49 protein-coding genes, 1 pseudogene and 1 riboswitch (1 of these 51 cut by a window edge) are annotated in these 55,924 nt (G+C 66.4%); of the genes and pseudogenes, 15 read left to right on the top strand and 35 right to left on the bottom strand.

Annotation, left to right across the window (positions count from 1 at the left end; genetic code table 11):
- From ACTHJ1_RS17205 to ACTHJ1_RS17195, 3 genes and pseudogenes are all read right to left on the bottom strand, one after another.
- Positions 1–27 carry the start of an ABC transporter permease gene (locus tag ACTHJ1_RS17205; RefSeq protein WP_440194929.1) on the bottom strand. It extends 729 nt beyond the left edge of the window, so only the first 27 of its 756 coding nucleotides appear in the window; it begins with the start codon at positions 25–27; the stop codon falls past the left edge of the window.
- Positions 24–1,064: an ABC transporter substrate-binding protein gene (locus ACTHJ1_RS17200; protein ID WP_440194926.1), complete on the bottom strand. Its 1,041-nt coding sequence runs from the start codon at positions 1,062–1,064 to the stop codon at positions 24–26. The genes ACTHJ1_RS17205 and ACTHJ1_RS17200 overlap by 4 nt, the downstream gene beginning before the upstream one ends.
- A gap of 206 nt (positions 1,065–1,270) precedes the next feature.
- A pseudogene (locus tag ACTHJ1_RS17195) lies at positions 1,271–1,396 on the bottom strand (alpha/beta fold hydrolase); the annotation flags it as partial.
- A 57-nt stretch (positions 1,397–1,453) separates the two neighbouring features.
- Positions 1,454–1,573, top strand: a riboswitch (S-adenosyl-L-homocysteine riboswitch).
- Positions 1,574–1,669: 96 nt separating this feature from the next.
- Between ACTHJ1_RS17195 and ahcY the strand changes: the two are divergent.
- The 3 genes from ahcY (at position 1,670) to metF (ending at position 4,587) form a co-directional block, all read left to right on the top strand.
- Positions 1,670–3,070 carry an adenosylhomocysteinase gene (gene ahcY, locus ACTHJ1_RS17190; protein ID WP_440194923.1) on the top strand — a complete coding sequence of 467 codons (1,401 nt, stop codon included), beginning with the start codon at positions 1,670–1,672 and terminating at the stop codon, positions 3,068–3,070.
- Positions 3,071–3,396: 326 nt separating this feature from the next.
- Complete coding sequence (locus ACTHJ1_RS17185; RefSeq protein ID WP_440194920.1) at positions 3,397–3,732, top strand: phage holin family protein; 336 nt, start codon at positions 3,397–3,399, stop codon at positions 3,730–3,732.
- A gap of 9 nt (positions 3,733–3,741) precedes the next feature.
- On the top strand, positions 3,742–4,587 hold the full coding sequence (gene metF, locus ACTHJ1_RS17180; protein WP_440194917.1) for a methylenetetrahydrofolate reductase [NAD(P)H]: 846 nt from the start codon (positions 3,742–3,744) through the stop codon (positions 4,585–4,587).
- A 34-nt stretch (positions 4,588–4,621) separates the two neighbouring features.
- Here metF and ACTHJ1_RS17175 read toward each other — a convergent pair whose 3' ends face one another.
- The 11 genes from ACTHJ1_RS17175 to ACTHJ1_RS17125 all read right to left on the bottom strand — a co-directional run bounded on the left by ACTHJ1_RS17175 (position 4,622) and on the right by ACTHJ1_RS17125 (position 19,075).
- The gene (locus tag ACTHJ1_RS17175; protein ID WP_440194915.1) at positions 4,622–5,386 is read right to left on the bottom strand and encodes a GGDEF domain-containing protein; all 765 of its coding nucleotides are present in this window, start codon (positions 5,384–5,386) and stop codon (positions 4,622–4,624) included.
- Positions 5,387–5,392: 6 nt separating this feature from the next.
- On the bottom strand, positions 5,393–5,782 hold the full coding sequence (locus tag ACTHJ1_RS17170; protein ID WP_440194912.1) for a DUF1987 domain-containing protein: 390 nt from the start codon (positions 5,780–5,782) through the stop codon (positions 5,393–5,395).
- A gap of 14 nt (positions 5,783–5,796) precedes the next feature.
- Positions 5,797–6,369, bottom strand: a complete 573-nt coding sequence (locus ACTHJ1_RS17165; RefSeq protein ID WP_440194909.1) for a SiaB family protein kinase — start codon at positions 6,367–6,369, stop codon at positions 5,797–5,799.
- A gap of 50 nt (positions 6,370–6,419) precedes the next feature.
- Positions 6,420–7,547, bottom strand: a complete 1,128-nt coding sequence (locus tag ACTHJ1_RS17160; RefSeq protein WP_440194970.1) for a SpoIIE family protein phosphatase — start codon at positions 7,545–7,547, stop codon at positions 6,420–6,422.
- Between the two features lie 231 nt (positions 7,548–7,778).
- Positions 7,779–8,717: a transglutaminase family protein gene (locus tag ACTHJ1_RS17155; RefSeq protein WP_440194906.1), complete on the bottom strand. Its 939-nt coding sequence runs from the start codon at positions 8,715–8,717 to the stop codon at positions 7,779–7,781.
- Between the two features lie 24 nt (positions 8,718–8,741).
- Positions 8,742–11,336: a circularly permuted type 2 ATP-grasp protein gene (locus ACTHJ1_RS17150; RefSeq protein ID WP_440194904.1), complete on the bottom strand. Its 2,595-nt coding sequence runs from the start codon at positions 11,334–11,336 to the stop codon at positions 8,742–8,744.
- An 80-nt stretch (positions 11,337–11,416) separates the two neighbouring features.
- A complete protein-coding gene (locus ACTHJ1_RS17145; RefSeq protein WP_440194901.1) occupies positions 11,417–14,764 on the bottom strand; it encodes a DUF2126 domain-containing protein in 3,348 nt (1,115 codons plus the stop codon).
- Between the two features lie 10 nt (positions 14,765–14,774).
- Positions 14,775–15,584: a transglutaminase family protein gene (locus ACTHJ1_RS17140; RefSeq protein ID WP_440194898.1), complete on the bottom strand. Its 810-nt coding sequence runs from the start codon at positions 15,582–15,584 to the stop codon at positions 14,775–14,777.
- A 19-nt stretch (positions 15,585–15,603) separates the two neighbouring features.
- Positions 15,604–16,566, bottom strand: a complete 963-nt coding sequence (locus ACTHJ1_RS17135; RefSeq protein WP_440194895.1) for an alpha-E domain-containing protein — start codon at positions 16,564–16,566, stop codon at positions 15,604–15,606.
- A gap of 78 nt (positions 16,567–16,644) precedes the next feature.
- Positions 16,645–18,075 carry a circularly permuted type 2 ATP-grasp protein gene (locus ACTHJ1_RS17130; protein WP_440194892.1) on the bottom strand — a complete coding sequence of 477 codons (1,431 nt, stop codon included), beginning with the start codon at positions 18,073–18,075 and terminating at the stop codon, positions 16,645–16,647.
- A gap of 292 nt (positions 18,076–18,367) precedes the next feature.
- On the bottom strand, positions 18,368–19,075 hold the full coding sequence (locus tag ACTHJ1_RS17125) for a 5-formyltetrahydrofolate cyclo-ligase (RefSeq protein WP_440194889.1): 708 nt from the start codon (positions 19,073–19,075) through the stop codon (positions 18,368–18,370).
- On the opposite strand from ACTHJ1_RS17125, the gene ACTHJ1_RS17120 reads away from it, so the two are divergent.
- Entirely contained in the window at positions 19,049–21,208 is a 2,160-nt protein-coding gene (locus ACTHJ1_RS17120) for a transglycosylase SLT domain-containing protein (RefSeq protein ID WP_440194887.1), read from the top strand. The genes ACTHJ1_RS17125 and ACTHJ1_RS17120 overlap by 27 nt on opposite strands.
- On the top strand, positions 21,205–22,320 hold the full coding sequence (locus tag ACTHJ1_RS17115) for a CCA tRNA nucleotidyltransferase (RefSeq protein ID WP_440194884.1): 1,116 nt from the start codon (positions 21,205–21,207) through the stop codon (positions 22,318–22,320). Before ACTHJ1_RS17120 ends, ACTHJ1_RS17115 begins: the two co-directional genes overlap by 4 nt.
- A 29-nt stretch (positions 22,321–22,349) precedes the next feature.
- Here ACTHJ1_RS17115 and ACTHJ1_RS17110 read toward each other — a convergent pair whose 3' ends face one another.
- Complete coding sequence (locus ACTHJ1_RS17110) at positions 22,350–23,546, bottom strand: class I SAM-dependent methyltransferase (RefSeq protein WP_440194881.1); 1,197 nt, start codon at positions 23,544–23,546, stop codon at positions 22,350–22,352.
- A gap of 21 nt (positions 23,547–23,567) precedes the next feature.
- Entirely contained in the window at positions 23,568–24,470 is a 903-nt protein-coding gene (locus tag ACTHJ1_RS17105) for a LysR family transcriptional regulator (protein ID WP_440194878.1), read from the bottom strand.
- 184 nt (positions 24,471–24,654) lie between these two features.
- Here ACTHJ1_RS17105 and ACTHJ1_RS17100 point away from each other — a divergent pair, with 184 nt between their 5' ends.
- From ACTHJ1_RS17100 to ACTHJ1_RS17090, 3 genes are read left to right on the top strand one after another with little or no spacing between them, the layout of a single operon-like run.
- Positions 24,655–25,701: an alpha/beta hydrolase gene (locus ACTHJ1_RS17100; protein ID WP_440194875.1), complete on the top strand. Its 1,047-nt coding sequence runs from the start codon at positions 24,655–24,657 to the stop codon at positions 25,699–25,701.
- Entirely contained in the window at positions 25,686–27,026 is a 1,341-nt protein-coding gene (locus ACTHJ1_RS17095) for an MFS transporter (protein WP_440194872.1), read from the top strand. Before ACTHJ1_RS17100 ends, ACTHJ1_RS17095 begins: the two co-directional genes overlap by 16 nt.
- 28 nt (positions 27,027–27,054) lie before the next feature.
- Positions 27,055–28,062, top strand: coding sequence for an alpha/beta hydrolase (locus tag ACTHJ1_RS17090; protein ID WP_440194869.1), 1,008 nt, complete (start codon positions 27,055–27,057; stop codon positions 28,060–28,062).
- A 58-nt stretch (positions 28,063–28,120) separates the two neighbouring features.
- Here ACTHJ1_RS17090 and ACTHJ1_RS17085 read toward each other — a convergent pair whose 3' ends face one another.
- From ACTHJ1_RS17085 to ACTHJ1_RS17040, 10 genes are all read right to left on the bottom strand, one after another.
- Positions 28,121–30,013 carry a DEAD/DEAH box helicase gene (locus ACTHJ1_RS17085; protein WP_440194866.1) on the bottom strand — a complete coding sequence of 631 codons (1,893 nt, stop codon included), beginning with the start codon at positions 30,011–30,013 and terminating at the stop codon, positions 28,121–28,123.
- A gap of 454 nt (positions 30,014–30,467) precedes the next feature.
- Positions 30,468–31,472 (bottom strand): peptide ABC transporter ATP-binding protein, encoded by a 1,005-nt coding sequence (locus tag ACTHJ1_RS17080; RefSeq protein WP_440194864.1) that lies wholly within the window; start codon positions 31,470–31,472, stop codon positions 30,468–30,470.
- On the bottom strand, positions 31,469–32,461 hold the full coding sequence (locus tag ACTHJ1_RS17075) for an ABC transporter ATP-binding protein (protein WP_440194861.1): 993 nt from the start codon (positions 32,459–32,461) through the stop codon (positions 31,469–31,471). The genes ACTHJ1_RS17080 and ACTHJ1_RS17075 overlap by 4 nt, the downstream gene beginning before the upstream one ends.
- A gap of 1 nt (position 32,462) precedes the next feature.
- Complete coding sequence (locus tag ACTHJ1_RS17070; protein WP_440194859.1) at positions 32,463–33,314, bottom strand: ABC transporter permease subunit; 852 nt, start codon at positions 33,312–33,314, stop codon at positions 32,463–32,465.
- A gap of 7 nt (positions 33,315–33,321) precedes the next feature.
- Positions 33,322–34,335 (bottom strand): ABC transporter permease subunit, encoded by a 1,014-nt coding sequence (locus ACTHJ1_RS17065; protein WP_440194856.1) that lies wholly within the window; start codon positions 34,333–34,335, stop codon positions 33,322–33,324.
- A 135-nt stretch (positions 34,336–34,470) separates the two neighbouring features.
- Entirely contained in the window at positions 34,471–36,102 is a 1,632-nt protein-coding gene (locus tag ACTHJ1_RS17060) for an ABC transporter substrate-binding protein (RefSeq protein ID WP_440194853.1), read from the bottom strand.
- Positions 36,103–36,240: 138 nt separating this feature from the next.
- On the bottom strand, positions 36,241–36,984 hold the full coding sequence (locus ACTHJ1_RS17055; RefSeq protein ID WP_440194850.1) for a uracil-DNA glycosylase: 744 nt from the start codon (positions 36,982–36,984) through the stop codon (positions 36,241–36,243).
- 16 nt (positions 36,985–37,000) lie between these two features.
- Entirely contained in the window at positions 37,001–37,762 is a 762-nt protein-coding gene (locus ACTHJ1_RS17050) for a 5'-methylthioadenosine/adenosylhomocysteine nucleosidase (RefSeq protein WP_440194967.1), read from the bottom strand.
- A gap of 44 nt (positions 37,763–37,806) precedes the next feature.
- Positions 37,807–39,279: a polyphosphate:AMP phosphotransferase gene (gene pap, locus ACTHJ1_RS17045; protein ID WP_440194964.1), complete on the bottom strand. Its 1,473-nt coding sequence runs from the start codon at positions 39,277–39,279 to the stop codon at positions 37,807–37,809.
- 101 nt (positions 39,280–39,380) lie between these two features.
- Positions 39,381–40,115, bottom strand: coding sequence for a YggS family pyridoxal phosphate-dependent enzyme (locus ACTHJ1_RS17040; protein ID WP_440194961.1), 735 nt, complete (start codon positions 40,113–40,115; stop codon positions 39,381–39,383).
- Positions 40,116–40,224: 109 nt separating this feature from the next.
- Between ACTHJ1_RS17040 and ACTHJ1_RS17035 the strand changes: the two genes are divergently transcribed.
- Positions 40,225–41,463 carry a PLP-dependent aminotransferase family protein gene (locus ACTHJ1_RS17035; protein WP_440194958.1) on the top strand — a complete coding sequence of 413 codons (1,239 nt, stop codon included), beginning with the start codon at positions 40,225–40,227 and terminating at the stop codon, positions 41,461–41,463.
- An 83-nt stretch (positions 41,464–41,546) separates the two neighbouring features.
- Here ACTHJ1_RS17035 and ACTHJ1_RS17030 read toward each other — a convergent pair whose 3' ends face one another.
- Together ACTHJ1_RS17030 and dprA are read right to left on the bottom strand one after the other, a co-directional pair.
- On the bottom strand, positions 41,547–42,455 hold the full coding sequence (locus ACTHJ1_RS17030) for a hydroxymethylglutaryl-CoA lyase (RefSeq protein WP_440194847.1): 909 nt from the start codon (positions 42,453–42,455) through the stop codon (positions 41,547–41,549).
- A gap of 108 nt (positions 42,456–42,563) precedes the next feature.
- Entirely contained in the window at positions 42,564–43,685 is a 1,122-nt protein-coding gene (gene dprA, locus ACTHJ1_RS17025) for a DNA-processing protein DprA (RefSeq protein WP_440194844.1), read from the bottom strand.
- Between the two features lie 211 nt (positions 43,686–43,896).
- On the opposite strand from dprA, the gene def reads away from it, so the two are divergent.
- The gene (gene def, locus ACTHJ1_RS17020; protein ID WP_440194841.1) at positions 43,897–44,409 is read left to right on the top strand and encodes a peptide deformylase; all 513 of its coding nucleotides are present in this window, start codon (positions 43,897–43,899) and stop codon (positions 44,407–44,409) included.
- A 76-nt stretch (positions 44,410–44,485) separates the two neighbouring features.
- Here def and ACTHJ1_RS17015 read toward each other — a convergent pair whose 3' ends face one another.
- The 3 genes from ACTHJ1_RS17015 to ACTHJ1_RS17005 form a co-directional block, all read right to left on the bottom strand.
- On the bottom strand, positions 44,486–44,854 hold the full coding sequence (locus ACTHJ1_RS17015; protein WP_440194840.1) for a VOC family protein: 369 nt from the start codon (positions 44,852–44,854) through the stop codon (positions 44,486–44,488).
- A 69-nt stretch (positions 44,855–44,923) separates the two neighbouring features.
- A complete protein-coding gene (locus ACTHJ1_RS17010) occupies positions 44,924–45,634 on the bottom strand; it encodes a helix-turn-helix transcriptional regulator (RefSeq protein ID WP_440194837.1) in 711 nt (236 codons plus the stop codon).
- Between the two features lie 60 nt (positions 45,635–45,694).
- Positions 45,695–46,546, bottom strand: a complete 852-nt coding sequence (locus tag ACTHJ1_RS17005) for an AraC family transcriptional regulator (protein WP_440194834.1) — start codon at positions 46,544–46,546, stop codon at positions 45,695–45,697.
- Between the two features lie 111 nt (positions 46,547–46,657).
- On the opposite strand from ACTHJ1_RS17005, the gene fmt reads away from it, so the two are divergent.
- Complete coding sequence (gene fmt / locus ACTHJ1_RS17000) at positions 46,658–47,590, top strand: methionyl-tRNA formyltransferase (protein WP_440194831.1); 933 nt, start codon at positions 46,658–46,660, stop codon at positions 47,588–47,590.
- Between the two features lie 27 nt (positions 47,591–47,617).
- On the opposite strand, the gene ACTHJ1_RS16995 is transcribed toward fmt, so the two are convergent.
- Genes ACTHJ1_RS16995 through rimO form a run of 4 tightly spaced genes read right to left on the bottom strand, consistent with a single transcriptional unit; the run spans position 47,618 to position 50,764 of the window.
- Positions 47,618–48,244, bottom strand: coding sequence for a pyridoxamine 5'-phosphate oxidase family protein (locus ACTHJ1_RS16995; RefSeq protein ID WP_440194828.1), 627 nt, complete (start codon positions 48,242–48,244; stop codon positions 47,618–47,620).
- Between the two features lie 22 nt (positions 48,245–48,266).
- Positions 48,267–48,842, bottom strand: coding sequence for a hypothetical protein (locus ACTHJ1_RS16990; RefSeq protein ID WP_440194825.1), 576 nt, complete (start codon positions 48,840–48,842; stop codon positions 48,267–48,269).
- 2 nt (positions 48,843–48,844) lie between these two features.
- A complete protein-coding gene (locus ACTHJ1_RS16985) occupies positions 48,845–49,429 on the bottom strand; it encodes a TIGR00730 family Rossman fold protein (RefSeq protein ID WP_440194822.1) in 585 nt (194 codons plus the stop codon).
- A gap of 6 nt (positions 49,430–49,435) precedes the next feature.
- Positions 49,436–50,764 carry a 30S ribosomal protein S12 methylthiotransferase RimO gene (gene rimO / locus ACTHJ1_RS16980; RefSeq protein ID WP_440194819.1) on the bottom strand — a complete coding sequence of 443 codons (1,329 nt, stop codon included), beginning with the start codon at positions 50,762–50,764 and terminating at the stop codon, positions 49,436–49,438.
- A 243-nt stretch (positions 50,765–51,007) separates the two neighbouring features.
- On the opposite strand from rimO, the gene rsmB reads away from it, so the two are divergent.
- From rsmB to ACTHJ1_RS16960, 4 genes are all read left to right on the top strand, one after another.
- On the top strand, positions 51,008–52,342 hold the full coding sequence (gene rsmB / locus ACTHJ1_RS16975) for a 16S rRNA (cytosine(967)-C(5))-methyltransferase RsmB (protein WP_440194817.1): 1,335 nt from the start codon (positions 51,008–51,010) through the stop codon (positions 52,340–52,342).
- Positions 52,343–52,361: 19 nt separating this feature from the next.
- Positions 52,362–52,979 carry a DUF4390 domain-containing protein gene (locus ACTHJ1_RS16970; RefSeq protein WP_440194814.1) on the top strand — a complete coding sequence of 206 codons (618 nt, stop codon included), beginning with the start codon at positions 52,362–52,364 and terminating at the stop codon, positions 52,977–52,979.
- Entirely contained in the window at positions 52,976–55,213 is a 2,238-nt protein-coding gene (locus ACTHJ1_RS16965) for an ATP-binding protein (RefSeq protein WP_440194811.1), read from the top strand. Before ACTHJ1_RS16970 ends, ACTHJ1_RS16965 begins: the two co-directional genes overlap by 4 nt.
- A 93-nt stretch (positions 55,214–55,306) precedes the next feature.
- A partial coding sequence (locus ACTHJ1_RS16960; RefSeq protein ID WP_440194808.1) for a response regulator occupies positions 55,307–55,924 on the top strand: 618 nt, incomplete at its 3' end.

Here is a 55,924-nt window from a genome sequence, read left to right as displayed (position 1 = left end):
CAACGCACTGCGCAGACGGGTTTTCATTGCTTGGCGCGGGACTTGGCCACGGCGTCGTAGAAGCGCGTGTCGAACAGGCGGTTCACGTCAACCGGCGGGCCTTCCTGCGCGCCCGTGTCTTGCTGGAATTTCTGCAGCACGCGCGTGGCGGGGATGATGACGTTGGGATCGGCCTCGAACTGGGCCTTGGAATTGCGGATGGCCTGTTCGACCAGCTTCACCGGCAAGCGGCCGCCGGCCACGTATTTCTGCACCAGCGGCGCGGCCTTGGCCGGATCGTCGCGCAGCAGCGCCGTGGCCGAGATCTGCTCGGCCCCCAGCGCCGTCACCAGGTCGGGGTGTTCGTGGATGAGCGTCCCGCGCACCAGCAGCACCGCGCCGGGTTGATGCGGAAAGAGGTCGGAGCCGCGCGCCACCACGCGCGCCGTGGGCGCTTTGTTCAGCACCGTGGTGACGGTGGGCTCGAGAATCACGGCCGCGTCGACTGCGCCGGTCAGCAGCGATTGCTGAATCTGCGCTTCGCCCTGCGTGATCAGCTTGTAGGAGGCGGGATCGGCCTTGATGCGCCTGCGCAGCCAATACTGCAGCGCCGCTTCGGGCACCGAGCCGCGCGGATAGCTGGCGATTACCGGCACACGGCCCTTGTCTTTGGCGAAGCGAACAAACGCGGTGGCCGCATCGCCGCCGTTGGCGAAGTACGGCGCCAGGCCGCCCAGCGCCACCAGGCTGACCTGCTCGACGATATTGGACGCCACGACTTTGAAGTCGCCGCCTTTGGCCGCGACCACCAGCGCCGGGCCGATGCCGACATAGGCCGCGTCGAGCTGGCCGGCGAGGATGGCCTGGACCATGGCCGGGCCGCTCTGGAACTGCACGAGCTTGGGCTGTGCGCCGTCGACGGCGGGCAGGGCGTTCTGGCCGGCCGCGACGAACAGTTGCGCGGCGGGGAGGATGGGCAGATAGCCGATTTCGAGCGGGGCGGCCGTTGCCGTGGCGTTCATTGCCACCGACGTCGCGGCGGCCAGACCCAAAGCCAGCGCGGCTTGGGCAAGAATGCGTTTCATATTCTTGAATCCAAATACTGTGACGCCTACCAACGAGGCGTTTTATATATTTTATTTACATAACAAAATGTCCTTAATATCCGTTTGGAATAAGGAAATTCGGAATTTGATGGCCCGCTTTGTTTGGCAGGTCAGTGATAGTCTTCTTCACGCTGGTGGCGGACGGCCAGCACAATGACATTTCCCGACCCGGCGATCTCATAGAACCAGAACGCGTCGGCCAGGGTGAAATTGCCTTCGACGTTCACGATTCGGCGGACGTGATCGGGATAGGTGTGAGCGCACAGCATGGCGATCGCGCCGCCGACGGAATGGCCAACCCCGTCGACGGGGAAAGGCCGCCTGCAACTTCCGTTTTGTGCCGCCCGAATCACCCAGTACAATTCCGCAATCCTGAGGAGCGCTGCGACGTTTCCCGCTGGCGGTTCGATCCGTCCCGGGGCCGCCAGGCTCAGGAACTTCTTTGGGGCGTGGCGCTTGCCGCGTTCCCGCAACGGCGCTCACCTTCGTCGCACTGGCGTAAAGGTGAGGCTGTACATGTATGTGTCTCCTTTGCCGCCGGCGCGACGCCGAGTGTCGATTCATCATTACTGGAGCACGAAACCATGACCAAACCCACCGATTACATCGTTGCCGACATGGCGCTGGCCGATTGGGGCCGCAAAGAGCTGGCCATCGCCGAAACCGAGATGCCCGGCCTGATGGCCATCCGCGAAGAGTTCGGCCCCAAGCAGCCGCTGAAGGGCGCGCGCATCGCCGGCAGCCTGCACATGACCATCCAGACCGGCGTGCTGATCGAGACGCTGGTGGCCCTGGGTGCCGAAGTGCGCTGGGCGTCGTGCAACATCTTCTCGACGCAGGATCACGCCGCCGCGGCCATCGCCGCCACCGGCACGCCGGTGTTCGCCATCAAGGGCGAGACGCTGGAACAATATTGGGAATACACCCACAAGATCTTCGAATGGCCCGGTGAGCAGGCCAACATGATTCTGGACGACGGCGGCGACGCGACGCTGCTGCTGCACCTGGGCACCAAGGCCGAGAAGGACCTCTCGGTGTTGGCCAATCCCGTCAGCGAAGAAGAGCGCGTGCTGTTCGCCGCCATCAAGAAGACGCTGGAGCGCGATGCGAAGTGGTATTCCACCCGCCTCTCGCAGATCAAGGGCGTGACCGAAGAGACCACCACCGGCGTGCATCGCCTGTACCAGATGTCGCAGAAGGGCGAGCTGGCCTTCGCCGCCATCAACGTCAACGATTCGGTGACCAAGTCCAAGTTCGACAACCTGTACGGCTGCCGCGAATCGCTGGTCGACGGCATCAAGCGCGCCACCGACGTGATGATCGCCGGCAAGATCGCCGTGGTGGCGGGCTTCGGCGACGTGGGCAAGGGCTGCGCCCAGGCCCTGGCCGCGCTGCGCGCGCAGGTGTGGGTGACCGAGATCGATCCGATCTGCGCCCTGCAGGCCTCGATGGAAGGCTACAAGGTCGTGACCATGGACGAGGCGGCCGCACACGCCGACATCTTCGTTACCGCCACCGGCAACTACAACGTCATCACCCGCAAGCACATGGACGCCATGAAGGATCAGGCCATCGTGTGCAATATCGGCCACTTCGATAACGAAATCGACGTCGCGTCGATCGAAGACCTCAAGTGGGAAGAGATCAAGCCGCAGGTCGATCACGTGATCTTCCCCGACGGCAAGCGCATCATCATGCTGGCCAAGGGCCGCCTGGTGAACCTGGGCTGCGCCACCGGCCACCCGTCGTTCGTGATGTCTTCGTCTTTCGCCAACCAGACCATTGCGCAGATCGAGCTCTTCACGCGCAACGATTCCTACACCAAGGGCGAGGTCTACGTGCTGCCCAAGCACCTGGACGAAAAGGTCGCGATGCTGCATCTGAAGAAGCTGGGCGTGAAGCTGACGACGCTGACCCCGCAGCAGGCCGACTACATCGGCGTGCCGGTGCAAGGTCCGTTCAAGGCGGATCACTATCGGTACTAAGCTGGGCCGCTTGTGTTCTTGAGGCGCCGCCGACAGGGCTGCGCAAGTTCCGATGCTCGCCGCTTCCGCGGCTGCGGACGGCGCCCCGCGCTTCGGACTCCCTCCGTCCTGTCGACGGCTTGCAGCATTCAGTCGGCGTGAGGTTTTAAGCCGTCACCTATGAATGCAGCAAGCCGAGGACCCCGGAGCAATCCGAAGCGCGGGGCGGCCTACGCAGACGCCACCGGCGGCGAACGTCGGAATTGCGCAGGGCAGCCTCGGCAACTTAAGAACTCGGATCGACCTCAGCTTTATAAACAGCACGATTTTCAACAAGGAGCATCACCATGAACCTGATCCTGGTCTGGATACTGAACGCCGTGGCTCTGCTGGTCGTGGCTTACATACTCCCTGGCATTACCGTCGCCAGCTTCGGCTCGGCCCTGGTCGCGGCGCTCGTGCTGGGCCTGCTCAATATGCTGGTCAAGCCGGTGCTGATCCTGCTTACCCTGCCCATCACCATCGTCACGCTCGGCCTGTTCCTGGTCGTGCTCAACGCCTTGCTGTTCTGGCTTGCCGGCTCCATTTTGCGCGGCTTTCAGGTCAGCGGCTTCTGGTGGGCCGTGGGCGGCGCCATTCTTTACAGCATCATCTCGGGCCTTTTGTCCCGCATCATTCCCTGACGGCCTGCCATGACCGATACGACTCCCGCCTACAGTCTCGAATTTTTTCCGCCGCGCGACCCGGCCGGGCAAGAACGCCTGGTCGAGACCGCCAAGCGGCTGCTGGTGGTTCAACCCAAGTACATCAGCGTTACGTTCGGCGCCGGCGGTTCCACCCAGTCGGGCACGGTCGAGGCCGTGCGCGCGCTGCGGGCCATGGGCTGCGATGCGGCGCCGCACTTGTCGTGCATAGGTTCCACGCGCGCTCGCCTGAGCGAAATCCTGCAGTCCTACAAGGCCGAGGGCATCAAGCGCCTGGTGGCGCTGCGCGGCGACCTGCCCTCGGGCATGGGCGGCGACGGCGGCGACCTGCGCCATGCCAGCGATCTGGTGGCCTTCATTCGCGAACAGACCGGCGACTGGTTTCACATCGAAGTGGCGGCCTATCCCGAAATGCATCCGCAGGCGCGCGACGCCGCGAGCGATCTCAGGCATTTCGCCGCCAAGGTCAAGGCGGGCGCCGATTCTGCCATCACGCAGTATTTCTTCAATGCCGATGCGTACTTCGACTTCGTCGGGCGGGCGCAGGCGGCGGGCGTGAGCGTGCCCATCGTGCCGGGCATCATGCCCATCACCAACTCCAGCCAATTGCTGCGCTTCTCCGATGCCTGCGGCGCCGAAGTGCCGCGCTGGATACGCCTGCGGCTGGCCGAGTTCGGCGACGACAAGGCGTCGATCCGCGCCTTCGGTCACGATGTGGTGACGCGCCTGTGCGGGCGCCTGCTCGAAGGCGGCGCGCCGGGCGTGCATTTCTACACCCTGAACCAGGCCGACGCCACGCTGGGGATCTGGCAGGCGCTGACCGGCAAGGCCTGAGAACGGCGGTCTGAAGCCCGCGTCCCGGCCGCCTTCAGGCTATGGCTTGGGACGCAGGGTCGAAGATTTCGACGCGGTTGCGCCCCGCGCGCTTGGCGACATACAGGGCGGCGTCGGCCTGGTTGTAGGCGGTATCGAAGTCGGTGCCGCGGGGGTTGGCGCTCAGGCCGAAACTGGCCGTGACGGGGCGGTCGACCGGCGGGCCGAACGCATGCTCGACGATGGCCTTGCGCAGCGTCTGGGCAATGTCCAGCGCGTTCCCGGCGGCCATGCGCGGCAGCAGAACGGTGAATTCTTCCCCGCCCACGCGTCCGACGATGCCCGTCTGGCCTATCGTGCGGCGCAGGCAGTCGGTGACCCCGAGTATGACGCTGTCGCCCACCGGATGGCCGAAGTCGTCGTTGATGCGCTTGAAATGGTCGATGTCCAGCACGATCATGACCGCGTCTTCGCGGGAGAAAACCCTGTTGGTCTGCTCGATGACCGCCCGGCGGTTGAAGATGCCCGTCAAGGCATCGTGCGAGGCGTGGTATTCGAGCTTGCGGGTGAGCGTCTGCAGCTGGATGTTGAGCTCGTGCATTTCGCGCTCGGCGCGGTCGCTGTGGCCGATCATGCGCCGCGTCTGGCGCATCATGCGTTCGAAATGCCCGATCAGCTCGCCCAGCGCCTGCCGGTAGATCTGTCCGCCGGCATCGGGCGCGTCGTGGATCTCGCGGGCCCGGCGCAGCGCCTGAAGCTCGATGTCGAAGAGGTCCGGCGGTGCTCCCGCCGGCAGGTTTGAAGCGACGTCGGATGTCATGAAAGCTTATTGCGCGGAAACCGGACAGTAGGCGATGTCGATCGCGGTGAAGTCGGCCTGCAGCTCCTGGCCGAACTCCAGGATCGTCTCGTCCTCGTCGTCGTGGTACCAGTTGAGCAGCACCTTGTTGCCTGCACCGGCGGCCAGGTCCAGCGCGTCGAAGATGCTGAACAGCATCTTGGTGCTGGAGCTGTTGAAATACGACAGCGCGATATCCACGGTGATTTCGGCGGACTCGCAGAGGGCCAGGTAGGCGTTCAGCGACTGGATGATCGGCGCGTAGAACGCCGCCGCGTTTTCCGGGTAGGACTCGCCGGTGATGGAAAGTTGGTTCTGGTCGAATCGGAAATCGATTTCGGGAGACGTTGCCGTAGCGGCGATGTGGAGGTTTTCCATGCGCGTGTCATTGCCTAGATAATGGCTTTCAGGTGGAAAAGCGTCGTGCCCGGATCGTCGTCCAGCGGGCGGAAGTCGAATTCCAGGGGCGCGCTCGCATCGCGCGCCATGGTGAGAAAGCCCAGCCCCGCGCCTTTGCTGCTTTCCGGCGTTTCTTCGCGCAAAGAGACCCGATAGGCCTGCTTGATCTGGTCGAGGGTCATGCTGCGCAGCGGTTCCAGCCGTTCGTGCAGCGCGTCCACGCTGGCGGTCGCCATGGGGTTGATGCACAGCATCAGATAGTGTCCGTCTTCGACGCTGATGCATACGGTGCCCGCGCGCGCGATGCCGGGCGCGGTGCCTTCGGGCGGCAGGGCTTCCGACGAATAGTGCATGATGTTCTGCGCCAGCTCGACGAAAGACGAGAACAGCTTGCGGCGGGTCGGCCCGGCGATGCCGGTGACTTCGAGCTGCAGCCTCACCACCTCGCCCATGGCCGCGATGATGTTTTGCGAGAAATAGCCCTTGTGATAGAAGAGCACGTTGCGGCGCTGGGCCAATGTGAAGAATTCTTCGTTCCTGCCGAAGATGGGCTGAGTGCTCGTCATGGTCCTTCTTGGTCCTCGGTGATGCCAGGGTCCTGGGGTGTGGGTGGGCCCTAGATGCGGGCAAAGAACAGCGTGAGATCGTCGCGCCGGCGCTGGGGCTCCCTGCCGGCGTCCTGCCATTGCGCCAGCGCCTGCCGCAGCGTTTCGCAGATGCGCGCGGCAGGCTCGCTGCGATGCGCCAGGATGATGTCGGCGGCGCGGCGCTTGCCGAAGGCGATCTGGCGAGGGCCTCCGATCTGGTCCGTCAAGCCGTCGGTCGCGACGAACAGCAGGCTGCCCTCGGGCAGTTCGACCGTGCTTTGCGTCCAGGCATGCTCGGCGGGGCTGTCGATGTAGCCCACGCCCTTGCGCTGGCCCGGCAGCACGTCCAGCTGCGCCTGGTCGGGCTTGAGAATGTGCATGGCGATGCGCGCGCCGGCAAAGCGCAGTTCGCGGCGCTGCGCATCGAACCAGAAGAAGGCGGCATCCAGGCCGTCGTCCGACTGCGGCGTGCAGACGCTGTCGCGCGCCTGGCTCAGCAGCGTCTTGACGCTGCGGTTCACCGCGGCCAGCAGCGCGGCCGGCTCGCGCGGACCGAGCTGCTCGATGGCCTTGGTCAAGGCCGAGGAAGCGATCAGGGTCATGAAGGCGCCGGGCACGCCGTGGCCGGTGCAGTCGGCCACGGCGCCGAACCAGCCGTTCTCGTGAACCGAAAAATGATAGAAATCGCCGCCGACCACGTCGCGCGGTTCCCAGACCAGCGCGCAATCGCTCGCCGCCGCGGCCAGGGCTTCGCTCGGGCCGCGCAGCATGGCGCGCTGGATCACGCTGGCGTATTCGATGCTCTGCATGATCTGGCGGTTCTTCTCGGCCTGGATGCCGGCCACCGCGCGCATGAGGCTCAGGCCGTTGCCCAGACCGATGAAACGGTTCCCGCGGGTGACGATGAAACCGTCGGTCAGCGCTTTTTCCCCGTACTCGATCGTCTTGTCGGTGAGGGTGTCGATGTCCATGTCCTCGTCGACGATGAGCGGTTCCTTGTCCATGAACGCGATGCAGCTCTTCTTGTCGTAGAGCTCCCGGTGAAAGGGCTTGCTCATCTGCAGCAGGAAAATGTTGCGGTTGATCAGGCCGATGGGACGCTGGTCCTCGATCACTGCCAGGCTGATCATGCCGCGATGCGTCGAGAACAGTTCCATGACCACTTCGTTGGTGCTCGACGAATCGATGGTCGGCACGGCGTCGCAAAGATCGCCCGCGCGGCGGTAGCCGGCCGACGCGATCCGGCGTTGAGGAGGTGGGGGTGCTGCGCTGCGCATGCTGTCCGACTCTATCCGATGAGCCAGGAAGGTATGCTAGTTCGTTGATGTGTAGCGCAGATGACAGATTTGTTGTGCCGCCTGCGGGCCGGCGCCGGCTCGCAGGCGGCGCTACAGCGGCAGGCCCAGCTGCGCCGGCGCTTCGTCCCAGGGCATCACGGTAACGTGCACGCTCAGCTCGTGTCCGCCGCCGCCGCGGATCACGCCGCGCAGGGGCGTCACGTCGCCGTAGTCGCGGCCGTAGGCCAGGGTGACGTGATCGACGGCCGGAATGAGATCGTTGGTCGGATCCAGATCCAGCCAGCCGGCGTTGGCCTCGATGCCGGGACAATGCACCGCGAGCCAGGCATGCGAGGCATCGGCGCCGATCAGGCGCGCCTTGCCCGGCGGCGGCTTGGACAGCAGATAGCCGCTGACGTAGCGCGCCGACAGTCCCAGCGCACGCAGGCAACCGAGCATGACGTGGGCATAGTCCTGGCAGACGCCGCGCTTTTCTTCGAAGGCCTCGAGCATGGGCGTGGTGATCTGCGTGCTGGCCGGCGCATACGTGAAGCGGGCGTAAATGCGGTGCATCAGATCGATGGCGGCCTCGGCCACAGGCCGGCCGGGAGTGAACGATTCGAGGGCATAGTCGCGCAGCCGCCCGTGCAGCGGCACGTAGGGCGAGGGAAACGCGAATTCGGCTTCCGACGCGTAGGGTGCGCCGACGCGGTAGCGCAGGCGCGCCGCGGCGGCTTCCCAAGGCAGGCCGGCGGTCGGATCCAGGTCGGGATGGCGCGCGCGCACGATGACGCGGCTGCAGGCGCGCACGACCAGTTCTTCGTGCGGAGCCGACAGGGCGAAGATGCCGCGCCAGTTGCCCTGGTCGTCCAGATCCTGCTGGACGCGGCCAGGCGGGGGTTGAATGTCCAGCGTGTGAATCTCGACTGTCTGCGAGGGGTCTTCACGCGGACGCAGATAACTCAGATGGTGCGCCAGTTCGACCGGCGCATCGTAGTGGTAGCGGGTCTCGTGGACCACGGCCAGAGGGCGTGAGGCGGGCGTGTTCATGGCGGTGACCGACGGGAGCACACCCTAGGCTGCGACCAGGCTTTGATCGACATCGGCCGAGTGGCTGAAGTAGCGCCGACCGATTTCATCGGACAGGGCGGAGGCGGCGGCTTCGAGTCGGTCCGCCAGCGCCAGCACGTTGGCATAGCGGCCGTGTTCGTCGCGTTCGCACAGCCGGGACAGCGTCACGTCCATGTCGGGCGTGGGCAGCAGGCCCGGCAGATCGGCGCCGTTGCCGGGCAGGCGCGGCAGCCTGGCGTGCAGGACTTTCAACGAACAGGCGGGCGAGCGCGGATTGTTGGAGTCGAGCACCAGCAGGTTCAGCAGCGCGGGGATTTCGTAGCGGCCCTGGTAGTAGGCGCGATAGGTGATGGAGCTGTCGAACAGCTGCAGCAGCAGATTGAAGCCGCCGTCGCGCAGGATGGCGTTGTCCTGGAACAGAACGGCCAGCATGCCGGCCATGGCGGCCAGGCGTTCGGTGTGGCGGCCGATGGTGAGCAGACGCCAGCCGTCGTCGCGCGTCATGTGGTCGGTTTGCGCGCCGGTGATCGACAGAATTTGTCGGTTAAGCCGGCGCAGGCCGCGCTGCACGTCGCCGGCTGTGCGCGGCGGCGCATCCGGCTCGGTATCGAGCGGTGCGGCGGCGTCGGTGCGGTCGCCCGCGATCAGGCGGTGATAGCGGTCGCCGGCCGAGACGATCAGCTGCCAATGCTCGGGCGAGAGCCGGTCGCGGATCTGACCGGCGGCGTAAGTCAGCGACGACAGGTTGCGGCCGAAGCCGCGCTGCGGATCGCGCGAGGCGAGCTCGGCCACCAGGGTGTGTTCGAACACGCGGGCCGAGCGCGGCGGTTCGGCCGGCATCAGGCCGCTGCGCATGCACAGCTTGGCCAGCGCGCCCGACAAGCCGTCGGGGTTGAGATCGCCGTTGAGCCAGTTGAGCGTCACGTTGGCCAGGCGCGCGTCGTTTTCGATGCGTTCGGTATAGCGGCCCATCCAGAACAGATTCTCGGCGGCGCGGCTGGAAACCGGACGGCGTATCTGCGCGATGTCTTCGGGCCGCATCGAGGCGGGCTGCATCGAGAACAGATCGACGGGGCCGTCGGTGGTGACCCAGGTATCCATGCTGCTGCCGCCGCGCTGCATGGAGACGATCTGCTGCTGGCGGTTGGCGATGCGCGTGAGCCCGCCGGGCAGCACGTGCCAGCCGCCTTGCCCATCGGCCAGGGCGAACATGCGCACCATGGCCGCGCGCGGCACGATGCGGCTTTTGTGCCAGGTAGGCGCCTGGGACAGGGGCAGATAGGCCTGCACGGTATGCGCATCGGGCGATTGCTCGATGCGCGCCCGCAAGGCCTGCAGCTGTTCGCGGCTGGCGCCCGCGCCGATCTGCGATTCGAAGCCCTTGCGCTGGCGGCTGCCGGGGTACGTGGATTTGATGACCGCGCGATCCAGCAGGGGCAGGGCCTGCTCGCAGGCGGCGGCTTCGCCGCACCACCACGAGTGCAGCGAGGGCAGCACGAGCGGCTCGCCCGCGAGGCGGCGCGAGATGGCGGGCAGAAACCCGTGCAAGGCGGGCGATTCCAGCGGTCCGGTGCCCAGCGCATTGGCCACCAGCACATTGCCGGCGCGCATGGCCTGCAGCAGGCCGGGGATGCCCAGCGTCGAATCCGAGCGCAGTTCCAGCGGATCGCAGAAATCGTCGTCCAGGCGGCGCAGCAGCGCGTGCACGCGCTCCAGGCCGTGCAGGGTCTTGAGGAAGAGCTGGTCGTCGCGCACCAGCAGGTCGCCGCCTTCGACCAGGGTGAGGCCCAGGTAGCGCGCCAGGTAGGTCTGCTCGAAATAGGTTTCGTTGTAGGGGCCGGGGGTCAGCAGCGCGATGCGCGGCGGTGCGCCGTCCGCGCCGGCCGGGCTCAGCTGGTGCAGCATGTCGATCAGCCGGCGATAGCTGGCCGCCAGACGCTGCACGCGCAGTTCGCTGAAGGCCGCCGGGAACATGCCCGAGATGGTGATGCGGTTTTCGAGCAGATAGCCCAGACCGGAGGGGGCCTGGGTGCGCTGCGAGACCACGCGCCAGTTGCCGTCGCTGTTGCGCGCCAGGTCGAAGGCCACGATGTGCAGATACACGCCGCCGGGCGGCACGTAGCCGCGCAGCGGATGCAGATAGCCGGGATGGCCCTGCACCAGGGCCGGCGGCAGCAGGCCCTCGGCCAGCAGCGTCTGCGGGCCGTAGATGTCGGCCATGATCTGGTTGAGCAGGCTGGCGCGCTGGGCCAGGCCGCGCTCGATCAGGCGCCAGTCGTTCTGGTCGATGATGAAAGGCAGCAAATCCAGCGACCAGGGACGCGTGGGGCCGTCGGCATCGGCATAGATGTTGTAGGTGATGCCGTTTTCCTGGATCTGCCGCGATACGGCCTCGGCGTTGCGGTTCATGTCGCGCAAGCCTTCGGGGCCCAGCAGTTCGAAGAAGCGCGCCCAGACCGGACGCAGGGTCGCGCCGCCGGCCGCGTCGGCGGGCAGGCGCAGTTCGTCGTAGTGGCCGGCGCGCACAGGCAGGGCCGCGTGCAGCGCCAGGGAGCTGGCGTCGCGTGCGGGATCGGTCTGGAAAAGCAGTTGCGGCATGGAATCGGGCTAGGGCCTTGTAGCGTTAGCAGGCCCTGGGGCCGGTACGCACCCCGACGACAGATCATCGGGGTGCAAGGTCAGTCGCGCCGCAAATCCAGCGTGAACGGAAATTCGCGGCCAGGCACGGCAGGGGCCGCGATCATGCGGCCCGGGGTATGGCCCATTTTACGGAATCGCGCCAGGCGGCGGCTTTCGGCCTCGTAGGCGTTGACCGGCAGCACCTCGGGATTGAGTCCTCCGGGGTGGTCGACGAAGTACTGGCAGCCGCCCAGCGAACGGTGCGACCAGGTGTCGACGATGTCCAGCGTGAGCGGCGCGTGCACACCGACGGTGGGGTGCAGGGCCGAAGGCGGCGACCAGGCTTTGTAGCGCACCCCGGCCACGAACTCGCCGGCTCGTCCCGTGGGTTGGAGCGGCAGCGGACGGCCGTTGACGGTGACGACGTAGCGGCTGTCGTTCAGGCCCGAGACCTTGACCTCGATGCGCTCCAGCGACGCGTCCACGTAGCGCACCGTGCCGCCGACAGCGCCTTCTTCGCCCATGACGTGCCAGGGTTCCAGCGCGCCGCGGATTTCCAGATGGACGCCGCGCGCGGCGATGTCGCCGTAGAGCGGAAAGCGGAACTCGAAGTGCGGCGCGAACCAGGCGGCGTCGAAGGCGTAGCCGGCCTGGTTCAGGTCGGCGATGACGTCCTCGAAATCCATCTTGACGAAGGTGGGCAGCAGGAACCGGTCGTGCAGCATCGTGCCCCAGCGGGTGATGGGCGCGGTATAGGGATGCTTCCAGAAGTGCGCCACCAGGCCGCGCAGCAGCAATTGCTGCGCCAGGCTCATGTGCGGGTGCGGCGGCATCTCGAAAGCCCGCAGTTCCAGCAGGCCCAGCCGGCCGGTGCTGCTGTCGGGCGAATAGAGCTTGTCGATGCAGAACTCGGCACGGTGCGTGTTGCCGGTGACGTCGACGAGGATGTTGCGCAGCGCCCGGTCGACCATCCAGGGCGGAACCTGGCCGTAGGCCGCCAACTGCTTGCGGATTTCCTGGAAAGCGATGTCCAGCTCGAAGACCTGGTCGTTGCGCGCCTCGTCGATACGCGGCGCCTGGCTGGTGGGGCCGATGAACAGGCCCGAGAAGAGGTACGACAGCGACGGGTGGTTGAGCCAGTAGCCCAGCAGGCTCACGATGAGATCGGGCCGGCGCAGGAACGGGCTGTCGGCCGGCGTGGCGCCGCCCAATACAAAATGGTTGCCGCCGCCGGTGCCGGTGTGGCGTCCGTCGATCATGAATTTCTCGGGGCACAGGCGCGTCTGAAAAGCCGCCTCGTAGAGAAATTCGGTGTGATCGATCAGTTCTTCCCAGTCGGAAGCGGGATGGATGTTGACTTCGATCACGCCGGGATCGGGAGTGACCTGCAGCACTTTCAGGCGCGCGTCGCGCGGGGGCGGGTAGCCCTCGAGGACGATGCGCAGCCCCAGCTTGGCCGCCGTGGCCTCGACGGCGGCGAGCAGTTCGAGATAACTTTCCGCGCTCTGCAGCGGCGGCATGAAGATGTAGAGGTTGCCGTTGCGCGCCTCGGTGCACAGGGCCGTGCGGGTGATCCCGGCGGCCGACTCGAAGCGTTGGGGGCGGACCTCGGCATGGTTGCCGCGGCTATCGGCCGCGGCCGTTCCGTCTGTCGTGCACGCCGCGCCGGCCTGCGCGCTGCGCCATTGCGCGCGAACCTGCGCCGGGCTGGGCAGATCTGCGCGCGCATCATAGGGATCGCGCTCGACGACGATCGGGCGGTCGCCTGGCGCGACCCATGGCAGCGAATCGAGCGGCAGCCGAAACCCCATGGGCGAATCGCCGGGCATGAGGTACATGCGCTCGTCGCGCAGGAACCAGGGGCCGGTGATCCAGGCCGGACCGCCCAGCGCGGGGCCTTCGCCGGGCTGGATGGGCAGGGCATAGCCCACGATGTTGTCCAGCCGCTGTTCGAACACCCTGCGCAGCCGGTCGCGCTCGAGTTCGTCGTCCAGGCGCGAATCGAAGGGGTCGACGTTCACCGGCAGACGGCGTTCGCGCCACAGGTAATAGAACACGTCTTCGTAGCCGGCTTGCACGTGGCGCGCGTCCAGGCCGAGCTGGGCGCACAGCGCCAGCATGAAGGCTTGCGCGTCGGACTCGGTGTAATAGCCGGGATAGCGCTCGTCCGCGAACAGCCTGGGATTGTTCCAGCAGGGGTGGCCATCCTCGCGCCAGTAGATGGACAGCGCCCAGCGCGGCAGCTGTTCGCCGGGATACCACTTGCCCTGGCCGAAATGCAGGAATCCGTTGGCGCCGTAGCGCTCGCGCAGGCGCAGCACCAGTTCGGTGGCGTAGCCCCGCTTGGTGGGTCCCAGCGCGGCGGTGTTCCACTCGGGAGCGTCGCGGTCGGTCGTGGCCACGAAGGTCGGCTCGCCGCCCATGGTCAGGCGCACGTCGCCCTCGCGCAGATCCGCGTCGATGGCATGGCCCAGGTCTTCGATGGCGTGCCACTGGGCCTGGGTATAAGGCTTGGTGACGCGCGGCGATTCGAAGATGCGCGTCACGTCCATGGCGTGCGAGAACTCGACGTCGCATTCGTCGACTGCGCCGGTGACGGGCGCGGCGCTGCCGGGCTCAGGCGTGGCAGCCAGCGGAATGTGGCCCTCCCCGGCCAGCAGACCCGACGTCGGGTCCAGGCCGATCCAGCCGGCGCCCGGCAGGAAAACCTCGCACCAGGCATGCAGATCGGTAAAGTCGACCTCGGTGCCGCTGGGGCCGTCGAGCGCCTTGACGTCGGGCGTGAGCTGGATGAGGTAGCCTGAGACAAAGCGCGCAGCCAGGCCCAGGTGCCGCAGCGCCTGCACCAGCAGCCAGCCCGAGTCGCGGCAGGATCCCGAGCGCAGGCTCAGGGTCTCTTCGGGCGTCTGCACGCCGGGTTCCATGCGGATGAGGTAGCGGATCTCTTTGTGCAGCTGCTGGTTGATACCGACCAGAAAATCCACCGTGCGCTGCATGCGTTTGTCGACGCGCTCGAGGAATTGGCCCAGCAGCGGCGTGAGAGGCCGTTTGACCAGATAGGGCGCCAGTTCCCGCGCCAGGTCGTCTTCGTAGCGGAAGGGATAGTGTTCGGCCGACGATTCCAGAAAAAAATCGAAAGGGTTGTAGACGGCCATTTCCGCGACGAGATCGACCGTGATCTTGAATTCGCGCGTCTTCTCGGGAAACGTCAGGCGCGCCAGATAGTTGGCGAACGGGTCCTGCTGCCAGTTGACGAAATGCTGCGCGGGCTCGACCTGCAGCGAATACGACAGGACGGGCGTGCGGCAATGCGGCGCGGGCCGCAGGCGAACGACCTGCGGCGCCAGATTGACGAGCCGGTCGTATCGGTAGTGCGTGACGTGCTTGAGCGCGACGTGTATGGCCACCGTGACTCTCCTATTGCTGCCTGGCGCGTTGCACTTGCACAGTGATGGTCATGGATTCTTCGCCGCCGCCGGTGCGCACGCCGCGCACGGGAGAGGCCGAATCGTAGTCGCGCGCCGCCGCCAGCCGGCAATGGCCGTCGGAGGCGAGCATGCGGTTGGTGATGTCCACGCTGACCCAGCCGTGATCGGGCAGCCAGACATCGGCCCAGGCATGACTGGAGGCCACGTCGTCCTCGACGTTGGCATAGTGGTAGCCGCTGACGTAGCGGGCCGGCATGTTCATGCCGCGCACGCAGGCCAGGAACAGATGCGTGTGGTCCTGGCAGACGCCGTGGCCCAGCGCGAGCACCTGGCTGGCCGCGGTGGTGACGTCGGTATAGCCGGGTTCGTAGGTCACGCGGTCGCAGATGGCGCCGGCCAGGGCCAGCAGGTCGTGCGGCGTTCTGATGCCGCCGGGCGCGGCCGCCGCGCCGAGCTGGCGGATGTTGTCGTCGCACTGCGTAAGCGGCGTGGGCACGCAATAGGCCTGCAGCGGCAGATGGCTGTCGTCGCCGCGCACGACGCCCTGCGCGAGAGGGTCGATTTCGATCTGGCCGGTGACGCGGATCTCGATTTCGCTGTGCGGCTGCGTGACCGTGAGCGTATGCGTGATGTTGCCGTAGGCGTCGACCTGCTCGGTGAGCGGGCCGGGGGCGGTGATCTGCCAGCGCAGGGCGCGCTGGTGGTCGTCGGCGCGCGGCGTCAGGCGCAGCGTCTGGATGGTATAGCTCGCCGGCGTGCTGTACTGGTATCGCGTGACGTGTTTGATGAGATGCTTCATGACGATTCCTTCATGGGGCTCAGTTCGATACCGACATCAGGAAGTCCTGGCCGATGCGGGTGCCCAGGTCGTTGATGCGAGCCAGAAAGCGTTCGAGAAAGCGGTGCAGGCCGCCGCGCATGATGTCTTCGATGCGGCCGTATTCGAGCTCGGCGCGCATCATGCCGGTGCGCCGCACGGTCTCGGCCGAGCGATCGCCGGCGACGATGTTCAGCGTCTGGGACAGGATCTTTACCGAGTTCAGCAGCGAGCGCGGCATGTCGTCGCGCAGGATCAGCAGTTCGGCCACGCGGTCGGGCGCGATCACGTCGCGGTAGATCTTGCGGTAGATTTCCAGTCCGGCCAGCGCCGACAGCAGCGCCGACCAGCGATAGAACTCGCTGTAGGTGTTGGTCTCGACGTTGCGCTCGGCGGGAATGTCGTCGTCGCGTTCGTGAAACTTCACATCGAGCATGCGTGCGGTGTTGTCGGCGCGTTCCAGATTGAGGCCCAGGCGCATGAAATACAGCTCGTCGTCGATCTGCATGGTGGCGAGCGTGACGCCGCGTGCCAGGTGCGAGCGGAATTTCACCCAGTCGAAGAATTCGACGGGATTGCGCTCCGGCAGGCCGCTTTCCAGGTGCTTGAGCAGGCCCAGCCATGTGCTGTTGTAGGTTTCCCAGACCTCGGTGGTGAGGCTGCCGCGCACGGCTCGGGCGTTTTCGCGCGCGGCGCGCAGGCACGAGTAGATGGAGGACGGGTTGTCGGCGTCGCGCACCATGTAGTGCATGACGTCGTGGGGCGTGATGGCGGGATAGCGCGCCGCGTAGCCGCCCTGAAGTTCGGAGATGCGCAGCACGGCGCGCCAGGAGCTTTCCAGCGCATGCGCGTCCTGCGGCAGCAGCGCCATCTGCAGATTGACGTTGAGCATGCGCGAGGTGTTGTCGGCGCGCTCGATGTGCCGGGTCATCCAGAAAAGATTGTCTGCGGTGCGGCTCAGCATATCGGCCTCCGCGCGGTCGCCTGCAGGAGGCTGACGCCCCCTTGGGGGGCAGTGAACGTAGTGAACGTGGGGGTCATTTCACTCCTCCAAAACCCAGGTATCTTTGGTGCCGCCGCCCTGGCTGCTGTTGACCACGAGCGAGCCTTCGGTCAGCGCCACGCGGCACAGGCCGCCGGGCACGGTGCGGATGTCCTTGCCGCACAGCACATAGGGGCGCAGATCGACATGGCGCGGCGCCACGCCGGACTGCACGAAAGTAGGCACGGTGGACAAGGCCAGCGTGGGCTGGGCGATGTAGTTCGTCGGGTTGGCCTGCAGGCGCTCCTTGAAGCCGGCGATCTGCGCTTTGCTCGAGGTCGGGCCGACCAGCATGCCGTAGCCCCCGGCGCCGTGCACTTCCTTGACGACCAGCTCGGACAGATTGGCCAGCACGTGCGAGAGTTCGTCGGCTTTGGCGCACTGCCAGGTGGGCACGTTGGACAGGATGGGCTCTTCCGACAGATAGAACCTGATCATGTCGGGCACGTACAGATAGGTGGCCTTGTCGTCGGCGATGCCGGTGCCGATGGCGTTGGCCAGCGTGACGCGCCCGGCGCGGTAGTCCGACAGCAGCCCCGGCACGCCCAGGGCGGAATCGGCCCGGAAGGACAGCGGATCGAGAAAATCGTCGTCGACGCGGCGATAGATCACGTCGACCCGCTTGGGGCCATGCGTGGTGCGCATGTAGACCGTGTTGTTCTCGACGAAAAGGTCCTGGCCCTCGACCAGCTCCACGCCCATCTGCTGAGCCAGGAAAGCGTGTTCGAAATACGCCGAGTTGTACATGCCCGGCGTCATCACCACCACCGTCGGATCGTCGATGCTGCGCGGGGCGACCTCGCGCAGATTGTCCAGCAGCAGGTCGGGGTAGTGCGCCACGGGCGCGACCTTGATCTTCGAGAAGACGTCGGGCATGAGCCGCATGGACATCTTGCGGTCTTCGAGCATGTACGACACGCCCGAGGGTACGCGCAGATTGTCTTCCAGCACGTAGAACTCGCCCTGGCCGGCGCGCACGAGATCGATGCCGGCGATATGGCTGTAGATGTTCTCGGCCACGTCGATGTCCTGCATCTCGGGGCGATACTGGGAGTTCAGGAACACATGCTCGGCCGGAATGATGCCGGCGCGCACGATGTCGTGCCCATGATAGATGTCGTGGATGAACATGTTCAGCGCACGTACGCGCTGAGTCAGGCCGCTTTCCAGGCGCCGCCATTCGTCGGCGGGGATGATGCGGGGGATGAGATCGAACGGAATGAGCCGTTCGGTGCCGGCCGCGTCGCCGGCCACCGAAAAAGTGATGCCGACCCGGCGAAAGCTCAGATCGGCTTCGATCTGCCTGGCCGCCATGGCGTCGGACGGCTGGTTTTGCAGCCATGCCGCATAGGCCCTGTACTGCGGGCGCACTTGGCCTTGAGCGTCGTACATCTCGTCGTAGGCCGCGGGACGGGGTGATGCGTCAGACATGGGTCCTCCTTTTTCTATGCGCACTTTTGCCGCCGGACGCCCTGAAGAAAAACGCTTCTTCGGGGTGCGATGAGCCAGAAGTCCGGCATGAGAGCCCTTCCCTCCAGGCAGCTTGAGCGGCCTGGGAACGTGCGTCAAACAGGGCTTATACCTATGAGGAGAGCAAGCGCCGTGCCAGGCGCAGGAGCGCACCCGTGCGCGGTTTGGGCGCCTGGGCGTGGGTTTTCATGAAGAAATGGAAACGGATGCCTTGAATCGAGGCATCGCAGCACCGCAATGGTGCCTGCGCGGATCAGCCGCCGAAGATGAATCGCATGATGCGCGACTTGCCCGCGGCGGGGCCCGTCTCGAGCGGCGCGCGCGGCACCCAGCCCTCGGGGGTGAGGACGGCGTGCAGGCGCCGGTCGTACGAGGCCGGTTCGTAATCGTCGGGCAGCCGGCATTCGCTCCAGGCGATGCCGATGGCGATGCAGTCACGGCCCGCCTGCTCCAGGGCGGCCAGCGTGCGGTCGTAGTAACCGCCGCCATAACCCAGACGATCGGCGCGATCGGTGTAGCCCAGCGTGGGAACCAGGATCACGTCGGGCTGGCAGTCGGGGCCTTCGGCAGGCTCGGCGATGCCATACGCGCCGACGGACATGGGGGCGTCGGGCGTCCAGGCGCGAAACGCCAGGGGCTGGCCCGGGCCCTTCACGCAAGGCAGGCAGACCTGCACGGAGTCGTCCGTCCATTGTTCCAGCAGCGGACGCAGATCGGGCTCGTCGGCCAGGGGCCAGAAAGCGGCTACGCTGGCGAGATTGCGGCCCGACGGGGCCAGCGCATCGCGGGCCGTATTGAGCCACGTGAACAGTCGCGCGCGCATCAGCAGGGCGCCGCGCTCACGCGCGGAACTAGGCAGCGAAGCACGCGTTTCTTTCAATCGCGCACGCAGCTCGGCTGCGGTATTCTGTCCGGAATTTTTCAAGGAAGGGCGATGCAGCAGGATCTCGAAACGGCACATTATCAGAAATCCGCTTCGCAGGTCCGGGCCTCTTGGACACCGGTTGCCCGCTTTGCGCGCCCCTGGTTGCCGCTGCTGGCCGTGTTCCTCTCTTCCTGCGCGTCGGTCGATGCCCAGCAGAGCGCCGCGGCGCCCGAACCGGCCCAGATCCGCCCCGCCGCGGCGGCGACCGCCGCCTCGCTGGGCACGCCGCAGATCTTTCGCGCCGCGATTCAGCCGCCTCCCATGCAGGCCGGCCTGCCGCCTTCACCCGATACCCCCGCCCGCGAGGCACTGGTCGCCGCGCACGACGGCAAAGGCAGCCCGCAATGGCCCAACCTGCTGCAGGCCGCGGCGGCGCAGGCAGGCAGCGATCCGCTGGGCATGTATGCCAGGTATTGGCTCCTGACCTATCGCCTGGCGTATCCGCAGCCCGGATCGAATGCGTTCGACGATGCGCGCCGGTTCATGCAGGCCTACCCCGATACCTACCTGGCCAACCGCATGCGCGCGGATCTGATTCTGGATGCCGATGCGCGCGGCGACTTCCAGACCGTGATGAGCCTGGGCGAACCGGTCAAGCCCAGCATGGCCGTGGCTTGCGCCCGGCTCGACGCCCAGCACATGACGGGCCAGCGCGCCACGGCTGCGCAGGCGCTGGCGATCTTTCGGCCCGTGCATAGCTGCTGGCAGCTTTACGACCAGCTGGTGGCCGACCGCGTGCTGGGCTGGGACCAGATCATGCCGCAAGTGCGCGAGGCCATCGAGGACAACCGCATTGCCGAGGCCAGGCGCCTGGCCGGGTATATCTTCGTGCCGCAGGACGTCAAAACCCTGGACGTGCTGCTCAAAGATCCCATGAAGTGGCTCGCGCATCGAAGCAAATCGGTGGTGGGCCGCAACGAGAAGGCGCTGGTTTCGATCGCGCTGGCGCGGCTCGGACGCCAGAACCTGGACGTGGCCGACGACTATTTCCGTACACAGTGGCAACCCTATATGGCCAAGAACGAAGTGGCCTGGGTGCGCAGCCAATATGCCCTGACGGCCGCTTATGCGCAGGACGACCGCGCCGACCGGTGGTATCGCGAATTGGGCAACGTGTCCCTGACCGAAGAGGGCCAGGCCTGGCGCGTACGCAGCGCGCTGCGCGCCGCTGCCGTCGATTGGAAGTGGGTGGTCGATTGCATAGACCAGATGCCGCCCGAGCAGCGCGCCCAGCCCAACTGGGTGTATTGGAGAGCCCGCGGCCTGGCCGCGCTGGGCCAGGCCGAGGCCGCCAAGCAGGGCTACGCCAGCATCGCCGGCCGGTTCGGTTTCTACGGCCAGCTCGCTGCCGAAGCGTTGGGCCGCGCCATCACGCTGCCGCCCGAAGCGGCGCCGGTAACTGCCGACGAAATGGCGCAGGCGCGCCGCGATCCCGGCCTGGTACGCGCCGTGCAGCTGTTTCGCCTGGGCTGGCGCGCCGAGGCCGTGCCGGAATGGAACTACGCGCTGCGCAATATGAACGACCGCCAGTTGCTGGCTGCGGCCGAGCTGGCGCGCGCCGAGGGCATCTACGACCGAGTGGTCAACACGTCCGACCTCACCCAGGACCAGTTCGATTTCACGCAGCGCTATGTCGCGCCCTTCGACGGCAAGGTGGCCGCCAAGGCCCTGGCGATTTCGCTGGACCCGGCCTGGGTCTACGGCCTGATCCGCCAGGAGTCGCGGTTCGTGACGGATGCGCGCTCGCATGTGGGCGCGGCCGGCCTGATGCAGATCATGCCGGCCACGGCCCGGTGGGTCGCCAAAAAAATCGGCATGGCCGGTTTCAATCCGTCCAGCGTGCACGATTTCGACGTGAACACCGAACTGGGCACGCAATACCTGAACATGGTGCTGCAAAAGCTGGACGGTTCCGAGCTGCTGGCCTCGGCCGGCTACAACGCCGGCCCGGGTCGGCCACGCAACTGGCTTGCCGCCCTGACCCATCCGGTCGAGGGGGCCATCTTCGCCGAGACCATTCCCTTCAACGAAACGCGCGACTACGTGCAGAAGGTCATGGCCAATACCACGTATTACGCGTTGCTCTTTACCGGCCGGCCGCAGTCGCTCACGGCGCGTTTGGGTCGGATCGAACCGCTGCAGGTGCTGGCCAAGTCGGATTCGCGATGAGCGGCGCCGATCTTTCCCGCGATCCGGCCACGGCGGGCCTGGAGGTCTATGTCGTGGGCGGCGCCGTGCGCGACGAGCTGCTGGGCCTGCCTGCCGGCGATCGCGACTGGGTCGTGGTGGGCGCGACGCCCGAAGACCTGTCGCGGCGCGGCTTCGTGCCGGTGGGCGGCGATTTTCCCGTGTTTCTGCATCCCGTCACCAAAGAGGAATACGCGCTGGCGCGCACCGAGCGCAAATCGGGGCGCGGATATCAAGGGTTCACTTTCTACACGGGCGCCGACGTCACCCTGGAGCAGGACCTGCGCCGTCGCGATTTGACCATCAACGCCATGGCGCGCGCGCCCGACGGCGCGCTGGTCGACCCGCTGCGCGGCCAGGCCGATCTGCAGGCTCGCGTGCTGCGCCATGTGGGCGAGGCCTTTGTCGAGGATCCGGTCCGCATTCTGCGGCTGGCGCGTTTCATGGCGCGTTTCGCCGATTTTTCCGTCGCCGGCGAGACCCTGGCCTTGTGCCGCCGCATGGTCGAGGCGGGCGAGGCCGATGCCCTGGTGCCCGAACGGGTGTGGAAAGAGGTGTCGCGCGGCCTGATGTCGGCCAAGCCGTCGCGCATGCTCGATATGCTGGCGCAGTCGGGCGCATTGGCGCGGATCATGCCCGAGCTGCAGGCGGTGGATCGAGTCGGCGCGCAGGTGGATCGCGCCGCAGCCGAAGAATTGCCCTTGCCCGTGCGCTATGCCTTGTTGTGCCGCGAGTGCGATCGGCGCGAGGCCTTGGGCAAGCGCCTGCGCGTGCCGGCCGATTGCGCGGATCACGCGAGGCTGCTGCCGGTGCTGCTGAGCGTTCTGCCCGGCGCCGTGGATGCGTCGGGCCGCCTGGCGGCTATCGAACAGTGCGACGCCTTGCGCAAGCCCGAGCGGTTCATGGCGCTGCTGCAGGCGGCCGAGGTGACCGGCGCGCCGGTGGCGCTGGCCGCTTGGCGGCGCTGGGTGGATGCCGTGCGCGGCATCGATGCCGGCGCCATCGCGCAGGCTTGCGCGGGGGATCCCGCGCGTATCAAGCCGGCGTTGCGCGATGCTCGGCTGAATGCGCTGCGCGCAACGCCGGCCGCGTGATGAGCGACGCCTTTTGACGTTGACCGGCGCTAGAGTCCGCCGCGCCGATCGCCGCGCGCGAAGCCGATCAGCGGCGTCTGCACGCCGCGCCCCACCGCCAGCACCTTGAAGAGTTCGCCCATTTCGGCTTCGGACAGCAGCTTTTGCACGGGGGCGGCCAGCCGCGCATAGGCCTGCGCATCGCCGGCGTCCTGTCGGCCCAGGATCTGCAGCAGGCCGGCGTTCATCAGAAAGCGCGCTTGCGAGGTGTAGCCCAGCACATCCAGCCCGCCGGCCAGGGCGGCATCGGCCATGGCGGTGAAATCGACATGGGCGGTGATGTCCTGCAGGCCCGGGGCTGCGAAGGGATCGGCATGGGCGTGGTGGCGCAAATGGCACATGAGCGTGCCGCCCAGGCGCTGCGGATGGTAGTACTCGGATCGAGGAAAACCGTAGTCCACGAGCAGCGCTGCGCCGCGCGCGAGCCATTGCCCCATGGCGCGCACCCAGGCCTCGGCCTGCAGGTTGATCTCGGAGGCATAGCCGGGCAGGGCGGGCATGCGGGCCGAGACGGCTTGCGCGAGTTCATCGCCCGCGGGCCTGTCCGACCAGGCAAAGTCGCCGTCGTCGCCCAGCGCCACGCCGCGCTCCATCAGGCGGCCGCGCTCGTCCCAGGCGAAGAGTGCGGCGGGCATGGCATCGAGCACTTCATTGGCGAGCACGCAGCCTTCGAAGCGCTCGGGCAAGGCGTCGAGCCATTGCACGCGCGCGCCGTGGGCAGCAAGGCGCTGCTGCTGGCGCTGGCGCAGATCGGCAGACACTTCGAGGATGCGGTATTGCACGTCCAGGCCGAGGCGGCCGAGCGCTTCGAGCACGCCGGCGGCCAGAGCGCCGCTGCCGGCGCCGAATTCCAGCACGGTGTGCGTGGCGGTGTCTTGCAGAATCTGCGCGGCCTGCAGGGCCAGGGTATGCGCGAAAAGCGGCGTGAGCTCGGGCGCGGTGACGAAGTCGCCGGCCGGCAGTTCCTCGCCCTGGACGTCTCGCGGCGATGCCAGCTTGACGGCGCCTGCCGTGTAGTAGCCCAGTCCGGGTGCGTAAAGGGCCTGGGCCATCCAGCGGTCGAAGGGCAGCCAGCCGCCGGCCTGGCCGATGGCGTGCGCAAGATGCGCCGCCACCCGGGCGCTATGGGCTGCGGAGGCTGCGTCCAGAGGAGGGAGGGAATCGGGCTGGGTGCGTTGTGGATACATGGCTTCGATGACTGTCGCGGTTCAGCGGCGCTGCTTGACGAATTCGACGAAACGGCCGGCCGTTCCGCCATGTAGCGCGGTTGGAAAGCCCAGGGTGAGCGGGGCCGCCAGGGCGTTGGGCTCGCGTACGCGACAGTAGACCACGCCGGACAAGTGATGCTGCTGCATGGAGGCCGGCACCAGGGTCACGCCCAGGCCCGCCGACACGAGATTGATGCCCGAGAACATGCGCGGCACTTCGCGCACGACATTGGGCGAGAAGCCCGCCTTGCGGCAGGCGGCGATGATGTCCGCATACATGCCTGGCGCACCCGGGCGACGCACCAGGATGAAGTCTTCATGCGCCAGCGCATGCAGATCGATTTGCGGCTGCTTGCCGCGCCTGCGTGCCAGCAGCGGGTGGTCTTCGGGCAACACGGCGACCATGGGCTCTTCATCCAGAAGCCGGAACGACAGTTCGGGCGGCAGCGCCACCGGTTTGCGCAGAAAGGCCAGGTGCACGTGCCCTTGCAGAAGCTGCTCGTTGACCTCGGCCGCGTTCAGTTCGGTCAGGTCGATGCCTACATTGGGATGCTGCCGCCGGAATTCGCGGATCAGCTCCATGGTGAGCGGATGGAAGCCCGCCGAGCTCGTGAGCCCGATCAAGATGGCGCCGAGTTCGCCGCGCGCGATGCGCGCAGCCTGCTCGGCCGATTGCTGCAGGCTGCCGAGTATGCGCTGCGCATCCTGGGCGAAGGCTTTGCCCGCTTCGGTCAACACGACGCCGCGCGGCAGGCGTTCGAACAGATCGAAGCCCAGTTCCTGTTCGAGCAGGCGGATCTGTTGCGACAGCGGCGGCTGCTGCATGGCCAGCCGCGAGGCCGCGCGCGTGAATTGCCCCTCTTCGGCGACGACCAGGAAATAACGCAGATGACGCAGTTCCATGGGTTATTGCTGCCGGGTGAGATGTGCATTTGCCATATTTATTGAATATGGATCGTGGGTAGAACCAGTATTTTACATTTGCCATGGCCGCACCTACGATCGCGTCAAACAACGATTCGAGGAGACGACGGTGAGCGGGCAAGGCGCGCGGACCCAACTTGCGGGATCGATCTGGCGCTGTGCGATGGCGGCTTTTTTCGCCGCGCTGCTGGCGGGTGCGCCGACCGGCGCGGTCTGCGCCGCGCACGTCTACGCCCCGCATCTGCGTCCGGTCGCCGTGGTCGCGCCCGATCGCCTGTCGATCGCCACGCCGGCCGGCGTGGTTCAGGCGCCGCTCTATCTATCGGCGGCCTGGAATGTGCCTCGGCCGGGCATCGAGCGCGCCGTGATCGTGATACACGGCAAGCTGCGCAACGCGGACGTCTATTACCGCACGGCCGAGCGGGCGCGTGCCGCGGCGGGCGCCGATCCCGGCGCGACGCTCCTGGTCGCGCCGCAGTTTCTCGCGACGATCGACGCCAGGGCGCTGAAGCTGCCGGATAACGTACTGCGCTGGAAGGGCAATGCGTGGATGGGCGGCGAACCGTCCGCGGACAGCTCGGCACTGAGCTCTTATGCCGTGCTCGATGCCATCGCCCGGCGCCTGGCGGACCGGCGCCTCTTTCCGCATTTGAAGTCCGTGGTTTTCGTCGGGCATTCGGGCGGTGCGCAGGTCGTACAGCGCTACGCGGTGGCCGCGCGCGGCGTGCAGGCGCTCGCGCGAACCGGCATTGCTGTGGGCTACGTGGTGGCCAATCCGTCTTCCTATGCGTATTTCGATGGCCGGCGTCCGGCTGCGGCCGGCGGATTCGCGCCGTTCGATGCGGCGACCTGTCCGGGGTTCGACAGATGGAAGTACGGCATGCAGGCTCGTGCGCCCTATCTGAATGACCGCAGCCCCGCGCAGCTCGAAGCCGGCTATGCAAAGCGCCGCGTGACCTACTTGATCGGCGGCCTGGATACCGATCCCGCACAGGCCGCGCTGGACCGCAGTTGTGCGGCCGAGGCGCAAGGCAGCAATCGCCTTGCACGGGGACAAGCCTATTTCCATTACCTGCGGATGCGGCATCCGCAGGGCCTGAATCAGCAGTTTCATGTGGTGCCCGGCGTCGGGCACGATGGCGCGCGCATGCTGACCTCGCCTTGCGCGCTGGCGGTCACGTTTGGAGTGAAATCATGCACGAAACCTTGAACCCGGCGGGAGCCGGCACGCCGGCCCTCAGCGCGCGCATGGTGCGCCGCGCGATCGTGTCGTCCGTCATCGGCAGCGGCCTGGAGTGGTTCGATTTCCTGGTCTATGGCTATTTCTCGAAGATCATCGCGCAGGTGTTCTTTCCGACGGACAAGCCGTTCATCGCCCTGGTGCTGACGCTCTCGGCCTTTGCCATCGGCTTCGTCGTACGGCCGATAGGCGGCATTCTCTTCGGCATCTACGCGGACCACACCGGCAGGCGTCGCGCGCTTTCCCTGCTGATCATCACGATGGCCGCGAGCACGCTGCTGATGGGGCTGACGCCGTCTTACGCCGCCATAGGCGTGGCCGCGCCGATGCTGGTCGTGCTGTCGCGGGTGCTGCAGGGTCTCTCGGTGGGCGGGCAGTTCGCCACGGCATCGGCGATGCTGGTCGAATACGCCCCGCCGGGGAAAAAGATGTTTTACGGCAGCTTCAATATGTCGTCGCAGGCCTTCGCGCTGCTGCTGTCCTCGGGCACGGGCTGGCTGCTGACGACGCATCTGTCGCATGACCAGCTTGTTTCCTGGGGGTGGCGCGTGCCTTTCCTGATCGGCGCGCTGGCCGGCCCCGTCGGCTTTTACATACGGCACCGCGTCGACGAATCGCCCGAGTTCATGCAGCTGCGCGAACAGCGCAAGCCTCGGGCGCGCCAGACGGTGAAAGAATTCTTTCGCGACAATACGGCCCTGGTGGTGTGCTCCATGGGCGTGATCATCGTCGGGGCGGCCACCAACTATGTGTGGCATTCCTATCTGCCCATCTACGCCGAACGGCAGTTGCACCTGCCGCTGTCGGTCGCGCTGGCCGGCGCCTTCGTCTCCGGCCTGCTCAACCTGGGGCTGTTTCCGCTCGGCGGCTGGCTGTGCGACCGCTACGGCGCGTACCGCCTGTTCTATCCGATCACCATTCTGTGGATGCTGGTCGCGTATCCCCTGTTCGATTTCGTCATTTCGTCGCCGTCCCCTGCACATCTTTTCATGGCGCAGATGGTGTCCACGGTATTTCTGGCGGCGATGTCCGGCGCGCATCCGGGCATGCTCGCCACGCTGTTTCCCGTGAGAAACCGCTCGGTCGGCGTCGCCCTGTCGTACAACACCGCAGTCATCCTGTTCGGCGGGCTCGCGCCTCTGACGAACTCCACGCTCGTGCACTGGACCGGCAATGCGTATGTGCCCGCTTTTTATCTGATCTTCGCGGGCTTCGTGTCGCTGGCCATGGTCTTCTTCTCGAAAGCGGGCCGCGACCCGTATCCCGTGCCGCGCGCCGCCGCGATCGTACGGTGAGGGCGCACGTATACCGTCCGAGCGGCGCATGACGGATTTCTTGCCGCGCAACGACGAGCGCGCGCCGAACGAGCGGCCCGTTGCCGAGGTCGCGCCCGGCCGGTTGGCCGTCGAGACGGCGCTGGGCCGCGGCCTCGCGCCTTTTTATGCGAGCGACGGCTGGAATGCGCCGCATCTGCGAATCCGGCGCGCCGTGATCATGATCCACGGCCGCTTGCGCAACGCCGACGCGTATTTCCGGCTCGCCGGTCTGGCCCGCGATGCCGCGGGCGATGCGGGGCGCGATACGGTGCTGATCGCGCCGCAGTTTCTTGCCGCCGCCGACGTGGCGGCGCATTGCCTGCCGCCGGATACCCTGCATTGGGACTGGACCGGCTGGATGGGCGGCGACGCGGCGCTGGGTCCGGCGCCGCTCAGTTCGTTCGATGTGCTCGACGCCCTGCTCGATGTGCTGGGGCGGCGAGAGCGGTTTCCCGCACTGGAGGCAATTGTGTTGGCCGGCCATTCCGGCGGTGCGCAGGTGGTGCAGCGCTACGCCGTCGTCGCGCGCGGCGACAAGGCTCTGCGAGGTCCGGACATGCGCTACGTCGTCGCCAATCCGTCTTCCTACCTGTATTTCGATAGACAGCGTCCGCTGGCGCGCGGCGGCTTTGCGCGGTGCGACGCAGCCCGGTTTCCGGGTTTCAATGATTGGAAATACGGCCTGGAGCGTTTGCCCGCCTATGCAGGCCAGGCGCCCCGCGCGCAAACACTCGAAGAGGCTTATGCGCGCCGCGACGTGACCATGCTATTGGGCAGCGCGGATTGCGATCCGGCGCATCCGGCGTTGGACACGTCCAGCGCGGCCCGTGCGCAGGGCGCGCATCGTCTCGAACGCGGCCTGGCCTATGCGCGCTACATGCAACTGCGGCACCCCGAGGGATTGCGCCATCGCCTGTGCGTCGTCCAGGGTGTGGGGCACGACGGCGAGGGTATGTTCACGTCGGCGCAAGGCGTTGAATCGCTGTTCGGAAGCAACAAACGGCGCGCCGAATGAAAAAGCGGCCAGCGCTCGAAACGTCTCGAGCCCTGGCCGCCTTGGCGCCTAATGCGGCTTAGTCGCGGCGCTCGAAACGCTTGGGCGCGCCCGTGCGCTTTTCGAAAGGCTTGCCGCTGCGCGGCTTGTCGCCGAAACCGCTGCGTTGCGGACGGTCGCCGAATTCGCGCTGAGGACGATCGCCGAATTCGCGGCGCTGACCGAAAGCGGGTTTGTCGCCGAAAGCAGGCTTGTCGCCGAACGTGCGCTGCGGGCGATCGCCGAATTCGCGGCGTTGGCCGAAGCCGCCTTCGCGGGGCGCGCGGTCGCCGAACGCGGGACGATCGCCGCCTTCGCGGCGGGGCTTGAAGCCGGCAGGCTTGTCGCCGAAGCTGCGTTGCGGACGGTCGCCAAAGTCACGCTGCGGGCGGTCGCCGAACTCACGGCGCTTTTCGTAGGCCGGCTTGTCGCCGAACGCGCGCTGAGGACGGTCGCCGAAAGCAGGTTTGTCGCCGAACGTGCGTTGCGGGCGATCGCCGAATTCGCGGCGCTGGCCGAAGCCGCCTTCGCGGGGGGCGCGGTCGCCGAACGCGGGGCGATCGCCGCCTTCGCGGCGGGGCTTGAAGCCGGCGGGCTTGTTGCCGAAGCTGCGCTGCGGGCGGTCGCCGACATCGCGCTGGGGACGGTCGCCGAACTCGCGACGCTCGCCGCCGAATTCACGGCGCTCCTCGAACTTGCGCGGACCGCGGTCGGAGCCGCCGGCGCGCTTGTCGTGCTGGAACTTGCCGCCGGGCTTGCCGCTGCCGTGGCGCGCACGCTCGGGACGCGCGGCGCGCTGGGGCTCGAGGCCGGCGATCGTGTCGGGCGTGATGGTCTGGCTGATGTAGCTTTCGATGCGGCGCACCTTGTGGCGCTCGCCGTGCAGGGCCAGCGTGTAGGCCAGGCCGTCGCGGCCGGCGCGGCCGGTGCGGCCGATGCGGTGCACGTAGTCCTCGGCTTGCAGGGGCAGGTCGAAGTTGATGGCGTGGCTGATGCCTTGCACGTCGATGCCGCGGGCGGCCACGTCGGTCGCCACCAGCACGCGGGCCTGGCCGCGCTGCAGCTGCGAAAGCGTACGGGTGCGCTGGCGCTGGTTCATGTCGCCATGCAGGGCGACGGCGGAAAAGCCTTCATCGCTCAGTTTGTCGGCCAGATCGTCGGCGCCGCGCTTGGTGGCGGTGAAGATGATGGCCTGTTCCAGATTGGTGCCGCGCAGCAGGTGATCGAGCAGACGCAGCTTGTGCGAGAAGTCGTCGGCGTAGAGCAGCGTCTGCGTGATGTTGGCGTGCTTGTCGTGGCGGCCGGCGATCTCGACGCGCTTCGGTTCGCGCATCATCTTTTCCGCCAGCTTGGCCACGGTGCCGTCCAGCGTGGCCGAGAACAGCAGGGTCTGGCGGTCGGCGGGCGTGCGCTCGATGATGGCTTCGATATCTTCGATGAAGCCCATGTCGAGCATGCGGTCGGCTTCGTCGAGCACCAGGGTGTGCACGGAATTGAGTTTGACGCGGCCGGTCTTGAGGTGATCGATGAGGCGGCCGGGCGTGGCCACCAGCACGTCGACGCGGCGCGAAAGCGCCTTGATCTGCGCACCGTAGGGCACGCCGCCGACGACGGTCGTCACGCGCAGGCCGGGCAGTTTGGAACCATAGACCTGTGCGGCGTCGGCCACCTGCATGGCCAGTTCGCGCGTGGGGGCCAGCACCAGCATCTGTACGCCGGCGCCGCCATTGCCGGTGTGCTTGGCCATGCGGTTGAGCGCGGGCAGCATGAAGGCGGCGGTCTTGCCGCTGCCGGTCTGCGACGACACCATCAGATCGTTGCCTTGCAGGGCGAGCGGAATGGCCTGGGCCTGCACGGACGTGGGGGTTTGGATGCCGGCTTCATCGAGAGCCGAAATCAGTTCGGGCGCGAGGCCCAGTTCTGCGAAAGACATGACTTTCCCTTGCCGCGATCAGGCGGCATTGTGTGCGAGCACGGCAAGAGAAGGTGGGCCGGTCCCGCGACGGTTGATGAGCATCGAGCCGACCAAATCAACCGTATGCGCGGGCAGCGTTCTAAAAGGCGAACGCAAGACGCCAGGAAAGAGGTCAGGAAGCGATGAGCTTCGGCATCGGACCGGTTTGACCGGTAGTGCCCTGGCGCGTATTGCAATGCCAGGCGGGGGGCCAAGTAACGGGACGGACTGCGGCGGGCCTATTCAATACAACAGCGCTGCAAAGCGAGGCCCAGAGGAAATATGCCGAATCTGGTTTAGTGCAGTGCCAAGATCATAACCCGGCTGCTCGGCCTTTGTCTAGGGTTAACCCCGAAATTTTGTCATGCCTAAAGAAAAAGGGCGGTGCACTCCTGGCGCGCCGCCCTTTTTGCCGCGTTTTGCGGTGTTGCCGCTACACCACCTCTTCGGCGCGGTGGCAGGCGACCTGACGGCCGTCGACCGGGCGCAGATGGGGCACCTCGGTGCGGCAGCGCTCGGCGGCATAGGGGCAGCGTTGGTGGAACGTGCAGCCCGACGGCGGGTTCAGCGGCGAGGGGAGCTCGCCCTCGAGCTTGATCTTGATATGCCGATCGGCTTCGAAGATCGCCGGCGTGGCCGAGAGCAGCGCGCGGGTGTAGGGGTGACGCGGGCGCTCGATCACCGATTGCTTGTCGCCCAGCTCGGCGATCGCGCCCAGATACATGACCATCACGTCGTCGGCCACGTGCTCGACCACCGCCAGGTTGTGCGAGATGAAGACATAGCTGGTGTGGAACTGCTCCTGCAGATCCATGAACAGGTTCAGGATCTGCGCCTGGATCGAGACGTCCAGCGCCGACACCGGCTCGTCGGCCACCACGATCTGCGGATCCAGGATCATGGCGCGGGCGATCGCCACGCGCTGGCGCTGGCCGCCGGAGAACATGTGCGGATAGCGCTGGGCGTGCTCGGGGCGCAGGCCGACGATCTTCATCATGTGCGCGATGCGCTCGGCGCGCTCGGCGCCCGAGAGAGGCGTGTTGATGGCCAGCGGCTCGCCCAGGGTCTGGGCCACGGTCTTGCGCGGGTTGAGCGACGCGTAGGGGTTCTGGAACACCATTTGCACGCGTCGGCGCAGCGCCGCGATGCGCGCCTTGTCCGCGTGGGCGACGTCCTGGCCGTCGACGGACAAATGCCCGGCGGTGGGCGGTTCGATCAGGGTGAGCTGGCGCGCCAGCGTTGACTTGCCGCAGCCGGACTCGCCGACCACGGCCAGCGTGCGGCCGCGCGCGAGCGCGAACGACACGCCGTTCAGCGCCTTGACGGTGCCGGTGCCGCTCAGGCCGCGCCTGACCGTGTAGTGCTTGGTCAGGCCTTCGGCCTGGAGGACGGGCTGTGCGCCGCCGGCATGTTGGGGTGCGTGTTGGGGAGCGTTCATTGCGCACCTGCGTAAGTCGGATTGAGCGGATGGATGCAGCGCACCTGGGTGGCGTCGGGGTGCCCGGACAGGGAGCCGAGCGCCGGTCGCGCCGTGTCGCACTCGCCGGTGCGGTACTTGCAGCGCGGCGCGAAGAGGCAGCCTGTGGGGCGGTCCTCGCGCCCGGGCACCATGCCCGCCAGCGCGGTCAGTCGTCGAGCGCCCTTGTTGTGCTCGGGAATCGCGGCCAGCAGCGCTTCGGTGTACGGGTGATGCGGGGCGGCGAAGATGTCGGGCACGCGATTGGTCTCGATGATCTGGCCCGCGTACATCACGGCCACGCGCTGGGCGACTTCCGAGACTACCGCCAGATCATGCGAGATGAGCACCAGCGCCATGCCGCGCTCTTTTTGCAGGCGCACGAGCAATTCCATGATTTGCGCCTGAATCGTGACGTCCAGCGCGGTGGTCGGCTCGTCGGCGATCAGGAGCTTGGGGTTGCACGCGACCGCCATGGCGATCATCACGCGCTGGTTCATGCCGCCGGACATCTGGTGCGGGAAATTCTCGATGCGGTTCCTGGCGTCGGGAATCCCGACCTGGTCCAGCAGTTCGAGGGCGCGCGCATGCAGGGCCGCGCCGCGCAGGCCTTCGTGCAGGCGCAGCACCTCTTTGATCTGGTAGCCCACGGTATAGCTGGGATTGAGGCTGGTGAGCGCGTCCTGGAACACCATGGCGATGTCCTTGCCCACGATGCGGCGCCGCTCGCGGCCCGTGGCGTTGAGCAGGTCGCGTCCGTCGAAAGTGATCGAGTCGGCGCTCACCTTGCCCGGGGCGTCGATCAGGCCCATCAGCGCCATCATCGTCACGCTCTTGCCCGAGCCCGATTCGCCCACGATGCCCAGCACCTCGCCCGGCGCGACCGACAGATTGACGCCGTCCACCGCGGGCAGGCCGTTGAAGTCCACCACCAGGTTCTGCAGGGTCAGCAAATTTTTGTTCGTCGTCATGTCAGGCCATCCGCTTGAGCTTGGGATCGAGCGCGTCGCGCAGCCCGTCGCCCAGGAGATTGATCGCCAGCACCGAGATGAGAATGGCCAGGCCCGGCATGGTGACGATCCACCAGGCGCTGTCGATATAGTCGCGCGCCGAGGCGAGCATGGTGCCCCACTCGGCATCGGGCGGCTGCACGCCCAGGCCCAGAAAGCCCAGCGCGGCGGCATCGAGAATCGCCGAGGAGAAGCCCAGCGTGGCCTGCACGATGAGCGGCGCGGCGCAGTTGGGCAATACCTGGGAGAACATCAGGCGCAGGGTGCCTGCGCCGGCCACGCGCGAGGCGGTGACGTACTCTTTTTGCAGTTCGCCCAGGGCCGAACCGCGCGCCAGGCGCACGTAGCCGGGCAGGGCGACGATGGCAATGGCGAACATGGTGTTGACCAGGCCCGGGCCGATGATGGCGACCACGGCTACGGCCAGAAGCAGCGACGGGAGCGCCAGCAGCACGTCCATCAGCCGCATGATGGGCGTGTCGGCCCAGTTGAAGAAGGCCGAAATGAGGCCGAGCACCACGCCGGGGACGAGCGCCAGGACGACCGACACGCAGCCGATCCACAGCGACAGGCGCGCGCCGTACATCAGGCGCGAGAGGATGTCACGGCCGGCTTCGTCGGTGCCCAGGAGAAACGTCCAGTGGCCGCCCTCGAGCCAGGCGGGCGGAGCCTGCACGGCATTGCGATACTGCTCGATGGGATTGTGCGGCACGATCAGAGGCGCGAAGATCGCGGTCAGGATCAGTGCGAGCACCACGGCGCCGGCGGCCACGGCGCCTTTGTTGCGGGAAAAGTTGGACCAGAATTCTTTCATGGCGCGCTTACCTTGTATGACGGATGCGGGGGTTGAGCACGCCGTACAGCAGATCGACGACCAGGTTCACGACGATCACCAGCGAGGCGATCATGAGGATGCCGCCCTGCACCACGGGGTAGTCGCGGCGGTTGATGGCGTCGATGAGCCACTTGCCCACACCGGGCCAGGAAAAGATGGTCTCGGTCAGGACGGCGCCGGCCAGCAACGTGCCCACCTGCAGGCCGATCACGGTGACCACCGGGATCAGGGCGTTGCGCAGCGCGTGCGCGACGATCACGCGCACGGGCGACAGGCCTTTGGCGCGGGCGGTGCGGATGTAGTCCTCGCGCAGCACTTCGAGCATCGAAGAGCGGGTCATGCGCGCGATCACCGCCAGGGGGATCGTGCCCAGCACGATGGACGGCAGGATCAGGTGCGAGACCGCGGAAGTGAACGAGCCGGGGTCGGTGCCGGGCAGCAGCGAGTCGATCAGCATGAAGCCGGTGACGTGCGGGATGTCGAACTCGACCGCGATGCGGCCCGAGACCGGGGTCCACCCCAGTTTGGAGGAAAAGAGCATGATCAGGATCAGGCCCCACCAGAAGATCGGCATGGAATAGCCGGTGAGCGCGGTGCCCATGACGCCGTGGTCGACAGCGGTGCCGCGCTTGAGCGCGGCGAAGATGCCCGCGGGTAGGCCGACCACCAGCGCGAAGATGAGCGCGCACAGCGAAAGCTCGACGGTGGCGGGGAAGCGGGCCATGAATTCGCTCATCACGCTGGTGTTGGTGATGATCGATGTGCCCAGATTGCCTTGCAGCGCGTGCTCGACGTAGTGCAGGTACTGCATCGGCAGCGGCTCGTCCAGCCCCAGGCGATGCATGGCGGCCGCGTGCATGGCCGGATCGACCCCGCGCTCGCCCATCATCACTTCGATGGGGTCGCCCGGGATCAGGTGTATGAGTGCGAACGCCAGGATCGTGATACCGATGAACGTGGGTATCACCATGCCGATACGGCGCAAAACAAAGCGGAACATGTCTGTTCCCCCGAAAAACTAGACAATGAAACATAACCGGCGACAGAGGCGCGGGGCCTCGGTCGCCGGACCTGGTCCGGCCGGCGTTCCGACGAGCGGTCGGCCGGGCGGAAGGCAGGAACTACGCGTCAGGCGTTACTTCATGCTGACGCCGTCGAAGCGCACATAGCCGAGCGGCTCGATGCGCATGTCGACCACGTTTTTGCGGGTCGGCTGATACACGGTCGAGTGGGCGATGGGCGAATACGGCAGTTGCTGCGCGAAGATCTCCTGCGCTTGCGTGTAGTACTTCGTGCGCTGCGCCTGATCGGAGGTCGTGCGGCCCTTCTGGATCAGATCGTCGAAGGGCTTGTAGCACCACTTGCCGAAGTTGCTGCCGTTGACGGCTTCGCAGCCGAGCAGCGTGCCGAGCCAGTTGTCCGGATCGCCGTTGTCGCCCGTCCAGCCGATCATCATCGAATCGTCTTCGCCGGCGTGGGCGCGCTTGATGTACTCGCCCCATTCATACGTGACGATCTTGGCCTTCACGCCGATCTTGGCCCAGTCGGACTGGATCATTTCGGCCATCAGGCGCGCGTTCGGGTTGTAAGGACGCTGCACCGGCATGGCCCAGAGCGTAAGCTCGAAACCGTTGGGCAGGCCGGCCTTGGCCAGCAGCGCCTTGGCCTTGGCGATGTCGTGCGGATTGGCCTTCAGGTTCTTGTCGTAGGACCACTGCGTGGGCGGCATCGGGTTGGTCGCGAGCTGGCCCGCGCCCTGATACACCGACTCGATGATCGCCTTTTTGTTGATGGCCATGTCCAGCGCCTGGCGCACGTCGACGTTGTCCAGCGGCTTGTGCGTGGTGTTGTACGACACGTAGCCCAGGTTGAAGCCCGGTTGCGAGGGCATCGCGATGTTCGGGTCGGCCTTGAGCGGAGCGATGTCGGCCGGGCGGGGGTAGACCATCACCTGGCATTCGTTCTGCTTGAGCTTCTGCACGCGCACGTTGGCGTCGGGGGTGATCGAGAAGATCAGCTTGGACAGTTTGACCGCGCCTGGCTTCCAGTAGTTGGGATTGCCGTCGAAGCGGATCGTGGCGTCCTTGGTGTAGCTCTTGAAGATGAAGGGGCCGGTGCCCAGCGGATACTGGTTGATGTCCGAAGCCTTGCCGGTCTTGAGCAGATGGTCGGCGTATTCGGCCGAGAGGATCGAGGCGAATTCCATCGCCATGTTCTGAATGAACGGCGCGTTGGGCTGGTTGAGCACGAACTGGACGGTGTGGTCGTCGACCTTGACGACCTTGGCGATCAGCTTGTCCATGCCCATGTCGGTGAAGTACGGGAACGACACCGGGTAGGCCTTGCGGAAGGCATTGTTCGGATCGAGCATGCGCTCGAAGGTGAACACCACGTCGTCGGCGTTGAAGTCGCGCGTGGGCTTGAAGTACGAGGTGGTCTGGAACTTGACGCCCTTGCGCAGGTGGAAGGTGTAGGTCTTGCCGTCGGGCGAGACGTCCCAGGAGGTGGCCAGGCCCGGCTCGACCTTGGTGCTGCCGCGCTCGAATTCGACCAGGCGGTTGTAGACGGTGAAGGTGTTGGCGGTGAAGTCCGTACCCGTGGTGTATTGCGCCGGATCGAAGCCCGCGGGGCTGCCTTCCGAGCAATAGACCAGCGTCTTGTTGGGGATGCCGGACGCGTGCGCGAGCGAGAAGCCAGCCATGGATACGGCTACTGCAGCGGCGAGCGAAGACAATCGCACGGCGCGCAATAGGTTGTTTTTCTTCATGTTTTTTCTCCTGTTCAGACCCGGGCAGGGCCGGGCGTGGGCGCGATTTTACAAGACCCCCAGGCGCCGTCACAGGTGGTTAATCCCAGTGTTGAGTCCCCATTAATTTATGCGAAGAAGCTTATTGGGGACGTATTTCTACGTACCCATCGACCAATCGATGGCCGGCAGGCCTTGCGCCAGGAGCCAGGCATTGGCCTGGCTGAAATGTCCGCAGCCTAGAAAGGGGATGGGCGGCCGGCTGGCCGACAGGGGCGAAGGATGGTTGGCTTTGAGCACCAGGCGCGGTCCGCCTGCGGGCAGTTGCGCCTCCTTGGCCTGCGCATGTCCGCCCCAGAGCATGAAGACCTTGGGGTGCGGCTCGGCCGCCACGGCGTTGATCAGCGCGTCGGTCACGGCCTCCCAGCCGCGTCTGGCATGCGCGCCGGCCTGGCCGTCCTCGACGGTGAGCGAGGTGTTCAGGAGCAGCACGCCCTGGGCTGTCCAGGGGGTGAGGTCGTTGCCCGCGATGCGTGCCTGCGGTGTGTCGCGGGCGATTTCTTTCTGGATATTGCGCAGGCTGCGCGGCGTGGGGCAGGCATCGGGCACGGAAAAAGCCAGGCCCTGGGCCTGGCCGGGGCCGTGATAAGGGTCTTGCCCCAGGATCACCACGCGCACTTGCGAGGGCAGCAGCGAATGCAGCGCGCGCAAGGGGCGCGACGGATAGACGGTGGCGCCGTCGGCCAGGCGCCCTTCGACGAAGGTGGCGACGGTTTGCAGCGCCTGCGCGGCGGCCGCCTCCTGCAGGCAGGCGCGCCAGGGCGCGTGCAGGGTTTCGATGTCGGCGGCCAGGGCGCCCGGTTGCAGGCGATTGCCGGAAATCTCGGCGTCGGTAAAAAGCATGAGGTGAGAAAGCGTTTCAGGTCGATGGGGTGTTGAAGGCTTCTTCGGCCTGGGTCAGCCTGGGCAGAGCGGCCAGGAAGCGGCGCAGTATGCCCGCCGAGTACACGCTGGCCACTTCGCGCAAAAAGAGGGGGAAGTCGATGTGCGAGTCGTCGTCGGCCCGGTCAGACACGGTGCGCATCACAGCGCAGGGCACGCCGAATTCGTGGCACACCTGTGCCACGGCCGCGCCTTCCATTTCCACGCAAAGCGCGTCGGGCATATCGGCGCGCAGCCGAGCCACGGCCTCGGCGCTGTTGAGGAACTGGTCGCCGGTGGCGATCAGGCCCAGGTGCGCAGCCGGCGCGGCGGGCTGCTCTGCCAGAAATTCGGCAGCGCAGCGCAGCAGCAGGGCCGAGAGCGCATCCGAGGTGGCGAAACGGTCTGTATGCAGCAAGGGCACTTCGAAGCGAGGAAAGAAGGGCCGTGCGTCCAGATCGTGCTGCGCCAGCGCGCTGCCGATCACCACGTCGCCCACTTGCACGTTTTCGGCGATGCCGCCGGCCACGCCGGTGAACACCACGCGCTCGACCTGAAACTGGCGCAGCAGCGTGGCGGTGGTGGCCGCCGCCGCCACTTTGCCCACCCGCGTGAGCGCGATCACGCAGGGTTGGCCGTACAGCACGCCGTGATGGTAGTCGCGCATGCCGATGCGCTGCGTGTGGGCGGTGGGGCCCATTTCATTCAGCAAAGCGCTGACTTCTTCGGCAAGAGCCGCGAGGATGCCTAGGGTTTTGATGATGGACTCCTGGGCAAGGTAAAGCAGAACACCTTATTTGAAAATCACAGGCGCGCCTCGACGGTTTCGACGATGTGGCGCAATACCTGGAGGCGAGCATAGCGCTTGTCGTCGGCCGATATCAAATGCCAGGGCGCGGCCGGCGTATTGGTGCGAGCCAGCATTTCGTTGGCCGCCTGCACATAGTCTTTCCAGTGCTTGCGGTTGCGCCAGTCGTCGGGGGTGATCTTGAAGTTCTTGAAAGGCGAGTGTTCGCGCTCCTTGAAGCGCGCAAGCTGTACGCCCCGGGAGACGGCCAGCCAGAACTTGAGCACGATGGCGCCGTTGTCGGCCAGTTGCGCTTCGAAGTCGTTGATTTCGTCATAGGCGCGGCCCCAATCGGCCGGCGCGGCGTAGCCTTCCACGCGCTCGACCAGCACGCGGCCGTACCAGCTGCGGTCGAAGATGGCGACGCGCCCCGGCGTAGGCACGTGGCGCCAGAAACGCCACAGATACGGATGCGCCGTTTCCACGGTGTCGGGCGCCGAGATCGGCGTGATGTCGTACTGCCGGGCATCCAGCGCGCGGGTGACGCGCCGGATGGCGCCGCCCTTGCCGGCGGCGTCCTGGCCTTCGAAGACCAGCACCATCGAACGACCGGCATGGAATTTGGCCGAACGCGTGGCCCGCGCCAACCGGCCCTGCATGAGACCCAGCTCGATTTCGTAGTCGTTCTTGGCGATGCTGGCGTTGTAATCGAGCTCGCCGAGGCGATCGGCGATGCGTGCGGGCCTGTCCGCCGCGAGGGCGCGGGCGCGCGCCGGGCGGGGCGCCTGGCGCCGGCGCAGCGCCGCCAGCAGCGTCTCGGCCGTGCGCAGATGGCGCAGTTGCGCATCGGCGCTGGGCACGATGGTCCAGGGGGCGTGGGGCAGGTCGGTGCGCTCGATTGCGGCGATGCCGGCATCGCGCAGGCGGTCGTATTTTTTTGGCACCTTGAGGTCTTCGGGCACGACCTGCCAGGCGGTTTCGGGGCTGGACAGCAAGACCCGGGTGCGCTCGGCCTGTGCCGCGGCGGACAGGTGATACCAGAGTTTGACGATCTGCACGCCGTTGGCGGCGAGCTCGGCCTCGAAGCGGCGTATGTGCTCGACCTCTTTGCCTATGCGCTCCGCATCGGGTCGTTTGCGCGCGGCTTCTTTCAAGAGCGGCGCATACCAGGAGCCGAATACGATGCCGATGCGGCCTTTGGCGGGCAGCGCGTTCCAGTAGCGCCAGTACGGGGGATACTGTGCTTCTTCAGGCGTGGGTGCGCCGAAAGCCAGGGTGTGGATGTGGCGCGGGTCCATCCACTCGTTCATCAGATTGATGGTGTTGCCCTTGCCGGAGCCGGCGATGCCGGCCACGACGACGAGCAGCATCCGGTCCGCTCGGTTCAGCAACTGGTACTGCGCGTTCAGCAGCGCGGTGCGCAGGCGCGGTTCCCGGAGATCGAAAGTCTTTTTGGCGAGTATCGGGTCTGATTCCGCTTCTTCGAACATGGCCGGCGCCCCTGGATTGGTCATGCGGCGATGTTCCGGCATTATGCGCAGGCGCGCAAGTTCCGGCCGCAGCGGCATGAACATGCCCGGCATGCGGTGATTTACGCAGAATAGCGGCGCGCGCCGAACAGGGCGCTGCCCACTCTGATTTCGGTCGAGCCCTCTTCGATGGCGAGTTCGAAATCGCCGCTCATGCCCATGGAGAGGCGGCGCAGATCGATGTTGGCGATGCCTTCGCCCTGCACCTGATCGCGCAGGTCGCGCAGTTGGCGAAAGCACGCGCGTACGGCTTGCGGGTCTTCGGAATTGACGGCCAGCGTCATCAAGCCTTTGATGCGCAAAGCCGGATAGTCGCGGGCCACCGCGCGCAGAAAGGCGGGTAGCTCGGCGGGCGCCAGGCCCGATTTGCTGGCCTCGGACGAGGTCTTGATCTGTACCAGCGCGTCGATGGCGCGGCCTTCCAGATCGAGGCGGCGCTGCAGCGCTTCGGCCAATTCCAGGCGATCGAGCGACTGCACTTCGGCGGCGTAGCGCGCGGCTTCCTTGGCCTTGTTGGTCTGCAGATGGCCGATCAGCACCCATTGCAGGCCCAGGTCGGCCAAGGGGCCGGCTTTCTGGCGGATCTCCTGCGTCTTGTTTTCGCCGAAACGGGTCAGGCCCAGGCCGGCCGCCTCTCGGATGAGATCGACGCCGAAGGTCTTGCTCACCGGCAGCAGCGTCACGTCGTCGGCCGGCCGGCCGGCCCGCGCGCAGGCGGCGGCCATGCGCGCGCGGATGGCCGCCAGGCGCGAGGCGAGCGTGTCGTCGGGAGAGAGCATGAGCGTGGCGTCGGTCATCGGATTGAAAAGCGGCATATGAAAACGGATAGGCGGCACGGGGCGCTGCGTGTTGCGGCCAAACGGGAACCGGATCATTATCCTACGGGTTTCTTCCACCCCGCTCGCCATCATGTCCGCTGCGCCGAATTACGCCTTTGCCGATCCGTTCAAGGAAATCTACATTCCCCCCATCCGTTCGCTGGCGCCCTACGCGTCGCGGCCGGGCACCGTATCGCTGTCGGGGGGCTATCCGGCGCCAGAGCTCTTCGACGTCGAAGGCTTGCGGGAAGCGTCCGATCGAATCATGCCCAACCTGCGCGGCTATCTGCAGTACGCCAACGTTGAGGGCCAGGCCAGCCTGATCACGGCCCTCATCGGGCTTTGCGGCGAGCGCGGCATCGCCTGCGCGCCCGACGAGATCCTGGTCACGGGCGGCGCTCAGCACGGTATGGCGCTGTTGTCGCGCGTGCTGCTTGCGCAGGGCGACAACGTCATCGTCGAGGATCCGGCGTTTCCCAATACCGTCCAGGCTTTCCGCTACACCGGCGCCCAGGTGCACGGCGTGCCTGTCACGTCGGCGGGCGTGGATGTCGATGCGCTGGACGACATGGCTGCGCGTCTCAAACCCAAGATCGTTTCGGTGGTGGCCTCGTTCTCCAATCCGGGCGGTGCCACCGTCAGCCGCGAAAATCGTCTCAGGCTGCTGCAATTGGCGGTCAAGCACCGCTTCCTTTTGATCGAAGACGATCCTTACGGCGAACTGCGCTATTGCGGCGAGAAGGTGCCGCCCATCATGGCCCTGGCCGACGCGCAATCGCGTCCGTGGGTGGCGTACACCTCCACCCTGTCCAAGACCATGGCGCCCGGCATGCGCGTGGGCTGGCTGATCGCACCGGCCGAGATCCGCCGCCGCTGCGTCAGCGCCAAGGCCGCCGATGACATGTCCAATCCGGTGTGGATCCAGGAAATCGCCGCGCAATACATCACGGGCGGCCGCTATCACGAGCACGTGCCGCGCATCCGCGCGGCGTACGGCGTGCGCTGCGACGCGCTGGACCGTGCGCTGACCGACACATTGGGAGACCGGGTCAGCTACGTCAAGCCCGAGGGCGGCATGTTCTTCTGGGTTCGCCTGACCGGCGAGATCGACGCCACGCGTCTTTTGCCCTATGCGATCGAGAAAGAAGTGGTCTTCGTGCCGGGACAAGGCTTCTATCTCGATCCGGCGCGGCATGTCGATTTGCATGCCATGCGTCTGTCCTTCGTCACCGTCGACGACGCGCGGTTGACGCTGGGCGTCGAGCGGCTGGCCCGAGCGCTCGAGGCGTGCGAGGCCGGCGAGCCGGTGGCGGTGTCGCTCGTTTGACGGCACGCAAAGCGCGATGCACAAGGCCGCGCAAACTGCGCGGCCTTGTTTTCTGCGGCCGTTGCGCCCGGCTGAATGCGCGGCTACGCCGCCCGCTTGGCAGCCGTGGCGTTGCCGGCGCGGCTGCCGCCTTTGCGGTCCAGATGGCCGGAGATCCACTGGCCGATGTCGACCAGCGCGTCGAAGTTCACGCCGGTTTCGATGCCCAGGCCGCGCAGCATGTAGACCACGTCTTCGGTGGCCACGTTGCCGGTGGCGCCTTTGGCATAGGGGCAGCCGCCCAGGCCCGAAACCGAGGCGTGGAAGATCGAGATGCCGGTTTCCAGCGATGCCAGGATGTTGGCCAGCGCCTGGCCGTAGGTGTCGTGGAAGTGGCCCGAGACACGCGCCGGATCGACCTTGGCGGTGACGGCGCTCATGACCTTGCGGGTGAGCAGCGGCGTGCCCACGCCGATGGTGTCGGCCACGTCGATCTCGTCACAGCCCAGCGCCAGGAAGCGCTGCGCCACGTCCACCACCGACTCCACGGGCACCTCGCCCTGGTATGGACAGCCCAGTGCGCAGCTGATGCTGCCGCGCAGCCGCATGCCGGCGGATTTGGCCGCCTGCGCCACGGGTTCGAAACGCGCGATGGATTCGGCGATCGAGCAGTTGATGTTCCGCTGCGAGAAGGCTTCGCTGGCGGCGCCGAAGATCACCACTTCGTCGGCGCGCGCCGCCAGCGCGCCCTCGAAACCCTTCATGTTGGGCGTGAGCACCGAATAGATCGTGCCCGGCTTGCGCCGTATGCCCGCCATGACTTGCGCGCCGTCGGCCATTTGCGGCACCCACTTGGGCGAGACGAAGGACGCCGCCTCGACGTTGGGAAAACCGGCATCGGCCAACCGCTCGACCAGTTCGATCTTGATCGCGGTGGGAATGAAGTTTTTCTCGTTTTGCAAGCCGTCGCGCGGCGCGACCTCGACAAGTTTCACGCGAGCTGGCAGGGACATTTTCGGCTCCGGAGCGGATGATGGATTGTTGATTCAACGATAGCGCAAAGCGGTCTGAGCCGCGAACGAAGCCCACACGCCATCGTCGGGTTCGGTGCGTCGTGATTTTCAGGAGCCCAGCCGCTGAAACCGCCCGTCGTCCAGCCGCGCGATATGCCCGGCCAGCTCCAGCTCCAGCAGCTGCGCCTGCAGCGTGGCGGTATCCAGGCCGGTGCGGGCCTGCAGGGCATCCAGATGCACGGGATCGTGGCCCAGGGCGCGGAGCAGCGGGGGTTCGGGGGCGATGGGCGCCTGCGTCGTCTTTTCCGCCGCGGGCCGCACGTCGGGCGCGGGCAGTCCCAGCTCATCCGTGATGTCCTGCGCGGTTTCGACCAGCTTGGCTCCCTGCCGGATCAGGGCATGGCAGCCGCGCGACAGCGGCGAGTGAATCGAGCCGGGAATGGCGAACACTTCGCGGCCGCTTTCGGCAGCCAGGCGGGCAGTGATGAGCGAGCCGCTCTGCTTGGCGGCCTCGACCACCAGCACGCCGCGCGCCAGACCGGCCACCAGGCGGTTGCGGCGCGGGAAGTTGAAGGCCCGGACCGGAGTGCCCAGCGGGAGCTCGCTGATCAGGGCGCCGTGCGCGGCGATGCGGTGTGCCAGATCGCGATGCGCAGCCGGGTAGATGCGGTCGATGCCGGTGCCCATCACCGCCGTGGTGCCCGCGCCTTCGGGGCCGGCGGCCAGCGCGCCTTCGTGCGCGGCGCCGTCTATGCCCAAGGCCAGGCCGCTGACCACGCTCCAGCCCTGTGCAGACAGGTGGCGCGAGAAGGCGCGGGCGTTTTCCTCGCCGCCGGGCGTGGCGCTGCGCGCGCCCACCACGGCCAGGCCGGGTTTGGACAACTGCGCGGGGTCGCCTGCCACATAGAGCAGTAGCGGCGGGTCGGCGATGGTGAGTAACTGCTGAGGGTAGGCGGGATCGGCCAGCGTGAGTATGTGCCGGCCCGGCTCGTCGACCCAGCGCAGCGTGGCCTCGATTTTTTCGGCGATCTCGGCGGGCGGTTCGGACGCGAGCTGCAAGGCCAGGCTCTGCGGGACGTGCCGCATCAGCTCGGCGGCCCGGCGGGCGTAGATTTGCGCGGGTTCGCCCAGGGCGGAGAGCAGGGCGTAGGCCAGCGACGGGCCCAGGTCGGGCTCGAGCGTCAGGCGCAGCCAGGCGGAAAGTTCGTCGTGGGGTTGCGTGAGCGGCATGGGCGCGCCGGCGGGAATGGAGAGGAACAGCGGGCTAGTGTCGCATGAGCGGGCCGCGGCCTTCGTCGCTGGCGTGACGGGTTTGCGACAGAAGCGACGGCGCGCGCATCGCCTCGCGCTATCCCGGAATTAGGAAAAAGCGATTAGAAATCAATGCACTAATCGACTATCATAGAGCCTTGAAAGTTTTCGACATTTTCCGCTTTTCATCATGGCCCTGCTTTCCATTCTCCGCTATCCCGATGTCCGCTTGCACAAAAAAGCCAAGCCGGTTCAGGTGGTGGACGACCGCATCCGCAAGCTGGTGCGCGACATGGCCGACACCATGTACGAAGCCCCCGGCGTGGGCCTGGCCGCCACGCAGGTCGACGTGCACGAGCGCGTCATCGTGATCGACGTGTCGGAAGAAGGCCGCGACCTGATGGTGCTGATCAACCCCGAGATCACCTGGAAGAGCGAGACCATCAAGACCTTCGAAGAAGGCTGCCTGTCGGTGCCCGGCATCTACGACGAAGTCGAGCGCTCCGAGCGCATCCGCTTCAAGGCGCTGGACGAAAAAGGCCAGCCCTACGAAATGGAAGCCGAAGGCCTGCTGGCCGTTTGCGTGCAGCACGAGATGGATCACCTCGACGGCAAGGTCTTCGTCGAATATCTCTCGCCGCTCAAGCAAAACCGCATCAAGACCAAGATGAAAAAGGCCGAGCGCGAGCTGGCCAAGGCATAAAGCGCAGGGCCGTTTCGGCTCCGGCCTATTTGCCCGAGATATTCCGTCAAGGCCGCAGTCTGCGGCCTTGACGTCTTTACGGCGCCGGCGAGAACACGCGCAGGCGATGACCGTCGGGATCCGTGGCGACGAAGGTGTAGCCGAAATCCATGCGGGTGGGCGTCTGTGCAATGGGCAGGCGCCGGGCGCTCCAATCGGTGTAGACGGCGTCGACGTCGGCATCGCTGTCGACCGGAAACGCCAGTTCGCCGCCGCCGCCCGTGACACTGACCGCGGGCTCGGCCGAATGACGGGACCACAGGCCCAGCATGATGCCGGATTCGAGGGCGAACAGCGCGAACGTCGGCGAGGCGTCGACAGGGCGCCTGCCGAGCAGGCCCGCGTAGAAATTCGCGCTGGCGGCAGGGTCGTTCACGTACAGAAGGCAGTAGTTCGGGTCGCGCATGGAAGTGTGCTCCGGAAAAAAGGGCGAGGCGGACGAATGCCTCGAATGTCATGCTAGGTCACGCTGCTGTCAGTTTTTGTCAGCAGCGTGATTGCTTAAGCCCATGTCCTGCTGTTCGCGCCAGGCCTTGAGCAGCGCCTGGCGGCGCCGGGGATAGCGCTGCGGCAGGATTTCCATCGCGGCGATGTGGTCCGTGCGGAAGTGACGAAACGCCTCGCGCAGTTCGCACCAGGCCACGAGCACCAGGGCCTGGTCGAAATAACCCAGCGCGCACGGCCATACGACGCGTTTCGATTCCGCGCCGCCCAGGCTGCGATAGTCGATGACGATCTTGCGCTCCGTGCGCAGGGCCTGGCGCAGCTGCGCCAGCTCGATGCTGCCCGCCGCGATGCCGGGCCCGGGGCCGATCAGCAGCGCCGAGGCATCGAGCGTATCGCGCAAGTCCTTGGGCAGCACCGCGGCGATTTTCTGCAGAGCCTCGCGCGCCGCCGATCCCAGCTTCGCGTCTGCCCGCTTGGCCACCCAGCGGGTTCCCAGCACGAGGGCTTCGATCTCTTCTTCCGAGAACATCAATGGCGGCAGCATGAAGCCGGGCCGCAGCAGATAGCCCAGCCCCGGCGCGCCGTCAATGTGGGCGCCTTGTTCCTGCAGGGTGCGAATGTCCCGGTAGAGCGTGCGCAGGCTCACGCCGAGCTGCTCGGCCAGGCGTTCGCCGGCGACGGGAAACCGGTGGCTGCGCAGAATCTGGATCAGGTCGAGCAGGCGGCGCGTGCGGGACATAAGGGTTTCAGGCCTTCGGCGCGAGGCAGCCGGCGTAAGAGAGCGGCATCTTGCAAATTTTTATGCCAGGGGAATGTAGATGTCGGTCTGCCACTCGTCCGGCGAGGCTTCGAGGCAAACGCTCACATAATGGAAGAACAAGGGGTGATCCCGCAATTCCTCTCCGCTCGAAGGCAGCCAGTCGCGGTAGATCGGGTAGATCGTCTCGCCGATATGGTCGGTCGACCCCGTATGCCGGACCACGGCGCAGCGGCCGCCGGGAATGACGATCTCGCGCACGCCGTAGTCGTTGGGCGCGACCGTTTCGGCGATCTCGCCGCAGATGTCGAAGCGGAATTCATCCTCGGGTGTCGTGTCGGGATTGTTGTGCGGAATGCCGAAGGTGCGGCTCGAAGACACGGAAGATTGCCCGCTGTGTTTGCGCCAGGCGATGAATTTTTGCACGCTTGCGTTGACCAGGCCGGGCGGCCCGATGTGTTCGAGCGCGGCGACGCGGGTCTCGGAGAAATCGACGATTTGCACTTGCATGGTGAGTTTCCTTGAAAGATAGGGAACGACGAAGTTCGCGCTCCAGACGTGCCAGCTCGGGCGCCGCCGAAATGCGCTGGGCGACAGGCCGAACGCGCGCTTGAACGCGCGGCTGAAGGCCTCCGGACTGTCGAAGCCCGCGTCCAACGCCGCATCCAATACCGGATAGGGCTCGCGCGCAGCCAATCGGCGGGCGGACACTTGCAAACGCATGAGCTGCACGTAGCGCGAGACCGGCATGCCGACGTAGGCGGCGAATTGCCTGTGAAAATGGAACTTCGAGAAGTTCGCGAGGCGGGCCAGCGTTTCCACCGACAGGTCGCCTGCGAGGTTGTCGCCGATGTGAGCCAGGACGGCTTCGAAGCGTTTCGCGTAATCGTGCATGGTCTGTGTGTTGTACGAGCTGCGCTATGGTCGCCGATGGCGCGGACGCGCGCCTAGCCGTTCTTGCTCGATGAGGGACAATAGCGTTTTCACGCTTTATTTTTTCGTGCCATGCGCCTTGTCTTCGCCGGAACCCCCGATTTCGCCCGTGTCGCCCTGCAGGCCCTGCTGGCCGCGGGGCACGAGATTGCGCTGGTGCTCACGCAGCCCGACCGCCCCGCGGGCCGCGGGCTCAAGCTCACGCCCAGCCCGGTCAAACAGGCCGCGCTCGATGCCGGCATCAAGGTGGCGCAGCCGCGCAGCCTGAGGCTGGACGGCAAGTATCCCGACGAAGCCGAGGCCGCGCGGGCCTTGCTCGAGCAAGCGGCGCCGGATGCGATGGTGGTGGCCGCCTACGGCCTGATCCTGCCCGCGTGGACGCTGCGGCTGCCGCGGCTGGGCTGCCTGAACATCCACGCCAGCCTGCTGCCGCGCTGGCGCGGCGCGGCGCCGATCCAGCGCGCCATCGAAGCGGGCGACGCGCAGACGGGCGTGACCGTCATGCAGATGGACGAAGGCCTGGACACGGGCGACATGCTGCTCGAACGCACGGTGCCCATCGGGGAGCAGCAGACGGCGGCCGAGCTGCACGACATGCTGGCCGAAGAAGGCGGTCTTGCCATCGTCCAGGCGCTGGCCACGCTGGCGCAATTGACGCCGCGCCGCCAACCGGAAGACGGCGTGACCTATGCCGCCAAACTGGACAAGGCCGAAGCCGCACTCGATTGCACGCAGGCCGCCGACCTGCTGGCGCGCCGCGTGCGCGCGTTCAACCCGGTGCCGGGGGCGACGATACGCTTGCCGGGCCTGATCGATCCCGTGAAAGTGTGGAAGGCGCAGGCTTTGCCGGGAGGCGCGGGCGAGCCGGGCAGCGTGTTGAGCGCGGCCGAGCAGGGCATAGACATCGCCACAGGCAACGGCGTGCTGCGCTTGCTGGAACTGCAGAAGGCGGGCGGCAAGCGCCAGCCGGTGGACGTGTTCGTGCGCGGCTGGCAGCCCGGTTGAGTTCTTCGGGCGTCGAGGCGCTTCGACTCAATACAGCGTGCTTTTCACTCGCGCTTGCAGCTCGCGGTCGTAAGTCTCGCCGTCGAACGTCCCGTTGCTGAAGTCGGCCAGCATGGTGCCGTTGCTGGGCAATCGGGCGCGCGCTATCTGACTGGAGGCGTCCCACAGTCCCGAGCGCACGACGGCGCGCGAGCACTGGAAGAACACGGTTTCCACGTGAATGACGAGCACCGAGCGCGGCAGCTTGCCGTTCACGGCGAAGCGCTCGAGCAGGGCGGGCTCCACGCGGATTTCGGCGCGACCGTTCACGCGCAGCGTCTCGCTCACGCCGGGGATCAGAAAGAGCAGCGCCACGCGCGGATCGGCCAGGATGTTGCGCAGGCTGTCGACGCGGTTGTTGCCGCGCCGGTCCGGGATCATCAGCGTCCTGTCGTCTTCGACGTGAACAAAGCCGGCCGGGTCGCCACGCGGCGACACGTCCAGGCCGTCGGGCGAAGAGGTGGCCAGCGCCGCGAAGGGCGCGGCCTCGATGAAGGCGCGGTAATGCGGGTGGACGTGGTCCACTTCTTTCAGGAGCGACGCGCCGCCTGGCTTGCCATAGAGCTGAGTCAGCGTGTCCAGGTCGGTGATGCGTTGCGGCGCTTGGTCGGACATGGCTGCGGTCGCGGCGGGAAGATCAGGCCGTCAGCGAAGGATGCGGCTCGTTGCGCCGTATCCACTGCAGCACCGGCGCCAGGGCCTCGATGGCCGGCGCGGTGGCGACGATGCGCTGCGCGTCGGTCCAGGGGTAGGGCAGCCGCGTGATCCAGTCGAGAATGATGTCGGCCTCGTTGGCCGGCAAGGTCAGCATGGTCTCGATGGTGATGACCAAACTGTCGGCCTGGTGCGGTTCGCGGCGGAAAGTCCAGTCGTAGATGCCGCAACCCACGCGGGCCTGGCCCGACGCCTTCTCGGTCATCGCCACGACCCAGTCGCAGCGGTAGGCATCGAGCACGGCGCCGTCGGCGGGACGCGAAAGATAGAAGGTGTAGACGTTGTCGTAGGCTTGTCCGAAGCGGCGCGCCAGCGTGTCGGCGATGGCCTGCAGGCCGCGCGATTCGGGAGGAAAGGCGATGGCCTGCGTGCGCAGCGCCATCTTCAGCACGGCGTCGGGCGCGAAGGCGCGCGCCATATACCAGGGGCGGTTCTCGTCCTTGGCATGGAAATAGTCGCGCAGGACGGAGGCCGTGTCGCGCGGAATCTGATCCTGCATGATCACTTGCCTTCGGTGATCCATTTCGAGACGGTGGGAGGCTGATAGGCCGCGTAGCGGTCCAGGAGCGCCGCCGGGCTGGACTCGATCATCAGCATGGCACGGTGCTCTTCGCGCATGAAACGCTCTTGTGCCGCGTGATCGAGAAAGGCGGCGAGCTTGTCGTAATAGCCGGCAATATTGAGCAGGCCGCAGGGTTTGGCGTGAAAACTCAGTTGCGCCCAGGTCCAGGTCTCGAAGATTTCTTCGAGGGTGCCGGCGCCGCCGGGCAGGGCGATGAATCCGTCGGACATCTCGGCCATCATGCGCTTGCGCTCATGCATGGTGGGCACGATGTGCAGCTCGGTCAGGCCCAGGTGCGCCACTTCCTTGGCTTTCAGGCGTTCGGGCAGAATGCCGACGACGCGGCCGCCCTCTTCCAGTGCGGCGTCGGCCAGGACACCCATGAGTCCGACATTGGATCCGCCGTAGACCAGCCCGATGTCGCGCCGCGCCAGCTCGCGGCCCAGGCCCCGAGCCTCTTCCACGTAGACGGGTGTGCGGCCGGTGTTGGAGCCGAGGTAGACGCAGATGTTTTTCAAGGCCATTTCTTATTAAACCGTTTCGCCCCAAAGATCGTATTCGTCGGCGTCGGTGACCCGCACGCGCACCAGGTCGCCGGCCTTCAGGGGATCGTCGCTGTCCACGTACACCACGCCGTCGATCTCGGGCGCGTCGGCGCTGGAGCGGCCGACGATGTCGCCGTCTTCGTCGGGACCGTCGATCAGCACGTCGATCTCGCGGCCCACCTTGGCCGAGAGGCGCGCTGCCGAGATGGCCTGCTGGTGCTCCATGAAGCGTTCCCAGCGTTCCTGCTTGACTTCGTCGGGCACGTGCTCGCCCAGCGCATTGGCCGGCGCGCCTTCGACCGGCGAATACTGGAAGCAGCCCACGCGGTCGAGCTGGGCTTCGGTCATCCAGTCCAGCAGGTATTGGAAATCGTCTTCGGTTTCGCCGGGAAAGCCGACGATGAAGGTCGAGCGGATGGTGAGTTCGGGGCAGGCCTCGCGCCACTGCTTGATGCGCGCCATGGTCTTGTCTTCGAATGCCGGCCGCTTCATGGCCTTGAGCACGCGCGGGCTGGCGTGCTGGAAGGGGATGTCCAGGTAGGGCAGGATCTTGCCCTCGGCCATCATCGGGATGACTTCGTCCACGTGCGGATAGGGATAGACATAATGCAGGCGCGTCCACACGCCCAGTTCGGACAGCGCGCCGCAGAGCTCGGTCATGCGCGTCTTGACGGGACGGCCGTTCCAGAAGCCGCTGCGGTACTTGAGATCGACGCCGTAGGCGCTGGTGTCTTGCGAGATCACCAGCAGCTCTTTCACGCCGGCCTTGACCAGGCGTTCGGCTTCGTTCAGCACGTCGCCCACCGGCCTGCTGACCAGGTCGCCGCGCATCGAGGGGATGATGCAGAAGCTGCAGCGGTGATTGCAGCCTTCCGAAATCTTCAGATAGGCGTAGTGGCGCGGCGTGAGCTTGACGCCCTGCGGCGGCACCAGATCGATCAGCGGATTGTGGTCCTGTCTGGGCGGGGCGGCGTCGTGCACGGCGCGCACCACCTGTTCGTACTGCTGCGGGCCGGTCACGGCCAGCACGCTGGGATGCACGTTGCGGATGACGGACTCTTCCACGCCCATGCAGCCGGTGACGATGACCTTGCCGTTCTCGGCAATGGCCTCGCCGATGGCGTCGAGCGATTCGGCCTTGGCGCTGTCGATGAAGCCGCAGGTGTTGACCACGACGACGTCGGCGTCGTCGTAGCTGGGGCTGATCTGATAGCCCTCGGTGCGCAGCTGGGTGAGAATGCGTTCGGAGTCGACCAGGGCTTTGGGGCAGCCGAGGGAGACGAAGCCCACTTTGGGCGCAGTGGCGTTAGGCATAAAAAACGGTTTCCTGACAAGGCTTTATTGTACTGCGGGCCGGAGCAGGCTCCGGCGCTGCGCAGATGCGGCTTGCAGGCTTTCAGGGGGCGGCCATCGTCAGCCACGCGGCCGCGATGAAGCTACCCCATCCCCTGTTCTCGCCGGCGGCGATTCAGCAGCAGACATGGCAAAAGTTTACTAATAATAATTAATATCGTTTAAGTCGGGCGTGAGCGCGGACGCGCATGGTTCAATGCCGCTATGCCACACGCCGCAACAACCGTCTCTTTCTCCGCCCAGCCACCCCTGTCGGCGCTGTTGCTGGCGGCAGCCGACGCCATCCTCGCCGTGCAGCAGGGCCGTTCGCTGACCGACGTACTGGCCCGAACCGACGCCGCGCTGCGGCCGGGCACGCAAGCCCTGGGCTTTCATGCCATGCGCCAGTTGGGCTGGGCCGACGAGATCGCCGGTCTGCTGCTCAAGAAATCGCCCGGGGCGCGTCTGTCTGCGCTGCTTCGCGCTGCGCTCACGCTGCTCAAGCCCGTCGTCGAATCCCTGCCCGGCATGCCGTCCTATGCGCCGCATACGGTGGTGAACCAGGCCGTGCAAGCCGCCGCGGACGAGCGCAAGCTGGCGCCGTACAAAGGGCTGCTCAACGCCTGCCTGCGCCGTTTCCTGCGCGAGCAGGAGGCCCTGGACCGGGCCGTCGCCGACCTGCCGCGCGCGCGCTGGAATCACCAGCCCTGGTGGATCGACCGGCTGCGGGCCGACTATCCCGAGCAGTGGACCGAGCTGCTCGAGGCGGCCAACGTGCCCGCGCCGCTTGCGCTGCGAGTCAACCGGCGCCGCGCGACGCGCGAGCAGGTGCTGGAGGCTTTTCAGGCGGAAGGCATCGCAGCCGATCCGGCCGGCGATGTAGGGTTGGTTCTCGCCGTGCCCAGGCCGGTGACTCAGTTGCCGGGATTCGCGCAGGGCTGGTGGTCGGTGCAGGACACGGGCGCGCAGCGGGCCGCACCGCTGCTCGCGCCGCGCGACGGCATGCGGGTGCTGGACGCCTGCGCCGCGCCCGGCGGCAAGACGGCGCATCTGCTGGAACTGGCCGATCTGGATCTGCTGGCGCTGGACGTGGACGCCGCGCGCCTGGAGCGGGTGGCGCAGAACCTGGACCGCCTGCAATTGCGCACGCCGCGCGTGGCGCTGCGCCAGGCCGACGCCGCAGACCCGGATGCCTGGTGGGATGGCCGTCCTTTCGACGCCGTGCTGGCCGACGTGCCCTGCACGGCCTCGGGTATCGTGCGCCGCCATCCCGACATACGCTGGCTGCGCCGGGCCGAGGACGTGGCGCGCACGGCCAGATTGCAGGCCGATATCTCGGATGCCTTATGGCGCACCGTGGCGCCGGGCGGGTTGCTGCTGTATGTCACGTGCTCGATTTTTCCGGCCGAAGGCGAGGCCCAGGCGCTGGCATTCCAGGCCCGTCATCCCGACGCGCGGCGCCTGCCCGCGCCGGGCCAGCTGCTGCCCGTTGCCATCGGCGCAACACCCGCAGCCCAGCATGACGGATTTTTCTACGCCTTGTTTGCCAAGCAGGGATGAATCGCCAAGAATAGGTGACATGACACTACGCGCTTCTCTTTTTTTGGCGATTTCGCGCGGTTTTCTGGCCTTCCTGTTGGCAACTTCCCTGTTCGGCATCATGAGCGGGCAAGCCGCCCGAGCCGCTAACGCCAACGCCGGCGATCCGCGCATCGAACGCATCGACCCGGTCGTGCGCAACGGCCGGATCGAACTCGATGCCGACGTGAACTTCGCCCTCAACGATCAGCTGCGCGACGCCGCGCAGCGCGGGGTGCCGCTGTTCTTCACCGCCGACCTGGTCATCAAGCGCTCGCGCTGGTGGTGGTTCGACCATACCGTGGTCAACACTTCGCTGACCTGGCGCATCGTCTACAACGCGCTGACGCGCCAATGGCGGGCGGGCACGGGCGCGCTGTCGCTGCCGGTGGCCTCGCTCGACGACGCCATGGATCTGGTGCGGCACATCCGCAATTGGCCGGTCGGCGCCGCCGATCAATTCGAGTCCGACGTGAAGTATTCGGGCCAGCTGCGCGTGCGGCTCGATACGTCCATGCTGACGCGGCCGCTTCAGGTCAATGCCTTGAACAGCAGCTCCTGGTCTCCCGCCACGCCCTGGACCGGCTTTACCTTTTCTTTGGCGCGGCCCGCACGATGAGCCGGTTTTCGCGCTTCGTCCTCATCATCGGCGCATTGAGCGGCCTGTCTCTGCTGGGCCTTCTGGCCTGGTCCACCGGCAACGCCTCGCGTTTCGCGCATTATTACGATGCGCTGCTGCTGCTCAACGGCATCTTCGCGCTGGCCCTGCTGGTCTGGGTGATAGGCCTGACCAGCAAGCTGGTTCGCCAGATCCGCCGCCGCCAGTTCGGCGCCCGGCTTACGGCGCGCTTCTCGCTGGCCTTCGCCCTGATCGGCGTGGTGCCGGGAGCGCTGATCTACACCTTGTCGGTGCAATTTCTGTCTCGCTCGATCGAGTCCTGGTTCAACGTGCGGGTCGACACCGCGCTCGATGCCGGCCTGAACCTGGGCCGCGCGGTGCTCGACACGCAACTTGCCGACTTGAGCGCGCGGGCGCGCACCATGGCCAGCGGCCTGAACAATCTCAGCGACAACGACATTGCGCAGGCCTTGACCCGCTTGCGCGAGAACAGCGGCGTGCAGGAAACGATGGTGTTCACCAGCAGCGGCCGGCTGGTGGCCTTCTCTACCAACCAGTACGGCCAGCTGTTGCCGGCCATGCCGCCATCGACCGTGATGAACCAGATCAAGCTGACGGGCGGCTATTCGGCCGCCGAGGCTTCCGATCCGGCGTCCCCGGGCGGGGAAAGCACGCTGACGCTGCGGGTGGTGGTTCCGCTGATCTCGCCGGAGCGTTTTGACGGCAATCTTCTGGGCACGGTCAACGAGACGCGCTGGCTGCAGCTGGTGCAGCCGGTGCCCGAGCAGCTCGCCCGCAATGCCAACCGCGTGCAGCGGGGCTTCAGCGACTACCAGGAACTGGCGCTGTCGCGATTGGGCTTGCGCAAACTCTACGGCATCACGTTGACCCTGGCGCTGCTGTTGGCCATGCTGGCTTCCATCGCGGTGGCGCTGTCGTTGTCCAAGCGCCTGGTGCGGCCTCTTCTGCGCCTGGCGGCAGGCACGCAGGCGGTGAGCGTGGGCGATTACCGGCCTCTGCCCGAGCCGCCCGAGCGCGACGAGGTCGGTCAGCTCACGCGTTCGTTCAACGCCATGACGCGCCAGCTCGACGAGGCGCGTCGCATGGTCGAAAGCAACCGCCTGCAGCTGGAGCGCTCCAATGTCTATCTGGAAAGCGTGCTGGCCAATTTGTCGTCCGGCGTGCTGGTCTTCGACGAAGGCTTTCGCGTGACCACGATCAACCAGGGGGCGCAGACCATTCTGCAGGCCGACCTGCGTTCGGTGATAGGTCGGCCGCTCGAAACGGTCGACAACATGCTCGAGTTCGCCAATCTCATACGTCAGGCTTTTTCCGAACATGCCGCCGTGGGCTCGGAGCGCACGCACTGGCAGCAGCAGTTCGAGCTCAAGCGCGCGCAGGGCGAGGCGACGATTCTGCTGGCGCGCGGCAGCCACTTGCACGTGGACGACCGGGGCAACGGCTATCTGGTGGTGTTCGACGACATCACCGAGGTCATCTCGGCCAGCCGCACTGTGGCCTGGGGCGAAGTGGCGCGGCGCCTGGCGCACGAAATCGAGAACCCGCTCACGCCCATCCAGCTTTCGGCCGAACGACTGGCCATGAAGCTGACCGACAAACTCGAGCCGACCGACGCGCAGATGCTTGCGCGCTCCACCAATACCATCGTCAACCAGGTAGGATCGTTGAAGAAGATGGTGGACGATTTTCGCGAATACGCCCGCACGCCGCCGGCGGTAATGCAGCGCATAGGCTTTAACAGCCTGGTGTCCGACGTGCTGGCGCTTTACGGCTGGGATGCGGGCAGCAGCGAAGGCCCGCGCGCGCTCAACCTGGACGTGCATCTGGAGCCCGACCTGCCCGATATCGAAGGCGATCCGACGCAGCTGCGCCAGGTCATCCACAACCTGCTGTCCAATGCCCGCGATGCAGTGGCCGAACGCGGCGAGGCCGGGCGGGTAATGGTGTCGACGCAATTGGTCGAAGGCCGTGCCCAAGGCGAGCGCGCGGTGCGCTTCATCGTGGCCGACAACGGCCCGGGCTTCGCGGCCCAGGTGGCGCAGCGGGCCTTTGAGCCTTATGTGACGACCAAGGCGCACGGAACTGGGTTAGGATTGGCCATCGTGCGCAAGATCATCGACGAGCATGGCGGCCGCATCGATCTTGCCAATCGCAAGGAAGGCGGAGCCCGGGTGTCCATATTGCTGACCCGTCTGGCAGCCGACCCGGCCTGAAAGAACGAGCTTGCCGCTCCGGGTTTTTTCGGCCAGGGGCGGCTCCGCGGCAAAAAAGAGCGATAATGCGGCCACGCAATAGGTGAGAGGTTTATGGCCAGGATTCTGGTGGTCGACGACGAGGTTGGCATACGCGAACTTCTGTCCGAGATTCTTTACGACGAAGGACACACGGTCGAACTCGCGGAAAACGCCGCGCAGGCTCGCGCCGCGCGTCTGCGCATGCGTCCCGACCTGGTTTTGCTCGACATCTGGATGCCCGACACCGATGGCGTGAGCCTGCTCAAGGAGTGGGGCTCGCAGGGCCTGCTCGACATGCCCGTCATCATGATGAGCGGCCATGCCACCATCGACACGGCGGTCGAAGCCACGCGCATCGGCGCCATGGATTTCCTCGAAAAGCCCATTACGCTGCAGCGTCTGCTCAAGACCGTTGCCGCGGGCCTGGCGCGTGGCCGCGTGCCGCATGCGGCGCCCGCCGCCGTCAATCCGGCCGTCGCCAGCCCGATCGTGGCGCTGGAAGACGAACTGGATCCGCCCGCCGCGCTGGCCGCCGTGTCCGCCAACGATGTGCCGGCCACGTCCAACGGCCAGCTGGGCAGCATCTCGCTGGACCAGCCGCTGCGCGAAGCGCGCGACGAATTCGAGCGCATCTACTTTGAATACCACCTGGTCAGGGAAAGCCACAGCATGACGCGCGTGTCCGAACGT

Source organism: Bordetella sp., assembly GCF_051960075.1.
In the GTDB taxonomy this organism is placed as follows: Bacteria; Pseudomonadota; Gammaproteobacteria; order Burkholderiales; family Burkholderiaceae_B; genus Bordetella.
The sequence above is the reverse complement of the archived record's forward strand: the minus strand, read 5'-3'. Positions and strand labels throughout refer to the sequence as shown.

Excerpts from the sequence above, each read along its gene's own strand:
- ACTHJ1_RS17200 (WP_440194926.1), bottom strand. The coding sequence starts at position 1,064 with ATGAAACGCATTCTTGCCCAAGCCGCGCTGGCTTTGGGTCTGGCCGCC.
- ahcY (WP_440194923.1), top strand. The coding sequence starts at position 1,670 with ATGACCAAACCCACCGATTACATCGTTGCCGACATGGCGCTGGCCGAT.
- ACTHJ1_RS17185 (WP_440194920.1), top strand. The coding sequence starts at position 3,397 with ATGAACCTGATCCTGGTCTGGATACTGAACGCCGTGGCTCTGCTGGTC.
- metF (WP_440194917.1), top strand. The coding sequence starts at position 3,742 with ATGACCGATACGACTCCCGCCTACAGTCTCGAATTTTTTCCGCCGCGC.
- ACTHJ1_RS17175 (WP_440194915.1), bottom strand. The coding sequence starts at position 5,386 with ATGACATCCGACGTCGCTTCAAACCTGCCGGCGGGAGCACCGCCGGAC.
- ACTHJ1_RS17170 (WP_440194912.1), bottom strand. The coding sequence starts at position 5,782 with ATGGAAAACCTCCACATCGCCGCTACGGCAACGTCTCCCGAAATCGAT.
- ACTHJ1_RS17165 (WP_440194909.1), bottom strand. The coding sequence starts at position 6,369 with ATGACGAGCACTCAGCCCATCTTCGGCAGGAACGAAGAATTCTTCACA.
- ACTHJ1_RS17160 (WP_440194970.1), bottom strand. The coding sequence starts at position 7,547 with ATGGAACTGTTCTCGACGCATCGCGGCATGATCAGCCTGGCAGTGATC.
- ACTHJ1_RS17155 (WP_440194906.1), bottom strand. The coding sequence starts at position 8,717 with ATGAACACGCCCGCCTCACGCCCTCTGGCCGTGGTCCACGAGACCCGC.
- ACTHJ1_RS17150 (WP_440194904.1), bottom strand. The coding sequence starts at position 11,336 with ATGCCGCAACTGCTTTTCCAGACCGATCCCGCACGCGACGCCAGCTCC.
- ACTHJ1_RS17140 (WP_440194898.1), bottom strand. The coding sequence starts at position 15,584 with ATGAAGCATCTCATCAAACACGTCACGCGATACCAGTACAGCACGCCG.
- ACTHJ1_RS17135 (WP_440194895.1), bottom strand. The coding sequence starts at position 16,566 with ATGCTGAGCCGCACCGCAGACAATCTTTTCTGGATGACCCGGCACATC.
- ACTHJ1_RS17130 (WP_440194892.1), bottom strand. The coding sequence starts at position 18,075 with ATGTCTGACGCATCACCCCGTCCCGCGGCCTACGACGAGATGTACGAC.
- ACTHJ1_RS17120 (WP_440194887.1), top strand. The coding sequence starts at position 19,049 with ATGCAGCAGGATCTCGAAACGGCACATTATCAGAAATCCGCTTCGCAG.
- ACTHJ1_RS17125 (WP_440194889.1), bottom strand. The coding sequence starts at position 19,075 with ATGTGCCGTTTCGAGATCCTGCTGCATCGCCCTTCCTTGAAAAATTCC.
- ACTHJ1_RS17115 (WP_440194884.1), top strand. The coding sequence starts at position 21,205 with ATGAGCGGCGCCGATCTTTCCCGCGATCCGGCCACGGCGGGCCTGGAG.
- ACTHJ1_RS17110 (WP_440194881.1), bottom strand. The coding sequence starts at position 23,546 with ATGTATCCACAACGCACCCAGCCCGATTCCCTCCCTCCTCTGGACGCA.
- ACTHJ1_RS17105 (WP_440194878.1), bottom strand. The coding sequence starts at position 24,470 with ATGGAACTGCGTCATCTGCGTTATTTCCTGGTCGTCGCCGAAGAGGGG.
- ACTHJ1_RS17100 (WP_440194875.1), top strand. The coding sequence starts at position 24,655 with ATGGCGGCTTTTTTCGCCGCGCTGCTGGCGGGTGCGCCGACCGGCGCG.
- ACTHJ1_RS17095 (WP_440194872.1), top strand. The coding sequence starts at position 25,686 with ATGCACGAAACCTTGAACCCGGCGGGAGCCGGCACGCCGGCCCTCAGC.
- ACTHJ1_RS17090 (WP_440194869.1), top strand. The coding sequence starts at position 27,055 with ATGACGGATTTCTTGCCGCGCAACGACGAGCGCGCGCCGAACGAGCGG.
- ACTHJ1_RS17085 (WP_440194866.1), bottom strand. The coding sequence starts at position 30,013 with ATGTCTTTCGCAGAACTGGGCCTCGCGCCCGAACTGATTTCGGCTCTC.
- ACTHJ1_RS17080 (WP_440194864.1), bottom strand. The coding sequence starts at position 31,472 with ATGAACGCTCCCCAACACGCACCCCAACATGCCGGCGGCGCACAGCCC.
- ACTHJ1_RS17075 (WP_440194861.1), bottom strand. The coding sequence starts at position 32,461 with ATGACGACGAACAAAAATTTGCTGACCCTGCAGAACCTGGTGGTGGAC.
- ACTHJ1_RS17070 (WP_440194859.1), bottom strand. The coding sequence starts at position 33,314 with ATGAAAGAATTCTGGTCCAACTTTTCCCGCAACAAAGGCGCCGTGGCC.
- ACTHJ1_RS17065 (WP_440194856.1), bottom strand. The coding sequence starts at position 34,335 with ATGTTCCGCTTTGTTTTGCGCCGTATCGGCATGGTGATACCCACGTTC.
- ACTHJ1_RS17060 (WP_440194853.1), bottom strand. The coding sequence starts at position 36,102 with ATGAAGAAAAACAACCTATTGCGCGCCGTGCGATTGTCTTCGCTCGCC.
- ACTHJ1_RS17055 (WP_440194850.1), bottom strand. The coding sequence starts at position 36,984 with ATGCTTTTTACCGACGCCGAGATTTCCGGCAATCGCCTGCAACCGGGC.
- pap (WP_440194964.1), bottom strand. The coding sequence starts at position 39,279 with ATGTTCGAAGAAGCGGAATCAGACCCGATACTCGCCAAAAAGACTTTC.
- ACTHJ1_RS17040 (WP_440194961.1), bottom strand. The coding sequence starts at position 40,115 with ATGACCGACGCCACGCTCATGCTCTCTCCCGACGACACGCTCGCCTCG.
- ACTHJ1_RS17030 (WP_440194847.1), bottom strand. The coding sequence starts at position 42,455 with ATGTCCCTGCCAGCTCGCGTGAAACTTGTCGAGGTCGCGCCGCGCGAC.
- dprA (WP_440194844.1), bottom strand. The coding sequence starts at position 43,685 with ATGCCGCTCACGCAACCCCACGACGAACTTTCCGCCTGGCTGCGCCTG.
- def (WP_440194841.1), top strand. The coding sequence starts at position 43,897 with ATGGCCCTGCTTTCCATTCTCCGCTATCCCGATGTCCGCTTGCACAAA.
- ACTHJ1_RS17015 (WP_440194840.1), bottom strand. The coding sequence starts at position 44,854 with ATGCGCGACCCGAACTACTGCCTTCTGTACGTGAACGACCCTGCCGCC.
- ACTHJ1_RS17010 (WP_440194837.1), bottom strand. The coding sequence starts at position 45,634 with ATGTCCCGCACGCGCCGCCTGCTCGACCTGATCCAGATTCTGCGCAGC.
- ACTHJ1_RS17005 (WP_440194834.1), bottom strand. The coding sequence starts at position 46,546 with ATGCACGATTACGCGAAACGCTTCGAAGCCGTCCTGGCTCACATCGGC.
- fmt (WP_440194831.1), top strand. The coding sequence starts at position 46,658 with ATGCGCCTTGTCTTCGCCGGAACCCCCGATTTCGCCCGTGTCGCCCTG.
- ACTHJ1_RS16995 (WP_440194828.1), bottom strand. The coding sequence starts at position 48,244 with ATGTCCGACCAAGCGCCGCAACGCATCACCGACCTGGACACGCTGACT.
- ACTHJ1_RS16990 (WP_440194825.1), bottom strand. The coding sequence starts at position 48,842 with ATGCAGGATCAGATTCCGCGCGACACGGCCTCCGTCCTGCGCGACTAT.
- ACTHJ1_RS16985 (WP_440194822.1), bottom strand. The coding sequence starts at position 49,429 with ATGGCCTTGAAAAACATCTGCGTCTACCTCGGCTCCAACACCGGCCGC.
- rimO (WP_440194819.1), bottom strand. The coding sequence starts at position 50,764 with ATGCCTAACGCCACTGCGCCCAAAGTGGGCTTCGTCTCCCTCGGCTGC.
- rsmB (WP_440194817.1), top strand. The coding sequence starts at position 51,008 with ATGCCACACGCCGCAACAACCGTCTCTTTCTCCGCCCAGCCACCCCTG.
- ACTHJ1_RS16970 (WP_440194814.1), top strand. The coding sequence starts at position 52,362 with ATGACACTACGCGCTTCTCTTTTTTTGGCGATTTCGCGCGGTTTTCTG.
- ACTHJ1_RS16965 (WP_440194811.1), top strand. The coding sequence starts at position 52,976 with ATGAGCCGGTTTTCGCGCTTCGTCCTCATCATCGGCGCATTGAGCGGC.